52 protein-coding genes and 1 pseudogene (2 of these 53 running past the window's edge) are annotated in these 57,045 nt (G+C 68.2%); 30 read left to right on the forward strand and 23 right to left on the reverse strand.

The genetic code is table 11. From position 1 onward, the window contains the following. The 4 genes and pseudogenes from F5X71_RS09220 to F5X71_RS09235 form a co-directional block, all read left to right on the forward strand. On the forward strand, nt 1–1,246 hold the final stretch of the coding sequence (locus F5X71_RS09220; protein WP_194250762.1) for a ComEC/Rec2 family competence protein. Its footprint begins 1,343 nt before the window's first position; only the last 1,246 of its 2,589 coding nucleotides appear in the window; the start codon falls outside the window, past its left edge; it ends in the stop codon at nt 1,244–1,246. A 170-nt stretch (nt 1,247–1,416) separates the two neighbouring features. Continuing rightward, on the forward strand, nt 1,417–2,385 hold the full coding sequence (gene holA, locus F5X71_RS09225) for a DNA polymerase III subunit delta (protein ID WP_167461566.1): 969 nt from the start codon (nt 1,417–1,419) through the stop codon (nt 2,383–2,385). 211 nt (nt 2,386–2,596) lie between these two features. Further along, nucleotides 2,597–2,764 (forward strand): hypothetical protein, encoded by a 168-nt coding sequence (locus tag F5X71_RS09230; protein ID WP_167460068.1) that lies wholly within the window; start codon nt 2,597–2,599, stop codon nt 2,762–2,764. Continuing rightward, nucleotides 2,689–3,876: pseudogene (locus F5X71_RS09235) on the forward strand (LCP family protein); the annotation flags it as partial. The gene F5X71_RS09230 and the pseudogene F5X71_RS09235, both read left to right, overlap by 76 nt. Before the next feature lie 114 nt (nt 3,877–3,990). Here the strand turns inward: F5X71_RS09235 and F5X71_RS09240 are convergent. Continuing rightward, nucleotides 3,991–5,061 (reverse strand): aldo/keto reductase, encoded by a 1,071-nt coding sequence (locus F5X71_RS09240; protein WP_167461568.1) that lies wholly within the window; start codon nt 5,059–5,061, stop codon nt 3,991–3,993. Nucleotides 5,062–5,183: 122 nt separating this feature from the next. Between F5X71_RS09240 and F5X71_RS09245 the strand changes: the two genes are divergently transcribed. Then, nucleotides 5,184–6,059 (forward strand): helix-turn-helix domain-containing protein, encoded by an 876-nt coding sequence (locus tag F5X71_RS09245; protein WP_167461569.1) that lies wholly within the window; start codon nt 5,184–5,186, stop codon nt 6,057–6,059. Here the strand turns inward: F5X71_RS09245 and F5X71_RS09250 are convergent. Together F5X71_RS09250 and rpsT are read right to left on the reverse strand one after the other, a co-directional pair. Next, complete coding sequence (locus tag F5X71_RS09250) at nt 6,036–6,287, reverse strand: hypothetical protein (protein ID WP_167461570.1); 252 nt, start codon at nt 6,285–6,287, stop codon at nt 6,036–6,038. The genes F5X71_RS09245 and F5X71_RS09250 overlap by 24 nt on opposite strands. Before the next feature lie 166 nt (nt 6,288–6,453). Further along, a complete protein-coding gene (gene rpsT, locus F5X71_RS09255) occupies nt 6,454–6,714 on the reverse strand; it encodes a 30S ribosomal protein S20 (RefSeq protein ID WP_014982684.1) in 261 nt (86 codons plus the stop codon). Between the two features lie 324 nt (nt 6,715–7,038). Between rpsT and F5X71_RS09260 the strand changes: the two genes are divergently transcribed. The 4 genes from F5X71_RS09260 (at nt 7,039) to F5X71_RS09275 (ending at nt 11,467) form a co-directional block, all read left to right on the forward strand. Beyond that, complete coding sequence (locus F5X71_RS09260) at nt 7,039–8,706, forward strand: circularly permuted type 2 ATP-grasp protein (RefSeq protein ID WP_167466330.1); 1,668 nt, start codon at nt 7,039–7,041, stop codon at nt 8,704–8,706. Continuing rightward, nucleotides 8,706–9,677: an alpha-E domain-containing protein gene (locus tag F5X71_RS09265; protein ID WP_167466331.1), complete on the forward strand. Its 972-nt coding sequence runs from the start codon at nt 8,706–8,708 to the stop codon at nt 9,675–9,677. Before F5X71_RS09260 ends, F5X71_RS09265 begins: the two co-directional genes overlap by 1 nt. Further along, nucleotides 9,674–10,516 (forward strand): transglutaminase family protein, encoded by an 843-nt coding sequence (locus tag F5X71_RS09270; RefSeq protein ID WP_167461571.1) that lies wholly within the window; start codon nt 9,674–9,676, stop codon nt 10,514–10,516. Before F5X71_RS09265 ends, F5X71_RS09270 begins: the two co-directional genes overlap by 4 nt. Before the next feature lie 162 nt (nt 10,517–10,678). Then, nucleotides 10,679–11,467: an aquaporin gene (locus F5X71_RS09275; RefSeq protein WP_167461572.1), complete on the forward strand. Its 789-nt coding sequence runs from the start codon at nt 10,679–10,681 to the stop codon at nt 11,465–11,467. Nucleotides 11,468–11,488: 21 nt separating this feature from the next. Here F5X71_RS09275 and F5X71_RS09280 read toward each other — a convergent pair whose 3' ends face one another. Then, complete coding sequence (locus F5X71_RS09280; protein WP_167461573.1) at nt 11,489–12,040, reverse strand: type II toxin-antitoxin system PemK/MazF family toxin; 552 nt, start codon at nt 12,038–12,040, stop codon at nt 11,489–11,491. Between the two features lie 406 nt (nt 12,041–12,446). On the opposite strand from F5X71_RS09280, the gene lepA reads away from it, so the two are divergent. Then, nucleotides 12,447–14,309, forward strand: a complete 1,863-nt coding sequence (gene lepA, locus F5X71_RS09285; RefSeq protein WP_167461574.1) for a translation elongation factor 4 — start codon at nt 12,447–12,449, stop codon at nt 14,307–14,309. A gap of 2 nt (nt 14,310–14,311) precedes the next feature. On the opposite strand, the gene F5X71_RS09290 is transcribed toward lepA, so the two are convergent. Genes F5X71_RS09290 through F5X71_RS09300 form a run of 3 tightly spaced genes read right to left on the reverse strand, consistent with a single transcriptional unit; the run spans nt 14,312 to nt 16,754 of the window. Further along, nucleotides 14,312–15,646 (reverse strand): sensor histidine kinase, encoded by a 1,335-nt coding sequence (locus F5X71_RS09290; protein WP_167461575.1) that lies wholly within the window; start codon nt 15,644–15,646, stop codon nt 14,312–14,314. Continuing rightward, nucleotides 15,643–16,335 (reverse strand): response regulator transcription factor, encoded by a 693-nt coding sequence (locus F5X71_RS09295; protein ID WP_167461576.1) that lies wholly within the window; start codon nt 16,333–16,335, stop codon nt 15,643–15,645. The genes F5X71_RS09290 and F5X71_RS09295 overlap by 4 nt, the downstream gene beginning before the upstream one ends. 23 nt (nt 16,336–16,358) lie before the next feature. Then, a complete protein-coding gene (locus tag F5X71_RS09300; protein WP_167461577.1) occupies nt 16,359–16,754 on the reverse strand; it encodes a hypothetical protein in 396 nt (131 codons plus the stop codon). A gap of 381 nt (nt 16,755–17,135) precedes the next feature. On the opposite strand from F5X71_RS09300, the gene F5X71_RS09305 reads away from it, so the two are divergent. Next, the gene (locus tag F5X71_RS09305; RefSeq protein WP_167461578.1) at nt 17,136–19,346 is read left to right on the forward strand and encodes a hypothetical protein; all 2,211 of its coding nucleotides are present in this window, start codon (nt 17,136–17,138) and stop codon (nt 19,344–19,346) included. A gap of 55 nt (nt 19,347–19,401) precedes the next feature. After that, entirely contained in the window at nt 19,402–21,207 is a 1,806-nt protein-coding gene (locus F5X71_RS09310) for a dynamin family protein (protein WP_167461579.1), read from the forward strand. Between the two features lie 8 nt (nt 21,208–21,215). Here F5X71_RS09310 and F5X71_RS09315 read toward each other — a convergent pair whose 3' ends face one another. Then, a complete protein-coding gene (locus F5X71_RS09315; RefSeq protein ID WP_167461580.1) occupies nt 21,216–23,201 on the reverse strand; it encodes a glycoside hydrolase family 15 protein in 1,986 nt (661 codons plus the stop codon). Nucleotides 23,202–23,474: 273 nt separating this feature from the next. Between F5X71_RS09315 and F5X71_RS09320 the strand changes: the two genes are divergently transcribed. Then, nucleotides 23,475–23,762 carry a hypothetical protein gene (locus F5X71_RS09320; protein WP_167461581.1) on the forward strand — a complete coding sequence of 96 codons (288 nt, stop codon included), beginning with the start codon at nt 23,475–23,477 and terminating at the stop codon, nt 23,760–23,762. Between the two features lie 149 nt (nt 23,763–23,911). On the opposite strand, the gene F5X71_RS09325 is transcribed toward F5X71_RS09320, so the two are convergent. After that, nucleotides 23,912–24,973: a M48 family metallopeptidase gene (locus F5X71_RS09325; RefSeq protein WP_167461582.1), complete on the reverse strand. Its 1,062-nt coding sequence runs from the start codon at nt 24,971–24,973 to the stop codon at nt 23,912–23,914. A 71-nt stretch (nt 24,974–25,044) separates the two neighbouring features. On the opposite strand from F5X71_RS09325, the gene F5X71_RS37590 reads away from it, so the two are divergent. From F5X71_RS37590 to F5X71_RS09360, 8 genes are all read left to right on the forward strand, one after another. Next, on the forward strand, nt 25,045–25,134 hold the full coding sequence (locus tag F5X71_RS37590; protein WP_342803764.1) for an Ms4533A family Cys-rich leader peptide: 90 nt from the start codon (nt 25,045–25,047) through the stop codon (nt 25,132–25,134). A gap of 202 nt (nt 25,135–25,336) precedes the next feature. Next, nucleotides 25,337–26,383, forward strand: a complete 1,047-nt coding sequence (locus F5X71_RS09330; protein ID WP_167461583.1) for a sulfate ABC transporter substrate-binding protein — start codon at nt 25,337–25,339, stop codon at nt 26,381–26,383. 69 nt (nt 26,384–26,452) lie between these two features. Next, complete coding sequence (gene cysT / locus F5X71_RS09335) at nt 26,453–27,307, forward strand: sulfate ABC transporter permease subunit CysT (RefSeq protein ID WP_428981482.1); 855 nt, start codon at nt 26,453–26,455, stop codon at nt 27,305–27,307. A gap of 31 nt (nt 27,308–27,338) precedes the next feature. Further along, complete coding sequence (cysW, locus tag F5X71_RS09340) at nt 27,339–28,145, forward strand: sulfate ABC transporter permease subunit CysW (RefSeq protein ID WP_167461584.1); 807 nt, start codon at nt 27,339–27,341, stop codon at nt 28,143–28,145. Further along, the gene (locus tag F5X71_RS09345; protein WP_167461585.1) at nt 28,142–29,137 is read left to right on the forward strand and encodes a sulfate/molybdate ABC transporter ATP-binding protein; all 996 of its coding nucleotides are present in this window, start codon (nt 28,142–28,144) and stop codon (nt 29,135–29,137) included. Before cysW ends, F5X71_RS09345 begins: the two co-directional genes overlap by 4 nt. Nucleotides 29,138–29,669: 532 nt before the next feature. Continuing rightward, nucleotides 29,670–30,881, forward strand: coding sequence for an Hsp70 family protein (locus F5X71_RS09350; protein WP_167461586.1), 1,212 nt, complete (start codon nt 29,670–29,672; stop codon nt 30,879–30,881). A gap of 236 nt (nt 30,882–31,117) precedes the next feature. Further along, nucleotides 31,118–32,122, forward strand: a complete 1,005-nt coding sequence (locus F5X71_RS09355; RefSeq protein WP_029902368.1) for an AurF N-oxygenase family protein — start codon at nt 31,118–31,120, stop codon at nt 32,120–32,122. A gap of 1 nt (nt 32,123) precedes the next feature. Continuing rightward, complete coding sequence (locus F5X71_RS09360) at nt 32,124–33,707, forward strand: FAD-dependent oxidoreductase (protein WP_167461587.1); 1,584 nt, start codon at nt 32,124–32,126, stop codon at nt 33,705–33,707. A 199-nt stretch (nt 33,708–33,906) separates the two neighbouring features. Here F5X71_RS09360 and F5X71_RS09365 read toward each other — a convergent pair whose 3' ends face one another. Then, nucleotides 33,907–34,668 carry an SDR family NAD(P)-dependent oxidoreductase gene (locus F5X71_RS09365; RefSeq protein ID WP_167461588.1) on the reverse strand — a complete coding sequence of 254 codons (762 nt, stop codon included), beginning with the start codon at nt 34,666–34,668 and terminating at the stop codon, nt 33,907–33,909. A 554-nt stretch (nt 34,669–35,222) separates the two neighbouring features. Between F5X71_RS09365 and F5X71_RS37425 the strand changes: the two genes are divergently transcribed. Both F5X71_RS37425 and F5X71_RS09375 read left to right on the forward strand, forming a co-directional pair. Then, complete coding sequence (locus tag F5X71_RS37425; protein WP_167461589.1) at nt 35,223–37,319, forward strand: Hsp70 family protein; 2,097 nt, start codon at nt 35,223–35,225, stop codon at nt 37,317–37,319. A gap of 279 nt (nt 37,320–37,598) precedes the next feature. Next, entirely contained in the window at nt 37,599–38,393 is a 795-nt protein-coding gene (locus tag F5X71_RS09375) for an HAD family hydrolase (protein ID WP_238815798.1), read from the forward strand. A 12-nt stretch (nt 38,394–38,405) separates the two neighbouring features. On the opposite strand, the gene F5X71_RS09380 is transcribed toward F5X71_RS09375, so the two are convergent. Next, complete coding sequence (locus tag F5X71_RS09380; RefSeq protein ID WP_167461590.1) at nt 38,406–38,633, reverse strand: hypothetical protein; 228 nt, start codon at nt 38,631–38,633, stop codon at nt 38,406–38,408. A 35-nt stretch (nt 38,634–38,668) separates the two neighbouring features. On the opposite strand from F5X71_RS09380, the gene F5X71_RS09385 reads away from it, so the two are divergent. Then, nucleotides 38,669–39,163 (forward strand): hypothetical protein, encoded by a 495-nt coding sequence (locus F5X71_RS09385; protein WP_167461591.1) that lies wholly within the window; start codon nt 38,669–38,671, stop codon nt 39,161–39,163. A gap of 431 nt (nt 39,164–39,594) precedes the next feature. Here F5X71_RS09385 and F5X71_RS09390 read toward each other — a convergent pair whose 3' ends face one another. The 3 genes from F5X71_RS09390 to F5X71_RS09400 form a co-directional block, all read right to left on the reverse strand. Further along, nucleotides 39,595–40,389, reverse strand: coding sequence for an anti-sigma factor (locus F5X71_RS09390; RefSeq protein WP_167466334.1), 795 nt, complete (start codon nt 40,387–40,389; stop codon nt 39,595–39,597). Beyond that, complete coding sequence (locus F5X71_RS09395; protein WP_238815799.1) at nt 40,386–41,042, reverse strand: sigma-70 family RNA polymerase sigma factor; 657 nt, start codon at nt 41,040–41,042, stop codon at nt 40,386–40,388. The genes F5X71_RS09390 and F5X71_RS09395 overlap by 4 nt, the downstream gene beginning before the upstream one ends. Nucleotides 41,043–41,191: 149 nt before the next feature. Next, complete coding sequence (locus F5X71_RS09400) at nt 41,192–41,602, reverse strand: VOC family protein (RefSeq protein ID WP_167461592.1); 411 nt, start codon at nt 41,600–41,602, stop codon at nt 41,192–41,194. A gap of 93 nt (nt 41,603–41,695) precedes the next feature. Between F5X71_RS09400 and F5X71_RS09405 the strand changes: the two genes are divergently transcribed. Beyond that, the gene (locus F5X71_RS09405) at nt 41,696–42,652 is read left to right on the forward strand and encodes a helix-turn-helix transcriptional regulator (protein WP_167461593.1); all 957 of its coding nucleotides are present in this window, start codon (nt 41,696–41,698) and stop codon (nt 42,650–42,652) included. A 581-nt stretch (nt 42,653–43,233) separates the two neighbouring features. Here the strand turns inward: F5X71_RS09405 and F5X71_RS09410 are convergent. From F5X71_RS09410 to F5X71_RS37705, 6 genes are all read right to left on the reverse strand, one after another. Beyond that, a complete protein-coding gene (locus tag F5X71_RS09410) occupies nt 43,234–43,977 on the reverse strand; it encodes a sirohydrochlorin chelatase (RefSeq protein WP_275106798.1) in 744 nt (247 codons plus the stop codon). Between the two features lie 172 nt (nt 43,978–44,149). Further along, a complete protein-coding gene (locus tag F5X71_RS09415) occupies nt 44,150–45,445 on the reverse strand; it encodes a sulfate adenylyltransferase subunit 1 (protein WP_167461594.1) in 1,296 nt (431 codons plus the stop codon). A 1-nt stretch (nt 45,446) separates the two neighbouring features. Then, a complete protein-coding gene (gene cysD, locus F5X71_RS09420) occupies nt 45,447–46,397 on the reverse strand; it encodes a sulfate adenylyltransferase subunit CysD (protein WP_238815800.1) in 951 nt (316 codons plus the stop codon). A 73-nt stretch (nt 46,398–46,470) separates the two neighbouring features. Next, a complete protein-coding gene (locus F5X71_RS09425) occupies nt 46,471–47,190 on the reverse strand; it encodes a phosphoadenylyl-sulfate reductase (protein WP_167461595.1) in 720 nt (239 codons plus the stop codon). A 37-nt stretch (nt 47,191–47,227) separates the two neighbouring features. Beyond that, nucleotides 47,228–49,039 carry a nitrite/sulfite reductase gene (locus F5X71_RS09430; protein WP_238815801.1) on the reverse strand — a complete coding sequence of 604 codons (1,812 nt, stop codon included), beginning with the start codon at nt 49,037–49,039 and terminating at the stop codon, nt 47,228–47,230. 131 nt (nt 49,040–49,170) lie between these two features. Further along, nucleotides 49,171–49,263: an Ms4527A family Cys-rich leader peptide gene (locus F5X71_RS37705; RefSeq protein WP_366929490.1), complete on the reverse strand. Its 93-nt coding sequence runs from the start codon at nt 49,261–49,263 to the stop codon at nt 49,171–49,173. 233 nt (nt 49,264–49,496) lie between these two features. Between F5X71_RS37705 and F5X71_RS09435 the strand changes: the two genes are divergently transcribed. The 4 genes from F5X71_RS09435 to F5X71_RS09450 all read left to right on the forward strand — a co-directional run bounded on the left by F5X71_RS09435 (nt 49,497) and on the right by F5X71_RS09450 (nt 52,490). Further along, complete coding sequence (locus F5X71_RS09435; RefSeq protein WP_167461596.1) at nt 49,497–49,895, forward strand: SgcJ/EcaC family oxidoreductase; 399 nt, start codon at nt 49,497–49,499, stop codon at nt 49,893–49,895. An 88-nt stretch (nt 49,896–49,983) separates the two neighbouring features. After that, entirely contained in the window at nt 49,984–51,165 is a 1,182-nt protein-coding gene (hemW, locus tag F5X71_RS09440; protein ID WP_428981483.1) for a radical SAM family heme chaperone HemW, read from the forward strand. Nucleotides 51,166–51,273: 108 nt separating this feature from the next. Continuing rightward, the gene (locus F5X71_RS09445; protein WP_081868749.1) at nt 51,274–51,483 is read left to right on the forward strand and encodes a hypothetical protein; all 210 of its coding nucleotides are present in this window, start codon (nt 51,274–51,276) and stop codon (nt 51,481–51,483) included. Between the two features lie 338 nt (nt 51,484–51,821). After that, nucleotides 51,822–52,490: a histidine phosphatase family protein gene (locus F5X71_RS09450; protein ID WP_167461598.1), complete on the forward strand. Its 669-nt coding sequence runs from the start codon at nt 51,822–51,824 to the stop codon at nt 52,488–52,490. 20 nt (nt 52,491–52,510) lie between these two features. Here F5X71_RS09450 and F5X71_RS09455 read toward each other — a convergent pair whose 3' ends face one another. Beyond that, nucleotides 52,511–53,770 carry a helix-turn-helix domain-containing protein gene (locus F5X71_RS09455; RefSeq protein WP_167461599.1) on the reverse strand — a complete coding sequence of 420 codons (1,260 nt, stop codon included), beginning with the start codon at nt 53,768–53,770 and terminating at the stop codon, nt 52,511–52,513. Between the two features lie 631 nt (nt 53,771–54,401). Between F5X71_RS09455 and F5X71_RS09460 the strand changes: the two genes are divergently transcribed. After that, nucleotides 54,402–55,475, forward strand: coding sequence for a DMT family transporter (locus F5X71_RS09460; protein ID WP_167461600.1), 1,074 nt, complete (start codon nt 54,402–54,404; stop codon nt 55,473–55,475). Nucleotides 55,476–55,527: 52 nt separating this feature from the next. On the opposite strand, the gene F5X71_RS09465 is transcribed toward F5X71_RS09460, so the two are convergent. Both F5X71_RS09465 and F5X71_RS09470 read right to left on the reverse strand, forming a co-directional pair. After that, the gene (locus F5X71_RS09465) at nt 55,528–56,301 is read right to left on the reverse strand and encodes an ESX secretion-associated protein EspG (protein WP_167461601.1); all 774 of its coding nucleotides are present in this window, start codon (nt 56,299–56,301) and stop codon (nt 55,528–55,530) included. Between the two features lie 86 nt (nt 56,302–56,387). Next, a protein-coding gene (locus F5X71_RS09470) for a hypothetical protein (protein WP_167461602.1) crosses the window boundary here: on the reverse strand, nt 56,388–57,045 show its 3' portion. The gene runs 554 nt beyond the window's last position; the window shows 658 of its 1,212 coding nt (coding positions 555–1,212); the start codon falls outside the window, past its right edge — the gene reads right to left on this strand; its stop codon occupies nt 56,388–56,390.

A 57,045-nucleotide genomic window follows, 5' to 3' on the forward strand; every position in this document is an offset into this window, starting at 1 on the left:
GGCGTCGATCTGGTCGCCGCCTGCCGAACTGGTCGTGCACTGTGCGGCACCGCCGATGTGGTGGCTGCTGTCTGTCGCCGAGCACGCGGCCGCGGTGCCGGGCGCGTCCGTCGCGGTGCGCGATGGCCTGTGCGGTGGCCTACTCGCCGCGGCGATAACCGCCGGTTGCATTGTCGTGTTGCGCTTCTCGGCCGGCCGCCGACTGCTGTTGACCGTGGCGTTCGGTATCGCGGTGGTGGTGCTGCCGGTGCGCGTCTGGCACCCGGGCTGGCCGCCGTCCGGATGGGTACTGGCCGCCTGTGATGTGGGCCAGGGCGACGGGCTCGCGGTGGCGACCGGTGCCGGCGCGGCCGTCGTGATCGACGTCGGTCCCGAGCCACGCCGGATGCGAATGTGTTTGAACCGCTTGGGTATATCGCGGATCTCGCTACTCGTGCTGACCCATCCCCACGCCGACCACATCGGCGGCCTCGACGGTGCGGTGCGCGGCCGCGCCGTCGCGGCGATCGCGGTCGGCGCACAGGAACGGATCGGCACGGATATCGACCACCAGCGCTCGGAGCGGGCGGCGAACCAGGACACGGCGGCGGTCTCAGCGACCGGTACCTGTAGCGGTCCCGCGGACGGAGCTGCGGCACCGTCGGAGCACTGTGATCGGTGTGCGGCGGGAGGCTGCCCGGCGGATCGGCGACCTGGCGCGTCGCGGGTGGGACGGCCGACCGGTGCCCGGGTCGAGAACCTCGAGCAGGTGGTGGAACTCGCACGGCGCGAACGAATTCCGATATTGCGGCTGGTGGCCGGACAGGTGCTGGAGTTCGGTGCGGTCCAGCTGACCGTGCTCGCGCCCGCGGCTACGGCCGCACCGCCGACGGCGGGTGCCGAAGCCGAGGAGGCCAACGACCGGTCGATCGTCCTCGCCGCCACGACCGCGGCCGGTCGCATCCTGTTGACCGGGGATGTCGAGGCCCCCGCGCAGCAAGCCCTGATACGACAGGGGATCCCACTCCGATCCGACATCCTGAAGCTGCCGCACCACGGATCTCGCACCACCACAAGGGAATTCCTCGACGCGGTGCATCCGAGCCTGACCTTGATCAGTGTCGGCGCCGACAACACCTTCGGCCACCCCCACCCCGCGATCCTCGCCGAACTGGCCGCCGCCGGCACCACCGTGCTCCGCACCGACCAGCACGGCGACCTCCTCGTGCTAGGCCGCCACCCGCCCGGATTCATGACGTCCCGCTAGCGCACGCGGGCTGTCGGGCGTGGGGTGGTGAAGGCGGAACCTGTGGCGGGGGTGTCGGTGGGTCACCGTAGGATCGCTGCCGTGACCGACCACAACGAGCGTCAGCGAGTGAACCGTAGGTGCGGTGTTTCGCCGGGTGCGGCGAAGGTGCGTGTCGGCGAGGCGAAGTCATGACCGAGCCCGCGCCGCTGCACCTGGTGCTCGGCGACGAAGAGCTGTTGGTCGAGCGTGCGGTGGGTGCGGTCACCGCGCAGGTGCGTGCGGCGGCGCCGGACGCCGACGCCGTGCCGATCGATCGGATGCGTGCCGGTGACGCGAGCACCGCCGAACTGGCCGAGTTGCTCAGCCCGTCGCTGTTCGCCGAGGATCGGGTCATCATCCTGGAGTCGGCGGCTGAGGCCGGTAGAGACGCCGTCGCGGTGATCACCGAGGCCGCGGGCGATCCGCCGCCCGGTGTGGTGCTCGTGGTGTTGCATTCGGGTGGTGGACGCGCCAAAGCCTTGGTGCCCGCGCTGCAGAAGGCCGGTGCCGTCCAGCACGACTGCGCCAAACTGACCAAGCCTGCCGAGCGGGTCGAGTTCGTGCGCGGCGAGTTCCGCAACGCGGGCGTGCGCGTTGCCGGTGACGTGGTGCAGGCGATGCTGGAGTCCATCGGTTCCGATCTGCGCGAGCTCGCCGCGGCCTGCTCGCAGCTCATCGCCGACACCGGCGGCAAGATAGATGTCGCCGCCGTCCGGCAGTACTACTCCGGCAAGGCGGAGGTCTCCGGATTCGACGTGGCGGAGCTCGCGGTCGCCGGCGATCGTTCCGGCGCGATGGAGGCGTTGCGCTGGGCGAACGACCGCGGCGTGCCGCACGTGCTGCTCGCCGACGCCCTCGCGGACTCGGTGCACACCATCGCCCGCGTCGGCTCCGCGGGCCGTGGCGACCCGTTCAAGCTGGCACAGCAGCTCGGTATGCCGCCGTGGAAGGTCAAGAAGGCGCAGGCGCAAGCCCGCAACTGGACCCCCGCCACCATCGGCTCCGCCCTCCAGGTCGTCGCGGCACTGAACGCCGACGTCAAAGGCGGCGCCGCCGACGCGAGCTACGCCCTCGAGCACGCCCTCATGAAGATTCTCGACCTGCACACCGCACACTGAATCCGCGGCGTCAGCGCGGTCGGTAAGCCCACTCTGTTGGTGATGCCAGATGTGTGCTGTACCACAGTCGAAGGTGCATGCGGTGCGCCGATCGAGGTGCTGCGGCGCATGCCCTGAACCCTGTGCCGCGCTCGTGCAGGGCCGGTAAAGCGAGCCGTAAAACGCGTTTTGCACAAGACTCACGGGCCCGTTGGAAACATCGGACGATGCCATGGGAGTGCCCGCCCGCACTGCCTCGACCAGCGGCTTCGCCGAAAATGGCAAATTGCTGGTTACCGATTTCGTGTCAAACTGGTGCTGGTTATGGGCGAAGACTCTGCACCGGACCTTCCGGTCGATGAACCCCGGCGGGCTGGTGCGCGGCACCCTCGACGGTTGATTCGGAATGCACATCAGCGACCGGCCCTTCGGATCGGGCGGATCGCGATAAAGGTCGTGGTCGCCGGGCTGTCCACGGCGCTGCTCGCGGGTGCCGCGATCGGTTGGGCGACGCAAGCCCGGCTCGATCGCGGATTCACCAGATCGGCCGCGCTGGGCGTGAATACCCCGCGCTCGCTCGCCGGTGATCTGAATGTTCTGCTGATCGGCCTGGACACTCGAAAAGACCAGGACGGCAATGATCTGCCGACGGCGATCCTCGATCAGCTACACGCCGGTGACGGCGAAGAAGGCGGCTACAACGCCAACACGCTGATTCTGGTGCATATCCCGGCGGACCTGAAAAAGATTGTGGCGGTATCGATTCCGCGCGACGACTACGTCTCGGTGGCTGGCATCCCCGGCTACACCAAGGCCAAGATCAAGGAGGCGTACGGCCTGAAGAAGGCCGCGGTGCAGGATCAGCTGATCGACCAGGGGATCACCGACCAGCGCACGCTGGAACGGGCGGGCCGCGAGGCAGGCCGCGCGTCGATCGTGCAGGCGGTGCGCGAGCTGACCGGCGTGCCGATCGACCGGTTCGCCGAGGTGACCCTGGCCGGCTTCTACGACCTCGCCGAGACGCTCGGCGGTGTCGAGGTGTGCCTGAACCAGCCGGTGCGTGACCTCGAGTATTCGGGTGCGGACTTCCCGGCGGGCAGGCAGCGGCTCGACCCGGCGCAGGCGCTGGCCTTCGTGCGCCAGCGCCACGGACTCGAGCACGGTGACCTCGACCGCACCCATCGCCAGCAGGCCTTTCTCACCTCGGTAGCGCTGGATCTGCGCCGCTCGGGCACGTTCACCGACCTGCGCGAACTCAACGCGCTGATGGATGTCGCGCACCGCGACATCGTGCTGTCCGACGGCTGGAACGTCACCGAGTTCCTCCGCACCCTCGGTGCCGCGGGCAGTCCCGCCGTCGAGTTCCGCACCCTGCCGGTGCTGCGTTACGAGAACATCAACGGCCAGGACGTCAACATCATCGATCCGGCCGCCATCCGCCGCGAGGTCCGGCTCGCCTTCGGTGCGCCGGACCCCACAGCGGCCCTGTTCAAACCAGCGCCGACGTTCGTGTACTCAGCGGCCGAAACCGCCGATGCCGCACCGGATGTCGGCGCACCGGTGCGGTCGGCCGGCGTCGGCGACACCATCCCCTGCGTGAACTGAGCTGCGCGCCAACGGTTCCGCTCAGGCGCGCGCCACGATCTTCAGGTCGCCGGAGACCACGTTGCGCGTCATCGGCCGGGCCAGCATGTCGTGCGGGAACCCGAGTTCGATGGCGCTGACCTGAGCCAGCCGGTTCAGCTGCCCGGCGTCGAGCGCGACGTCGAGCGCGCCGAGGTTGTCCTCGAGCTGGGCGGCGGTCCGCGCGCCGATGATCGGCGCCGTCACCGCGGGGTTACGCAGCGTCCACGCCAGCGCGACCTGGGCGGGCGACGTGCCGATCTCACCGGCCACCTGCTTGACCACGTCGGCGATACCGAGTGTGCGCTCGGTGAGCGAACCCTGTGCGGCCGCGATGTTCTTGCGGCTGCCCATCGGTGAACCCTCGGCGTCGTCGGTGCGGTCGGCCCTGCTGTACTTGCCGGTGAGCACACCGCTGGCCAGCGGGGACCAGGGGATCACGCCGAGCCCCAATTCCCGTGCCATCGGGACGAGTTCGCGCTCGACGGTTCGTTCGGCCAGGTTGTACTCGACCTGCAGAGCGATCAGCGGCGACCAGCCGCGCAGGTCGGCGATCGTCTGCATGCGCGCGATCTGCCAGGCAGGCGCATCCGAGATGCCGACATAGAGCACTTTGCCCGCGCGCACGAGATCGTCCATGCCGCGCAGGATTTCCTCGACCGGTGTGTGGAAGTCCCAGGCGTGCAAGTAGAGCAGATCGATGTAGTCGGTGTTCAGATTGCGCAGGCTCGCCTCGACTGAGGCGAACATGCTCTTGCGGTGGTTCCCACCGGAATTAGGATCACCCGGCCGCCGCAGCATGGTGTATTTCGTTGCCAGTACCAGGCTTTCGCGGTTGTCCGCGGTGAATTCGCCGAGCATTTGCTCGGCGGTGCCGTTGGTGTACATGCTCGCGGTGTCGATGAAGTTTCCACCGCGATCGAGATAGGTGTCGAAGATCTTGCGCGCCTCGTCCCGGTCGGCGCCCCAACCCCAATCGGCGCCGAAGGTCATCGTGCCCAGCGACAGCGGAGACACCCGAAGACCCGAACGGCCGAGCAGTCGATAGGTATCGAGGGTGAGTGCTCCGGACATGTCCAGCTCCTTTGTCAGTGCTTTCGTGCTGATGCAAGCCAGTCTGGAGCGGTGCGGCGGCAACGGTAAGGGAAGGTTCTTCCTGGGAAACCCAGTCCTACCCAGCCGTACTATCGAGGGCGATGACTGCAACGGCGAACGCGGATCGAACCCAAGAGCTGGCGGCCTTCCTGCGCGATCGGCGCGAGCGCCTCGCCCCGGATGACCTCGGCCTGCCGCAGCGCAGGCGGGCGCGGCGCACACCGGGGCTGCGCCGGGAGGAGGTCGCGGAGTTGGCCGGGGTCAGCACCGACTACATCGTGCGACTGGAGCAGGGGCGTGGTCTGCGTCCGTCCGCGGACGTGCTCGACGCGCTGTCGCGGGCGCTGCGGCTGAATGCCGATGAGCGCGCCTACCTGTTCGATCTGGCGCAGCAGCGCCAACCGAGCGCGGGCAAGCCGAGCACGGTGCCCGCGCCTGCCCTGGCCATGCTGGTGGCGGATCTTTCGCCGTTACCGGCGATGCTGCTCAATCATCGCTACGACATCCTGGCCTGGAACCCAGAGATGGCGCGGCTGCTCATGGACTTCGAGACGCTGCCGCCGCGGCATCGCAACACCATGTGGCTGTGTCTGATGGAGCCGAGCATGCGGGAGTTCTATGTGGAGCGGGAGCGGGTCATCCGGGAGGGCATCGCGGATCTGCGTGCGGCGTGGGCGGCTCATCCCGATGACCGGGCGCTCGGCGAGCTGATCGCGGAGTTCATCGCGCACAGCGGCGAGTTCGAGGCGGCGTGGGCCAGCCACGATGTCCGAGTGCAGGGCCGCGGCGCCAAACCGCTGCGGCACCCGATCGTCGGACGGTTGGTGGTCAATTTCGAGGTGTTGATGCCGGTGCAGGACCCCGACCAGCGCATCGTCATCTACCGCGCGGCGGACGAGAATTCCCAGGCGGCGCTGGATCGGCTGGCGGCCGACCCCGCACCGGCAGCGGGGTCATTCGACCGAGCTGAGCACTAGCTCCTCGCCCTCGTCGACCTCGTCGTCGTAGCGGCCGTCCCACTCCTCGTAGGCCGGTACTTCCTCGTCCCTCGTGACGACCCACTCCAGCGAGTAGGTGCCCTCATCGTCGATGGGCACCATCACGTTCTCGATCTTCACCCCGAAGCCGAGTACCTCGGCTGCCCGGATCACATCCGGCAGATCCTCGGCACGGACCACGGTCTGATTGGCGTACACGGTAACCATGCGCCGAATGGTAGCTGGAACCACTGACAGGCTGGGGGCCGATCCGGAATCCCCGCAGATGAACAGTTGGCGGCGGTTCACCCTGCCGCGAGCACGACAAAAACCGCCGTGGTCGTCCAGGCCACGGCGGCTGCGTCAGTGTTGGTACCGGCTCGGTACCGGTGGATCAGAGCTTGTTCAGCGCGAGCGCGAGCGCCGACTTCTTGTTGGCGGCCTGGTTGGCGTGGATGACGCCCTTCGAGGCAGCCTTGTCGAGCTTGCGGCTCGCGAACTGGAGCTGAGCGGCGGCCTTCTCTTTGTCGCCGGCCGCAGCGGCCTCCCGGAAGCTGCGGATCGCGGTGCGCAGGGCCGACTTGACCGACTGGTTGCGCTTGCGCGCTTCCTCGTTGGTACGGATCCGCTTCAACTGGGACTTGATGTTGGCCACGCCTGTTTCCTCGTGTTCCTGTCGCTGAGTGGTCTGCTGGAAAAGTTCCTATGCGTGCGTCACACCCTGGGTAAACGGGTAACGCAACGCCGAAGGTCGAGGGTACCAGCCGCCGTGCGGCGCACGAAATCGGCACCGGTTCGTCCGGTGGATCGTACCGACCGGTCGCACGCGAAAACGGGGCAAATCACAGGGAGGCCACTAGTGATGCGAGAAATTTACCTGTGTCTCACACAGCATTGCCGCTGCGTGTAGCACGATTTTTGCATGACTCCCGCCTCTGCGTCACGTTCGGTGCGACCCACCGCGTCCGGACCGGTCGGTATGCAAGGGCGGGCTGCCGGAAATGGCAAGGCCGCCCCCGCCGGGCTATTCGAGGGTTATCGCCCCGGCCGCTACGCCGCCGCGTTCGACGAGATGTTCGACGGCTCGGGCCGGGTCCGCCAGCCCTACAGGGGCCTGTTCGCCGCCCTCGCCCCGATCGACGTCGCCGATCTGGCGGCCCGCTCGGCCGCGCTGGACCGCGCCTTCATCGACCAGGGCATCACGTTCTCGCTGTCCGGGCAGGAACGGCCGTTCCCACTGGACCTGGTGCCCCGGGTGATCGCGGCCGCGGAATGGGCCAAGCTCGAGCGCGGCATCAAGCAGCGGGTCGTCGCCCTCGAGCTGTTCCTCGCCGACGTCTACGGCGAACAGAACATCCTGCGCGACGAGGTGATCCCGAAACGGCTGGTCACCTCGTGTCAGCACTTCCATCGCGAAGCGGCGGGCCTGATCCCGCCGAACGGGGTCCGGATCCACGTGGCGGGCATCGATCTCATCCGCGACGAGCGCGGCGATTTCCGGGTGCTCGAGGACAACCTGCGTTCGCCGTCCGGGGTGTCCTACGTGATGGAGAACCGGCGCACGATGGCGCGGGTGTTCCCGGATCTGTTCTCCTCGCACCGGGTGCGCGCGGTCGGCGACTATCCGAGCCACCTGCTCGCGGCGTTGCGCGCCTCGGCCGCGCCGAACGAGGCCGATCCGACGGTCGTGGTGCTGACGCCCGGGGTGTACAACTCGGCGTACTTCGAGCATTCGCTGCTGGCCCGGCAGATGGGCGTGGAACTGGTCGAGGGACGCGACCTGTTCTGCCGCGACAACGTCGTCTACATGCGCACCACGGCGGGGGAGCGGCAGGTCGACGTGATTTACCGGCGCATCGACGACACCTTCCTCGATCCCATGCATTTCCGGCCGGATTCGGTGCTCGGCGTCGCGGGGCTGCTCAATGCCGCACGGGCGGGCAACGTCGTGATCTCCAGCGCGGTGGGCAACGGGGTGGGTGACGACAAGCTGATCTATGCCTACGTGCCGACGATCATCGAGTACTACCTCAACGAGAAACCGGTGTTGCCCAACGTCGACACCTACCGCTGCTGGCTCGACGCCGAGCGCGAGGAGGTGCTCGACCGTATCGCGGAACTGGTGGTCAAGCCGGTCGAGGGGTCGGGCGGCTACGGCATCGTGATCGGGCCCGACGCCACCCCGCGGGAACTGGAGGCCGCGCGCAGGCGGATCAAGGCGGACCCGCGCGGCTGGGTGGCCCAGCCGGTGGTGCAGCTGTCCACGGTGCCGACCAAGATCGGCAACGAGCTGGTGCCGCGCCACGTCGACCTGCGGCCGTTCGCGGTCAACGACGGTGACGAGGTCTGGGTGCTGCCCGGCGGGCTCACCAGGGTGGCGCTGCCCGATGGTTCGCTGGTGGTCAATTCCAGTCAGGGCGGCGGTAGCAAGGACACCTGGGTGCTCTCGGGCCGGGACTCGCTCGCCGATCGGGAGCTCGCGGGCGCGGAGCTGGTCAGCGATCCACCGCAATCGGATTCGCGGGAAGTGGGCCGCGATCTCACCGCGGCGCAGGCGAATCAGCAACAGCAGCAACAACAACAGGAACAGCGGCAATGGCGGCGCGGACCCGCGCAGTGCCGGTGGCAAGGGACGGTGACCCGCTGATGCTGGCCCGCAACGCGGAATCCCTGTACTGGATAGGACGTTACGTCGAGCGTGCCGACGACACCGCGCGCATCCTCGACGTCGCGGTGCATCAGCTGCTCGAAGACGCGACCGTCGACCCGGACCGCACCTCGCGAGTGCTGCTGCGGGTGCTCGGCATCGAGCCGCCGGAGGGCGTGCTGGACGTCTGGTCGGTCACCGATCTGGTCGCGTTCAGCCACGACGGTGGCTCGATCATCGACTCGATCGCCAATGCCCGTGAGAATGCCAGGGGCGCAAGGGAAGTCACGTCCAGTGAGATGTGGGAGTGCCTGAACGCCACCTATATCGGACTGGCGGTCGCGGAGAAGGCGGCGCGCAGTCTCGGGCCGCACGAGTTCTTCCACTACGTGCAGGACCGCGCCGCCATGTTCGCCGGACTGTCGGATTCGACGCTCAGTCGCGACGACGGCTACCGCTTCCTGCTGCTCGGCCGCTCCATCGAACGCGTCGATATGACCGTGCGGCTGCTGCTTTCGCGCGCCGGCGACCGGACTTCCTCGCCCGCCTGGGTGACCGTGCTGCGCTCTGCGGGCGCGCACGACACCTACCTGCGCACCCATCGCGGCGCGCTGGACGCCAACCTCGTCGCCGAATTCATCCTGCTGGACCGGCTTTTCCCGCGCTCGGTGTTCCATTCGGTGCGGGTTGCCGAAGGCTGCCTCGCGGAACTGGATCAGCGCCCGAGCAGCCGGGTCGGTGCCAGGCACGAGGCGCAGCGACTACTCGGCCGGGCACGCAGCGAGCTCGAATTCTTGCCGCCCGGTGTGCTTTTGGAGGATCTGCAGACTCGGCTGCTGTCGCTGCAGAAGACCTGCCGGGAAGTGAGTGAAGCGATCGCGTTGCAGTACTTCCACGCGGCCCCGTGGGTGGCGTGGACCGATCTGCGTAGCAGTCGAGACGACAACGTGCAGGTCGAAGGGGAGCTATGAGCTGGCGCATTCGGGTGGTGCACACCACCGGTTATGTCTACGACGCACCCGTCACCCGCTCGTTCAACGAGGCGAGGCTGACCCCGCGCGCCGACAGCAGGCAGAACGTGATCCTCAATCGGGTGGAGACCGTGCCCTCCACCCGCTCCTACCGCTACACCGACTACTGGGGTACCGCGGTCACCGCGTTCGACCTGCACGCTCCGCACACCGAATTGGAGGTCACCGGCTCGTCGGTGGTGGAAACTGAGCCGTTCGCGGGCCCGGCCGAAGAGCTGGACTGGGACGAGTTGCGCGCCGGGCACATCGCCGACCGCTTCGACGAGATGCTCGCGCCCACCGGATTCGTGCCCGCCGATCGCAAGCTCGCCGGCATCGCCCGCCAGCTCGCCAAGGGGCTGCCACCCGCGAAAGCCGTTGTGCGCGCGGCCGAATGGGTGCATCGCGAGATGAACTATCTCGCGGGCACCACCTCGGTGCACACCTCCGCGGTGCAGGCGTTCGCCGATCGGCAAGGCGTCTGCCAGGATTACGCGCACCTGACCCTGGTCCTGTTGCGCAGCATGGGCATTCCCAGCCGCTATGTCTCCGGCTATCTGCATCCCGACCCGGCCGCAGAGATCGGGGTGACGGTCGCAGGCCAGTCGCACGCCTGGATCGAGGCGTGGACCGGCATGTGGTGGGGCTACGACCCGACCAACAACATCGCGATCAACGAGCAGCACATCTCGGTCGGCGTCGGCCGGGACTACGCCGATGTGCCCCCGTTGAAAGGCATCTTCTCCGGCGGCGGCTCCACCGATCTCGAGGTGGTCGTCGAGATCACGCGGCTGGCTTGAGACACGCTGTCCAGATCGTTGTCGGCCTTGCCGGGGACGCGTAGCGTTCGAGCTGGTAGTGCCGGTTACCGGCGGTACGAGGGCGCGGTCGACGACGACCTGTGACCAGATCTCGCGGCAGTGACTCGGATGACCTGAACACGCGGAGAGGCGGGCTGACAGATGTCCCCAACGGCTCAAGAAGTGGTCGAGGAAGTCGCCGAACTAGGCCCGATTCCCGAATCCAAGAAGTTCGGGGCTGAGGCGTTCGGCACCTTCGTGCTGGTGATGGGTGGTGTCGGAACGGCGGTGCTGGCGGGGGACCGGGTCGGCGCGCTCGGTGTGGCGCTCGCCTTCGGGCTCACGCTGCTGTTCCTGGTGTACGCGATCGGCCCGATCTCGGGCTGCCACGTCAATCCCGCGGTGACCCTCGGTCATCTGCTGCTCGGCCGGATCGGCGCGGTCACCGCGGCCGGTTACTGGATCGCGCAGCTGATCGGCGGCTTCCTCGCCGGACTCGTGCTGTTCGCACTGGCGAAGAACCTGCCGTCCTACGATCGGGCGGCCGATGGGCTCGGCGCCAACGGCTGGGGGCGGCACAGCCCGTCGGCACAGACCGGCCCGCTCGGCGAGGTCGTGCTGCAGAACGGCTACGGCATGGCCGCGATGATCATCATCGAGGTGATGCTGACCGCGCTGCTGGTCTTCGTGGTGCTCGCCTCCACCGATCAGCTCTCCGACGTGCCGCTGGCCGGCCTGTCGATCGGCGTCACCCTGGCCGTGATCCACCTGATCTCGATCCCGGTGGACAACACCTCGGTGAACCCGGCCCGCAGCCTCGCCGTCGCGCCCTACCAGGACGGTGCCATGGGGCAGGTGTGGGCGTTCGTGCTCTTCCCGCTCATCGGCGGTGCGCTCGGCGCCCTGCTCTACGGTCTGCTGTTCGGCCGCTCCCGCAACCTGCTCTCCTGACGGGCGCTCGCCGAGTCCGGCTCAGTGCCAGGCGTATTCGGCGCAGAGCCGGTGAGCGACCAGGTCGAAGGTCTTGCGCGGCAGGATGGCGCCCTCGCGGCGGATGCCGTCCTCGGGCACGTCGAGCACGCGGTCCAGCCGGACCCAGCTCGGCCTGCCCTCGGCATCCCAGCTGCCGCTGCCGATGCCGACCCAGTTGCGGTCGAAGGCGCGGTCGGCCTTCGACGACAACATCAGGCCGAGCAAGGTCCGATGGTCGCGGCCGACCACCAGCACCGGCCGATCCTTGCCGTTGCTCGGGTCCTCCTCGTAGGGCACCCAGGTCCACACGATCTCGCCGGGGTCCGCGCGCCCGTCCAGCTGCGGCGAGTACACGATCTGGCGCGCCCGCTCGGCCGTCGGCACCGGCGTGGACGCGGTCGGTCGCACCCGCACCGGCCGGGTCTTCCGCTGCGCCAGCGACCCGACCAACCGCTCCACCAGCTTCGGTCCCTGCTGCCGAACGATCTTCGGACCCTGCTCCTTCGCGATGATGCCGAGCTGCTTGCCGAGGGAGTTCCAACTACGGGCCATCCTCGCAATATAACGGCGGACGGCCCCGTTCTCATCTGTGCCGGGCCACCGGTCGTGCGGCTGCCGATGTGCTGATCTGGGCTTGCGATACCCGAGCAGAGCGGTCGGCCGGGCGAAGGCCCGCGTAAGCAGGGGCGAGCCGACTCCGAGCCGATGCCCAATTCATAGCTTCACGCCATGACTGTGTGAGCGCTCACGGTCTCGGGGGTGAAGCCCTCGATCTCGATGGTTTTCAGCGGTTGGCCCGGCATGGGCCTAACTCTGCGATGGGCCACCGACGTTCCCCGGAATGCGCTGCGGCGACCGTGAAATCAGCTCGTGCGCTGCCGTGCCACGTGGTTCGGTACACCGCCGAGGCGACCTTCCCACTGCTCATGGGACGATAGAGGACAGTTTGCCGATACCCATGAGGAGTGGAGTGCCCGCCAGCTTCGCCGATACGACGTTCACCGATCCGACTCGGATCCGGAACTTCTGCATCATCGCGCACATCGATCACGGCAAGTCGACGCTGGCCGATCGCATGCTGCAACTGACCGGAGTGGTCGAGGACCGGCAGATGCGCGCCCAATATCTGGACCGGATGGATATCGAGCGGGAGCGCGGCATCACGATCAAGGCGCAGAACGTGCGCCTGCCGTGGCAGGTCGACGGCACCGACTACGTGCTGCACCTGATCGACACGCCTGGCCACGTCGACTTCACCTACGAGGTGTCGCGCGCGCTGGAGGCGTGCGAGGGCGCGGTGCTGCTCGTGGACGCGGCCCAGGGCATCGAAGCGCAGACCCTCGCCAACCTCTACCTGGCACTGGACAAGGATCTGACGATCATCCCGGTGCTCAACAAGATCGACTTGCCCGCCGCGGACCCGGACCGCTACGCGAGCGAGATCGCGCACATCATCGGCTGCGAGCCCGACGACGTGCTGCGCGTGTCGGGCAAGACCGGTGTCGGCGTGCCCGAGCTGCTGGACGCGGTCATCAAGCAGGTGCCCGCGCCGGTCGGCGACCCGGACGCGCCGGCCCGCGCGATGATCTTCGACTCGGTCTACGACACCTACCGCGGCGTGGTCACCTACGTGCGCGTGGTGGACGGCAAGATCATCCCGCGCGAGAAGATCAAGATGATGTCCACCGGCGCGCAGCACGAACTGCTCGAGGTGGGCATCGTCTCGCCCGAGCCCAAGGCCACCCAGGGCCTCGGCGTCGGCGAGGTGGGCTACCTGATCACCGGCGTGAAAGACGTGCGCCAGTCGAAGGTCGGCGACACCGTGACGGCCGCGCGCAACGGCGCCACCGAGCCGCTCACCGGGTACCGCGAGCCGCGCCCGATGGTGTACTCCGGCCTGTACCCGGTCGACGGCTCCGATTACCCCGACCTGCGTGACGCGCTGGACAAGCTCCAGCTCAACGATGCCGCCCTGACCTACGAGCCGGAAACCTCGGTGGCGCTCGGGTTCGGCTTCCGCTGTGGCTTCCTCGGTCTGCTGCACATGGAGATCACCCGCGAACGCCTGCAACGCGAATTCGACCTGGACCTGATCTCCACCGCGCCCAACGTGGTCTACACGGTGCAGATGGAGGATGGCAGCGAGCACGTGGTCACCAACCCGTCGTACTGGCCGGAGGGCAAGGTCCGGCACGTGTACGAGCCGGTGGTGAAGTGCACGGTCATCTCGCCGAGCGAGTTCATCGGCTCGATCATGGAGCTGTGCCAGGGGCGCCGCGGTGAACTCGGCGGCATGGACTACCTGTCCGAGACCCGGGTCGAGCTGCGCTACACCATGCCGATGGCCGAGATCATCTTCGACTTCTTCGATTCGCTGAAGTCACGCACCCGCGGCTACGCCAGCCTCGACTACGAAGAGTCGGGCGTGCAGGAATCCTCGCTGGTGAAGGTGGACATCCTGCTCCAGGGCGAGGCGGTGGACGCGTTCAGCGCGATCGTGCACAAGGACGCGGCGCAGGCCTACGGCAACAAGATGACCACCAAGCTGCGCGAGCTCATTCCGCGCCAGCAGTTCGAGGTGCCCATCCAGGCCGCCATCGGCTCGAAAATCATTGCGCGAGAGAACATTCGCGCCATCCGCAAGGACGTGCTCGCCAAGTGCTACGGCGGTGACATCAGCCGTAAGCGCAAGCTGCTGGAGAAGCAGAAGGAAGGCAAGAAGCGGATGAAGACGATCGGCCGCGTCGACGTTCCGCAGGAGGCCTTCGTCGCCGCCCTGTCCTCCGACGCCGCCTCCGACAAGCCGAAGGGCCAGAAGTAGGCTCAGCCGTTTCCGAGTGCGATCCGCACTCGGAGACGGGTGCCGCCCAGCGGGCTCTCGGTGAGTTCGGCGGTGCCGGAGTGGAGTTCGGCTTGCTGGCGAACCAGGGCGAGGCCGAGGCCGGAGCCGGGGGAGCCGGGGCCCTTGACGAAGCGGTCGAAAGCGTTGGGGCAGACGGCTTCCGGGATACCGCAGCCGTTGTCGTCGATCAGGATGTCCACGTCGTCGGCGCGGGCGCGCACGGAGATGGCGACGGTGTCGGCCTGCCCATGCTGCACGGCGTTCGCGACGGCGTTGGTGACGATGAGCAGGACGCCGCCGGGAATGCCGGTCACCGTGACGGGTTCGCACTCGGTGAGTTCGATGCTGACGTCGGGGTAGCGGCGTTGCGCGTCCTGGGTTGCGCGATCGAGGGTTTCGCACAGATCGAACGGCTCGAAGACATCGGGTTCGGTGAGTTCGCCGACGGCGAGCCGTTCCAGATCGGTGAGCGTGTTCTCGATCTGCTGTTCGGCGAAGAGCACCTCGGACAGGATCGCGCCGCGCTGTGCGGCGGGAATCTCCTTGGTGGCCAGCACCTGCAGGTCGGTGCGCAGCGCGGTGAGCGGGGTGCGCAGCTCGTGCGCGCAGACGGCGGCGAAGTCCCTGGCACTGGTCAAGGCGCGATTGGTCGCGTGGTGGGCCGCTTCCAGCCGGGCCAGCATGCGGGTGATGGCGTCGGAGAGTTCCTCGGATTCCCGTGCGCCGCGGCCGGACAGGGGCGGCAACTCCTCGAGCGTGTCGATGCCGTGGGTGGCGGTGGCCAGGCTGCGCAGCGGGCGCGCGGCGTAACCGGCCAGCAGCCAGCCGAGTACGGCGGCGACGAGCGCGCCCGCCACGCCGATGCCGAGTCCGATGAGCTGGCTGCGGTGGATAGCGGAGGCGACGACATCCCGGTTCGGGTCCAGCGAGACGAGCACGCCGGGCAACCCGTCGACCCGGGTGATCGCCAGATCGGAGGGCAGGTCGTCGCGCCGGACGGGCATCGCCTCGTCCGGGACATCGCTTGCCGCGCCGGGTGTTTCGGTCGCGTACGCGGTGGGGCCCGCCCGTTCGGGTGCGGGCACCGGTGGCATGGCGGGCGGGGGCGATCCAGGGACTGAGAGTGTTTCGGCCGGAACGCCTTTCAGCGGTGGTGCGACCCGGACCGCCATCGAGGACACGGTTTCGTCCAGCTGGCGTTCCCCGGTCGCGTTGAGCAGCGCGGCGAAGGTGATGGTGAGGGTGAGCGCGACGAGCGCGGCGACGACGCCGGAGACCACCGCCACCCTGGTCCGCAGTGAGGGTGAACGTTTCACGGCTGCTCCCGCAGGACGAATCCGACACCGCGCACGGTATGCACCACCCGGTCCGCGCCGGGCGCCTCCAGTTTGCGGCGCAGATACGAGACGAAGACGTCGACCACGTTGGTGTCGGTCGGAAAGTCGTAACCCCATACCGCGGAAAGGATCTGTTCGCGGCCGAGCACGATCCCCGGATGGTCGGCGAGCAAGGCGAGCACCTCGAATTCGCGTTTGGTCAGGTCGACGGGCGTGCCCGCGGCCAGCACGCGATGCCCGGCCAGGTCGATCTGCACCTGGCCGACGCGCACCGGCGCACCGGCGGGTTCGCGAGCGCCGCCGCGGCGGCGCAGCAGCGCGCGCAGCCGGGCGACGAGCTCGCCGAGGTCGAAGGGTTTGGTGAGGTAGTCGTCGGCGCCGCGTTCGAGGCAGGCGATGCGGTCGGTCACGGCGCTGCGCGCGCTGAGCACGCAGATCGGGATGTCGTTGCCCATCGCGCGCAACGCGGTGACCACGCCTTCACCGTCGAGCGTCGGCATGTTCACGTCCAACACCATGGCGTCGGGCGTTGCCGTGCGGCACATAGTCAGCGCCTCGGCGCCGTCGCTCGCGGTGATCACCTCGAAATCGGAGAGTTCCAGCCCACGTCGCAGCGACGCGAGCACACGAACCTCGTCGTCCACGACCAAGATCCGGTGTCCGGTCATGGATCAACAGTAGTCCCGGCAGGTCAACGGGTGCTTGCCGCGACGCACGCGTGCTCGAGCGGCACGGTGGGCAGAGGCTTGGTTTCGGGTACGAGCGGTGTGGCGGGGTCGAGCGGGGTGGCGGGCACCGCGTCGACCGGACCCTGCCGCTCGATGGTCACCCACGGCGCTGTTTCGTCCGGGTTGGTGGTGATCACGACCTGTCCGTCCGGGTCGATGGTGGCCATGGGCTGCCCGTCATCGATCGTGGGACATACGACGACCTGACCGGGATCGACCGGAGTGCCGGGTGCGGGCGCCGGGACAGCCGGGCGCACGGGCTGTGCCGACGCGGCGCCCGCCATGCCCGCGGCCACGGCGGCGGTGAGCGCGGTCCCGCCGAGCACGGCGGCGACGCGGCGTCCGATGAGTGAGGTCATGAGGGGTCTCCTTCAACTCGATCCTGTCGACCGGGCGGCTCGACGAGATCGACGGTAAGGACCGGATCTTCACGGGCCGTTGAGTAACTGTTAGAGAACTCTTAGGTCTGCGGGACCTGCTGTTGCCTTCCGTCTGGAACCGTCGGAGTCGGACCTGGTCATCGCCGGTTTCCCAAGCGTCGTCCGGTTCGTTCGAGCCACTGGAAATAGGGCTTTCGCTCTGCTTTTGGGGATGGCAAGGTTGTGTTGCTCGCCACCGCTGGACTCTCTACAGTCCTGGGTAAAGTGACAGTCGGGTTTTCCCGAAATAGTGTTAGGTGATCTTCACTCGGTCCGGCCGGACGCGTGAGGATGGCTGTTGGAACCCGAGATGGAGCTTTCATGACGCGTGACCTGCCCTTCGATGACGACGCCACCGAGGGAGCCGAGCGCACGGGTGACACCGCCTATCGAGTGGCCACCGGCGTCGCGCGCGTCGCGCGGGCGGGCGCGTATGTCACCGGCGGCGCGCTGATCGCGGCGAACGGCGGCGGTGTGCCGGCCGCGCCCGGTTCCCGACTGGACAGCTTGAACACCGGCTGGGCGCACAACAGCGACCCGGATTCCGGTGCACCCTCGCCGGTGATCACCTTTCCGGACCCGGTCATCGAGCCCGCCCCGCTCAACCCGCAGAACTCGCCGAATCTGCCGGTCTCGCACGGCAATTCCGGTTTCGACCTGCCCGGCACGGGCAGTGGCGCGAACTTTCCGCTGCCGTCCCTGCACGGTGACTACAACGGCACCGACGCCGGCCTGCCCGGCCTGCCGGGAACCGAATCCAGCCAAGGTTTCGGCCTGCCGAGTCTGCCCGGCGATGCGCCCGGCGAAGGGGTGCCCGGCCTCGGCGGCATCCCCGGCACGGAAACCGCGCAGTCCGGCGGACTGCCGCTGCCCGGCGGCGCGCCGAATCAGGATCTCGATCTGCCCGGCGGCCACGGCTTCGGGCTGCCCGGCCACGGGCTCGGTCAGGCAGGCCACGGTTTCGGCCTGCCCGGCACCAACGGCTTCGTCGCGCCCGGCTCGTTCGAGCTGCCCGGCGCGCACCCGGTCGCGGGCACGCCATCGGCCGGAACCCCAACGGGCGACGGCCCGTTCGACGGCGTCGGCGGTGACAACCTCGGCGTTTTCGTCGGTACCTCGTGGCAGGTCGATTTCGGTATCGGCCCCAACGGCATCTACTTCAATTCCGAGATGAAGGTCGATGTCGGCGTCGGCCACGTCGGCGACCAACTCGACAACTTCACCGATTGGCTCGGCAGTGCGCTGCCCGCGCAGTCGGGCGGCTCGCGGTCGGCGAACGACTCGACCGATTCGAACCATCACGGGAACCCCGGCGTCGTCGGCGGACTCACCACGCCGCTCGGCGGTTCCACCACAACGCACTCCGCCGCCGCCGGGTCGGCCCCGTCCGCACCGGCGCCGGTCGTCACCACCCATGCCGCCCCGCCGCCGATTGCCGCACCCGCCCCCGCACCGGTCGTCGCCGCGGTCGCACCGACCGCCGTCGCGCCCGTCGCCGTCGCGCCCGCGGTCGCGGCTCCGGTGGTCGTCGCTCCGGTGGCGAACGCCGTGCAGCCGGTGGTGGCGACCCCGTTGCAGACCACGATCCAGCCCGACGCGGCCAGCACGCCGATCGCGAATGTGATCGGCACCCCGACGGCCGGTCAGTCGGTGCTCACCGCGCCCGCGGCCGCAACGCCCGCCCTGTTCGAGCAGGCGCGGCCGACTCCGGTGGTGAAACCCACTCCCGTGGTTGATCATTCGCGCCCCACCGACGTGACGACCACGACGACGCCGAACACCCCGACCACCATCACCAAGACCGTGCCGACCACGCCGGTGGTGCCGTCCGACGCGGCAACGCCGACGGTGCCGAAGACGTCGAGCCCCGACGTCACGAAGGTGCCGGGCGTGACGGTGCCGAGCACGTCGCACCCGACACCGAGCACCGGCCACACCGACCCCACCACGAAGGTGCCGGGGACGACCACCGGGTCGCAGCCGACGACGGGTGCCCAGCCGACGACCCAGATCCCGACCACGGACCCGGACGACGACGTGACCACGCCGGGCACGGCACCCACCGCGCCGACGAGCGGCGCGGGCGGCGGTGCCGACGACCTGACGACGCAGCCTTCCGCGCCGACCCAGCCCACCGCGCCCACCCGTGACGTGCCGACGGCGACCCAGCCGGAGCCGACGGTGCCGACGCACGACATCCCCACCCATGACGTGCCGACGCACAGCGCGCCGGTGCCGACAGCCGATCTGCCGCCGACCTTCCACGCGCCGACGCCGACCCAGGCGCCGGTGCCGACCTACAAGCCGCCGGTCGTCGACCCGAAGCCGCACGGCATCGCCGATCCGATCAGCGCGGGGCACCCGTACTATCCGGAAGCGGACGTGCAGGTCGTCGACCACGTGACCTACACCGATCACGCACCGCTCACGGTCGCCGCGAGCGGCGGTCTTTCCGGCGGGCTGATGCCGGAGTCGACGATGGCCGAGACCCACCACGTCGTGCCCGGTGGCCTGGACATAACGTTGCTCTGAACCGGAGCGCAGCGTGTCCGTGCCGATCGAAAGCAAACCAGTGTAAGGAGGACGGTTGTCTACCGCAGCCGGGCTGAAGGCCGCGACGGTGAAACACCCGGACGCGATGGCGCCGCTGATCCGGATACTCGACGAACTGCGGGAGATCGCCGGCTTCGCTGGACGTGACGACCTCGGCAGCCGCCTGAGCATGGTCCGCGCCAGGGTCAGCGACCCCCGGGTGCGGTTGGTCGTGGTCGGCGAGCCCAAGAACGGGATGAGCACCCTGGTCAACAGCCTCGTCGGGGCATCGGTCAGCGCCACCGACAGTGACCTGAGCGTGCCCGTCATCGTCGAGTACGGGCCGGAACCGACTGCGACACTGGTGCGTTCGGTCGACGGACGCACCGAGCGCCAGTCGGTGGACCCGCTCGATCCCGGCCCCGCCATCTCCGCGTTCGGCGTGATCCGTGCCGAGTTCACCCAGCCGAGCCCGCTGCTGGCCGACGGGGTGGTGGTGATGGACGCGCCCGGCACGCGCGGCGGCGCGGACAGCACCACCTGGTCGATGATCGCCGCCGCCGACGCCGTGCTCTACGTCGGCAACGCGGCCACCGAACTCACCACCGACCAGATCGCGTATCTGCAGCGCATCCAGCAGATCTGCCCCACGGTCATCTGCGTGCTGAACAAGATCGACCAGTTCTCCCACTGGTCGCACACCCAGCAGCGCAATCGGGAACTGCTCGACGCGGCGGGGCTCGGCTTCGCGGTGGCCCCGGTCTCGGCCGAACTGCACCGCCAGGCCGGGTTGTCCGGCAACTACCAGCGCGACATCGAATCCGGTGTGCCGCAACTGATCGACCACCTGCGCGACTATGTGGTGACGCGCGCGGACAGCGTCGCGCTGGACGCCGCGGTGCAGGACATCCGCCTGGTGAGCGACCATCTCGCGCTGACCCTGCGCAACGAGGTCGAGTCGCTGCGCGATCCGCGCCGCCGCGCCGAGATCACCGACAAACTGGTCCGGGCCAGGGACGACGCCGATCAGCTGCGTCAGCGCACGGCCAACTGGCAGGTCACCCTGGTCGACGGCAGCACCGAGCTGATGGCCGATATCGAACACGATCTGCGGCACCGGTTACGCAATCTGGTGCGTGACGCGGAGGCCGAGATCATGCAGCACGATCCGGCGCGGCGCTGGAAGGAATTCGGCACCGACCTCGACGCGAGAATCTGCGAGGCGGTCGAAGAGAACTTCATGATGGCGCACTATCGCTCGGTCGAGCTATCCGAGCAGGTCGCCTCGAAGTTCTTGGCGGACAACCGCGTTGCGCCGCTACCGGACATGCGCCTGGACAACCCGGCGGAGGTGTTGGAGCCGGTGCAACCGCTCGAGCCGCTGGAGAGCGCGAAAGTCGGTGTGACCGAGCCGTTCCTGTCGGGTCTGCGCGGCTCCTACGGTGGTGTGCTGATGGTCGGTCTCGCCACCAGTCTGCTCGGCATGTCGCTGGTGAACTGGTACTCGGCCGGGGCGGGTGTGCTGCTCGGCGTCAACGCGCTGTGGGACGACCGCAAGAATCGCAAGACCCGCCGCCGCGCCGAGGCCAAGGTCGCGGTCGCTCGGCTGATGGACGACGTCATCTTCCAGGTGAGCAAGGAATCCCGGAATCGCTTGCGCGCCATGCAGCGTGTGCTCCGTGACCACTTCACCGAGATCGCCACCGACGTCGCCAAGCAGGCCGACGAGGCCCTGCGCCTCGCCGAAGCCGCCTACCAGAAATACGGCGATCGCAGCGGCGAACGCATCGCCGCCCTGGACAAACAGATCGTCAAGCTCCGGGAACTGCGGGAGCAAGCCGACGGGCTCACTCCCGCCTGACCCCTCGCTCAGGCGGGGCGGTTCGCTGGGACGTGGGCGGGTTGGAAGCCGCTGGCGGGGCGGTTCTCTTCGGCTCTGATCACGTGGGTGACGGCGTTGATCAGGGCGAGGTGGGTGAAGGCCTGGGGGAAGTTGCCGAGGTGGCGTCCGCTGCGCGGGTCGATCTCCTCGGCGTAGAGCTGCAGTGGGCTGGCGTAGCCGAGCAGCCGCTCGCACAGGTGCCTGGCCCGTTGCACCTCGCCGATCTCCACCAGCGCGGACACCAGCCAGAACGAGCAGATGGTGAAAGTGCCTTCGGTGCCTGCCAATCCGTCGTCGGTGGTCTCGGTGCGGTAGCGCAGCACCAGTCCGTTCTCGGTGAGCCGGTCGGCGATGGCGAGCACGGTGGCGCGGATCCGGTGATCGTCGGGCGGCAGGAAGCGGGTCAGCACCGCCAGCAGCAGTGAGGCATCCAGGGTGTCGCCGCCGTAGGTCTGGGTGAAGACGCCGTTGCTGTTCACCCCGTTGGCGAGGATGTCTTCCTTGATCTCGTCGGCGATGGTGTACCACTCGGTGGCGTGCTCGATCTGGCCGTGCAGTTCGGCCAGCTTCGCGCCGCGGTCCAGCGCGACCCAGCACATCACCTTGGACGAGGTGAAATGCTGTGGCTCGCCGCGCACTTCCCAGACGCCGCGGTCGGGCTCGCGCCAGTGCGCGATCGCCGCGCGCACCTGACGCTCCAGCAACGGCCACAACGTTTCCGGCACCTGCTGGCGCGATTTCACGTGCAGATACACGGCGTCGAGCATGGTGCCCCAGATGTCGTGCTGATCCTGGTCGTAGGCGGCGTTGCCGATCCGCACCGGCCGCGCCCGGTCATAGCCGCTCAGGTGGTCGAGGGTGTCCTCGGTGATCTGTCGTTCGCCGCCGATCCCGTAAAGCACCTGCAGCGCAACGGCATCGCCGTTCTCGCCGGTGGTCGCGTCGCGCAGGAAGGCGAAGAAGTCGTCGGCCTCCCGATCCAGCCCGAGGGTGTACAGACCCCACAGCGCGAAACTGGAATCTCGCACCCAGGTGTAGCGATAGTCCCAATTGCGTTCCCCGCCGGGGGTTTCCGGCAGTGAGGTGGTCGCGGCGGCGAGCAGCGCGCCGGTCGGCGCGTAGGTCAGGCCCTTGAGCGTCAGCGCGCTGCGCTGTAAGTAGCTGCGCCACGGGTGATCCGGGAAGTTGCCCAGGGTGATCCACTGCCGCCAGGACTCGGTGGTCTGCCACATCTTCTGTGCCGCATCCTGATACGTCTTCGGGGCGGGCAGCTCCGACCAGGTCAGCGCGACGAAGACCTCGTCGCCCTCCTGCAAGCGGGTGCGGGCCCTGGCCTCTCTGCCCTCCAGCCCGAGGCGCAGATCGGTGGTGAGTACCAGCGTCGGCCCCGCGGCCGGATCGTCGGAGCGAACCGCGGTCGCCTCCTCGTAGACCTTGCCGGTGTACTCCCAGCGGGCCGTCGCGCGGTGGTAGTCGAACGAGGGCTCGCAGCTCATCTCCAGTTCGACGGTGCCGTTCACGCATTTCACCGTGCGCAGCAGCATGTGCTCGGCATCCCAGTCCATCGGGGTGCGCCGGTGGGTCTTGGAGCGCTGATCGTTGTTGTGCCAGCGCCCGAGCACCAGCGCGTCGCGCACGATCAGCCAGCCGGTCTCGGTCTGCCAGGTGGTCTCCAGGATCATGCCGCCCGGTAGATAGCGCCGCGCGGCGGGCACGTTCACGCCGTACGGGCCGATCCGGAAGTGACCGGCGCTGCGGTCGAGCATCGCGCCGAAGATGCTCGGCGAATCCGGGCGGGGGACACACATCCACTCGACCGCGCCGTTGTTGCCGATCAGGCAGTTGGTCTCGCAGTCGGACAGGAACGCGTAGTCGTCGATCGGCGGGAAGGCGCCGTGCCGCGGCTCGGTCAGCTGGCTGAGGACCGGCAGGTCGTACGGTTCGTCGACGGTCAGATCATCAGAGGACGCCATAGCTAACAGTATCTAAGCCCCTGGTCCTGGCTCATGAGTCCGATCCGGCGCCGTCACGGTCCAGCTCGCCGCCTGGCCGCGTTGTCGTCGTCCCCGATACAACCCCCGGTATCGGCTCCTGCTCCGCCTTGCCGGGCGACGAGCTGAACCGCTGCGGCATCCGGCCGTACTCATGAGCCAGGGCCGGGTCTCGCTAGGGGCTTCGCGGCCACCCGCGCCCACCGCGATATCAGGCTTGCTTGTCTCTCAGGTGGAACCACTAGGCTGGGCTTCGTGGTACATCACATCGCCGGTTGGTGGGACAGCTTCGAGCTGTGGGTTGCGGGACTCCCGTTCATCCCGCAGTTCCTGGTCGTGCTCGTCGGCATGGTCCCGATCTGCTTCGCCATCGCCTTCGCGCTGGACCGGGTCCTGCGGGTGGCGCTGCGGATGTTCGACCGCGGACACGGCGACGGGCCCGCGGTGCGGGTGCCCGCCGACGCCGCCGCACTGACCGCCGATCCGGACGCGGTCCTGCTGCCCGGCGATCCGCGCAGGCCCGTGCAGAGCGGCGTCCGCTGATGCCACGTTCGCGCGTCCAGCTGGCCCTGATCGCCCTGCTGGTTCTGGTAGTAGTCGCCTGGTTCCTCACCCGCTGACGCCCATCGGCGGCCGCGGCTCGAGCCGGTTCGCACCTCGACCGGCTCGTCCGCTCCTGAACCGCGGTCGGGTCAGTTGTCCCGCTCGCCCGCTCGCCAGTCGTTGAACCGCTTGCCGATCTTGGAGACCGTGTCGCCGACCTCCTGACCGACCGTGCTCACCGCCGAGCCCACGTCCCGGCCGAGATTGCGCACGGTGCGGATCAGCGGGTCCTCGGACTGGTCGAAGTTGTTGCGATAGGTGCGCGCGGCTTCCTTGATCTCCCCGCCGATGCTCGCGTTCTTGTCCTGTTCGCGGCGCGGGTAATCGCCGGCGAGGATGCGGTCGTACTCGCCGCTCTGGATCCAGCGGCGCAGCTCGGCGGCGCGCAGCACGGAGAACGGGTGGCTCTGCAGTTCCAGGTTGAGCAGCTTCAGCACGCCGTCGCGCAGGTCGCCGGAGCGCTCGTAGTCGTCGGCCTGTGCGAGGAAGGCCCCGTGGTTCATCTCCTTGATCCAGGTGCCGCCCGCGGTCTTCATGTGCACGCGCACCGACGTGTCGACGTCCTGCACACACAGCAGCCCGGCCCGGTCGCCGGACAGCTCGGATTTGCGGCTCCACTCCATCAGTGCCGCGACGATCGCGCGCAACGCCCAGCCACCCACCGGCACCCAGCCGAAACCGGCCGAGATCCGCAGCAAATGCATGAGCATGGTGCGATACACCGCGTGGCCGGACAGCGCGTGGCCGAGCTCGTGGCCGACGATGAAACGCAGCTCCTCGGCGTCCATCAGGTCGATCAGACCGGTGGTGAGCACGATGAACGGCTGGTCCATGCCGATGGTGAAGGCGTTGACCTGCGGGCTCTGCAGCACGAACATCTCCGGCGTGGTGCGCGCGTCCAGCACCTGGACGCAGTCCGCACGCAGTTGATGCAGGGACCGGAACTGCCGTTCGTCCACCCGCACGGCCGTCGCGAGGTACATCAGCCGGTGCTGGCGTTCTTGCAGCAAACCCGACAGGGTCCGCAGGATGGCGTCGAAGCCGGACAGCGTGCGCAATGTGACCAGGGCGGTGCGATCGGCGGGGTGTTCCCACGCGCGGGTGCTGATGCCGGGAAACCGCGCGCGGACCCGATCCGGGCTGGTAGTCATGGGATGAAACCCCCCTCTTCCTGGAACTCTGTAATTCGAACTAACACAAGATGCTCTGCTACAGTCTGCCCGTGTCTTCGAGTGTCGTCCCGCCGGTCCGCCATGAATTGGCGTTGATCGCGGTCGGCAACCTCGCGGTCGCCGACATTCTCTGTCGCTGATCGGCGACCGGGCACGGCTGCGCGTCCCTACTTCGTAGACTGGCGTGCAACTTTTTCGCAGACGTACCCGAACCCCCGGCGGCCTTGCGGCCGACAGTCACGCCATTGCCGCATAATTCCGGCGACAGGTCTACCGATCTACCAGCATGTCTGTGCCACTCGACGCCCCGAGTCGGCAGCCAGTAGGAAAGGTCCACCCGAAATGTCTCGCAAATCCCGGCTGTTCTCCCGCCGTAGCGCCGTCTCCATCGCCGTCACCTCCGCCGCGGCGGTCGTGCTCACCGCGTGCGGTGGCGGCGCCAGTGACACGGTCGGTGGCAGCGGCGCCGACGGCAGCGGTGGCACCCTCAACCTCTACGCCTACGCGGTGCCCAAGCCCGGTTTCGACAAGGTCGTGCCGGAGTTCAACAAGACCGAGCAGGGGAAGAACGTCGTCGTCAACGGTTCCTACGGCGCTTCGGGCGATCAGTCCCGCAAGGTCAAGGACGGCGCCGAAGCCGACGTCGTGAGCTTCTCGGTGGAGCCCGACATCACCCGCCTTGTCGATGCCGGTCTGGTCGACGCGAACTGGAATGCCGACGCCACCAAGGGAATTCCGTTCGGTTCGGTCGTCGCGATCGTGGTCCGCAAGGGCAACCCGAAGGGCATCAAGGACTGGGACGACCTGTTGAAGCCGGGTATCGAGGTGGTCACCCCGAACCCGTTCAGCTCGGGCTCGGCCAAGTGGAACCTGCTCGCGCCCTACGCGGCCAAGTCAGAAGGCGGCAAGAACCCGCAGGCCGGCCTGGACTACCTGAGCCAGCTGGTGTCCAAGGAGCACGTGAAGGTGCAGCCCAAGTCGGGCAGGGAGGCCACCGAGACGTTCCTGCAGGGCACCGGTGACGTGCTGCTCAGCTACGAGAACGAGGCGCTGTTCTCCGAGCGCAACGGCGACCAGATCGAGCACTTCGTGCCGCCGGTGACGTTCAAGATCGAGAACCCGGTCGCGGTGCTCGAGTCGAGCAAGCACAAGGAGAAGGCCGTCGCCTTCCGCGACTTCCTGTACACCGCCGAAGCGCAGAAGGCTTGGGCCAGTGCCGGTTTCCGCCCGGTCGACCCGAAGGTGGCGGCCGAGTTCGCCGAGGACTTCCCGACCCCGCGGCAGCTGTGGACCATCGCCGACCTGGGCGGGTGGAAAGCCGTAGACAAAGAACTGTTCACCCCGAACACCGGTTCCGTCGCCGTGATCTACGACAAGGCGACCAAGTAACCGGGCGGAACGGACGGATACTGGACAACTGTGACTGACAGCAGCACCGCCGGGGACGGGCACACCCCCGTGCCCGGCGGTTCCCAGAAGGTGAGCCCGGCCGGGCGGGTCAACTGGTCGTGGCTGCGCGTGACCGGCTCGGTGGGGCCGCTCGGCATCGCCACCGCGGTGCTCTGGCTCAGCATCATCGTGTTGCTGCCCCTGGCCGCGCTCACCGTCGCGTCGTTCGAGGAGGGCTGGTCCGGCTTCTGGAGCGCGGTCACCGCGCCGGCGGCGCTGGACTCGTTGCGGATCACCGTGTTCGTCTCGGTGGTGGTCGCGGTGCTCAACGTGGTGATGGGCACGCTCATCGCCTGGGTACTGGTGCGCGACGAGTTCCCCGGCAAGAGCATTGTCAACGCGTTGATCGATCTGCCGTTCGCGTTGCCGACCATCGTGGCCAGCATCGTGCTGCTGTCGCTGTACGGGCCGCAGAGTCCGATCGATATCCACCTCAACGCGACTCAGCCCGGCCTCATCGTGGCGCTGGCGTTCGTCACGCTGCCGTTCGTGGTGCGCTCGGTGCAGCCGGTGCTGATCGAGGCCGACCGGGAGGTGGAACAGGCGGCACTGTCGCTGGGTGCGAACAACTGGACCACGTTCCGCCGCATCGTCTTACCGACGCTGGCCCCCGCGATCATCTCCGGCGGCGGCCTCGCCTTCGCCCGCGCCATCGGCGAGTACGGCTCGGTGGTGCTGATCGGCGGCGCCATCCCGCGCAAGACCGAAATGGCCTCGCAGTACATCCAGAAGCAGATCGAGATCGACCGGCCGGTCAACGCCGCAGCGGTTTCGGTTGCCCTGCTGGTCATCTCGTTCGCGACGTTGCTGCTGCTGCGGCTGCTCGCCGAGCGCAGCGTCCGCAAAGAGCAGGAGTCGCGGTGAACAGCGGGGCGTCGCAGCAGAGGAGAACACGGTGAAACTCTCGGCGTGGACCCGGATTCCACTGCGGGTGGTGGCACTCGGCTACCTGGCGGTCTTGCTGGTCTTGCCGCTGGTGATCATCCTGTATCGCACCTTCGAAAAGGGCATCGGCGCGTTCATCGATTCGATCACCACGCCCGCGGCCATCTCGGCGTTCCAACTGTCGATGATCATCGTGGCGATCGTGGTCCCGGTGAACGTCATCTTCGGCATCGTCACCGCGATCGCGCTGGTGCGCGGAAAGTTCCCGGGGCGCACCCTGATCCAGGGCATCGTCGATCTGCCGTTCGCGGTGTCGCCGGTGGTGGTCGGTGTCGCGCTGATCCTGCTGTGGGGCGCGGGCGGCTGGTTCGGCGGCCTGGAGGACGTCGGCCTCAAGGTGATCTTCAATCTGCCCGGCATGGTGATCGCCACCATCTTCGTCACGCTGCCGTTCGTGGTGCGCGAGGTCGAACCGGTGCTGCACGAGATCGGCGACGAACAAGAGCAGGCGGCCGCCACCCTGGGCGCCACGCGCTGGCAGACGTTCTGGCGGATCACCCTGCCCGCCATCCGATGGGGCCTCACCTACGGCGTGGTGCTCACCGTGGCCCGCGCACTCGGCGAGTTCGGCGCGGTGATCATGGTTTCCTCCGCGCTGCCCGGTAAGTCGCAGACCCTGACGCTGCTGGTGCACGGTCGATACATCAACGACCACAACACCTTCGGCGCCTACTCGGCCGCCACCCTGTTGATGGGCCTCGCGCTCGTGACACTCCTGTTGATGACCCTCCTCGAACGCAAGCGGGGCGCCAAATGATCACCGTGACCAACGCGAAGAAGAACTACGGTTCGTTCGCCGCGCTCGACGACGTCACCATCGATATCCCGTCCGGCGAGCTGACGGCCCTGCTCGGGCCGTCGGGTTCGGGCAAGTCCACGCTGCTGCGCTCGATCGCGGGGCTGGAGTCGCTCGACTCCGGCATCGTGGTGATCGCGGGCAACGACGTCACCCGGGTGCCGCCGCAGAAGCGCGACATCGGTTTCGTATTCCAGCATTACGCCGCGTTCAAGCACATGACCGTGCGGGACAACGTGGCGTTCGGCCTGAAGATCCGCAAGCGGCCAAAGGCCGAGATCGCCAAGCGGGTGGACGAATTGCTCGGCATCGTCGGACTCGACGGCTTCCAGCATCGCTACCCGGCTCAGCTGTCGGGTGGTCAGCGCCAGCGCATGGCCCTGGCCCGTGCGCTCGCGGTCGATCCCCAGGTGCTTTTGCTCGACGAGCCGTTCGGCGCGCTGGACGCGAAAGTCCGTGCGGACCTGCGTACTTGGCTGCGCAGGTTGCACGAGGAGGTGCACGTCACCACCGTGCTGGTCACCCACGACCAGGAGGAGGCCCTCGACGTGGCCGACCGCATCGCGGTGATGAACAAGGGGCGGATCGAGCAAATCGGTTCGCCGGAGGACGTTTACGACCGCCCGGCCAACGAGTTCGTGATGTCGTTCCTCGGCGCGGTGGCCCGGCTGAACGGACATCTGGTGCGCCCGCACGACATTCGGGTCGGTCGCGAGCCGACCATGGCGCTGGCCGAGCACGAGGGCACCGCGGAGTCCGCCGGTGTCACCAGGGCGACGGTCGAGCGGGTGGTGCACCTCGGGTTCGAGGTGCGGGTGGAGTTGCGCAACGCCGCCACCGGTGACCTGTTCGCCGCCCAGGTGACTCGCGGTGACGCGGAGGCGCTGCGGCTCGCGGACGGGGAGACGGTCTACGCCAGGGCCACCCGGATTCCGGAGTTGCCCGCGCAGTGACCCGGCGCACGGATCGGCTGCTGGTTCGTTGCTGATCTTGCGCCGGCGCAAAGCTATCCGCCGACCCGCGGCACCGAAATGTCGTCGCATTGTCCGGTCCGGAGTTGCGGTGGCGGACCGATCCGGCCGCCGCCGCGCGCGATCGGCCGGCGGCGTCAGCGTGTCGTCCCGGCGAGTCCGCGCAGTATCGCGCGTCGCGACCCGCGTGTCCGGCGAATGGAGATTGTTAGGGGCTATCACCGCATGTGAGGGCGGGTATCCGGGAGCGGAGCCGGACACCTGGTCGGTGTTGCCGCGCGTGGCAACCGAGACGGGACACGGACGAATGTCGGCGTGTCGCAGTGATATCCGGCCGTCGGCCCGATTGCCGCACTACAGGGCGGGTGACCAGGTCTGATCGTTGTGCTATGCAATCGGTTTCAGAACAGGCGGGCGGCGGACAATAGGGTGTCCGGTGGTTGGCAGGTGGGTCGCGGAGTGGTTGCGTGGACGGAGTTCGAAGCAAATCGGCTCGGCGATCAGGTGGCTTGCGATGGCGGTTGGTCTGGGTTTGAGCATCGGCACGGTGAACACGGTTTCCGCTCTGGCACAGGAGGGTTCGAGCGGCGCCCACCCGCCCCGCTGGTTGCGCCAGCTGCCCTCGCCGCAGGCTCCGCCGGGCCGTCGGGCGCCGCAGCGTCCCCAATCCCTCACCCGCCGCACCACACTCACCTTCGACAGCACCGGCCTGGCCCGGGTCGGCATGATTCCGCGGCACGGTCGCGCGATCACCGAATTCGCTGATATCTCGCAGCGTTCCGTCGTATCGGCGCGGGTCGGGCACCGGGCGCTCGCGCCCGCCGATCTGGTCGCGGTGGTGGCCGAATGTCTCATCACCGAGGCGCTGCCGACGCAACAGCGCGACGCGGGCCACGGGGTCGGCATCGCGCTGACCCACCCGGCGCGCTACACCGACGCGCACGTCGGCGAGCTGCGCGCGGCACTCGACGCGGTCGGGCTCGAACATGTCGAGCTGATCGCCGAGCCGGTCGCCGCGGCGACCTGGCTCGAGGCTGACCGCGGCCCGCTCATGCCCGGTCTCGCGCTGGTCTACGACCTGGGCGGGGCCAGTCTCGATGTCACGCTGGTCCGGGTCGGCGCCGGATGTCCGCGGAACCCGATCGTCGGCGAGTCGTTGCGCTCGTCCGAGTTCGGCGGCCGGGCCTTCGGCGCGCTGGTCGCCTCGCGGGCCGGGCACGGATTGCCGTCGGACTCCATCTCGGGATCGGTCGCGGGCACCACGGCCGACGAGTTACGCACCAGGCATGTGCGGGCCTCGCTGGAACTGGTCTACAAGTGCCTGCGCATCGCCGACGTCACTATGGCCGATGTCGACTGCGTGCTCGTGGTCGGCGGCGCGGCCCGGCCGATCGAGGTGGCCCAGGTCCTGGCCGACGAGCTGGCCAGGCCGGTCATCGCGGCCCCCGACCCGGAACGGACCATCGCGGACGGGGCGGCGATCATCGGCAGGCGGGCGGCGGTCGCCGCCGAGGAGTCGGCGGGCAAGCACCACGGCAAGCGGCGCGGCGGGGGCGCGCATCGACGGGCGGCCACCAGGGCGATGGTGTTCTCGCAGCGGACGAGGCGCAGGCTGACCAGGGTGGCGGTGGCAGCGGGGCTGTCGCTCGCGGGCGTCGGCATGGCGCTCGCCTTGCCCGCCGACGGGGTGATCGTGGGGATGGTGCAACTGACAACGCTGCGCTGACCGCGGGCGGCGTACCCGGTGGTGATCGTGACGAGGGCGATCGCCACCGCGTACGCCGCTTTTCTCATCGAGGGGGAAATGGTGGCGGCGGGCTCTCGGGCGACGCCGCCACCATTTCCTCCTGATCATTTGCCCAGCTCTACCGGAATGGAACGTGTCCCCGGGTTGACGTGACAGTCTGTAGGTGTAACCATGGGGTACAGGTAAACGTTTCGAAGAGAGAGGCAGTGACGACGATGTCCGCAGCCGTGACGCCCCCGATCGACCCCGATCTGGAGAAGGCGCAGGAGTACGCCGCGACGCTTCTACTGCTCTCCGAGGGTTCGGTCAACAAGCACTTCGACCCCTTCGACGATATCGACTGGGACAACCCGGACTTCGACCCGAACGCCGGCGCGCACCGCTGGATCCTGCCGAAATCGGCCGATCCGCTCGGTCGCCACCCCTGGTACCTCGCGCAGTCCGACGAGCGCAAGATCGCGATCGGCAAGTACCGCCAGGCCAATGTCGCCAAGGTCGGCCTGCAGTTCGAGTCGATCCTGATCAGCGGCATGGTCACGCACAACTTCGGCCTGCCCAACGGCTCGCCCGAGTTCCGCTACTGCTCCCACGAGATGATCGAGGAGCACAACCACACCCTGATGTTCCAGGAGATGGTGAACCGGATCGGCGACGACGTGCCCGGCATGGGTCCGCTGGTGCGCAAGTTCAAGTACCTCGGCGCGCCCGTGGCCGCGTGGTTCCCCAACCTGTTCTTCATGGCGGTGCTCGCCGGTGAGGAGCCGATCGACCACATCCAGAAGGCGATCCTGCGCTCCGACGAGGACGTGCACCCGATCATGCGTGGCGTGATGGCCATTCACGTCGCCGAGGAGGCACGCCACATCTCCTTCGCGCACGAGTTCCTGAAGATCCATGTGCCCGAGTCGAACGCGTTCAACCGGTTCGTGCTCTCGATCGCCATGCCGATCGTGATGTGGATCCTGGGCCGGTCGATCTTCACCCCGCCGCGCTCGTTCTGGAAGGAATTCGACATCCCGGACTACGTCCGCAAGGAACTGTTCTACGGGTCGAAGGAATCCAAGCAGGAGTTCAGCGACTTCTTCGGTGACGTGCGCACGCTGGCCAAGGACATCGGCCTGATGAACCCGATCTCCAAGGCGGTCTGGAAGCTGCTCAAGATCGACGGCCACACCACCCGCTACCGTTCCGAGCCGCTGCGCGCGGTCAAGGCCGGCTGACGTGCCCTACATCGTCACGCAGTCGTGCTGTAGTGACGCCTCGTGCGTGTACGCCTGCCCGGTGAACTGCATCCACCCGACGCCGGATGAGCCCGACTTCCTGACCGCGGACATGCTGTACGTGGACCCGAAGGCGTGCGTCGACTGTGGTGCCTGCGCGACCGCCTGCCCGGTGGACGCGATCGTGTCATCGAAGAAGCTGACCGAAGAGCAGAAGCCGTTCATCGAGATCAACGCCGACTTCTACCGGCAGTCCCGGCCGCGTCCGCTGCTGGCCAAGCCGGTGCCCGCGGCCGAGATCCGGACCGCGCGCCAGCCGCTGCGGGTGGCGATCGTCGGGTCGGGCCCGTCGGCGATGTACGCGGCGGACGAGCTGCTCACCCAGCCCGACGTGTCGGTGACGGTGTTCGACCGGTTGCCGGTGCCCTACGGTCTGGCCAGGCACGGTGTCGCGCCCGATCACGCGAAGACCCGCAAGGTCAGCGAGCTGTTCGACGTCATCTCGGCCCAGCCCGGGTTCGCGTCTTACCTGAACGTCGAAGTGGGCGCGCATGTTTCGCACAGCGAGCTGCTCGACCACTTCCATGCGGTGATCTACGCGGTCGGCGCTTCGGCCGACCGGAAGCTCGGCGTGCCCGGTGAGGGACTGGCGGGCAATGTGTCGGCCACCGACTTCGTCGCCTGGTACAACGGGCACCCCGATCACGCGGATCGCGTCTTCGATCTGTCGCAGCAGCGCGCGGTGATCGTCGGCAACGGCAACGTCGCACTCGACGTCGCCCGCATCCTGACCAGCGATCCGGAAACGTTGTCCGGCACCGATATCGCGCCGTACGCGCTGCGGGCCCTGCAGGAGAGCAAGATCGAGGAAGTGGTGATCCTCGGTCGCCGCGGGCCGCTCGAATCCGCTTTCACCGTACCGGAATTCGTCGGTCTGCTCGGATCCGACGTGGACATCGCGATCGAGGGCGAGCTGCCCGAGCTGAGCACCGGCCTGCCGTACCAGGTGGAGCAGAAGCTGCGGTTGCTGCATACGGTGCGCGAGCGCCCGTCCGGCGACCGCAAGCGAATCGTGTTCCGCTACTTGGCTTCGCCCACCGAGATCGTCGGCACCGATCGTGTCGCAGGCATCGAGGTGAGCCGCAACGAACTCGTCACCGACGCGGACGGGCGCACCAGGGCGGTGGCGACCGGCACGACCGAACGACTCGACGCGGGCCTGGTGCTCACCTCGGTCGGCTATCGGGGCGTCGCGTTGCCGGGCCTGCCGTTCGACGAGGCGGCGAGCGTCATCCCGAACCTGGACGGTCGCGTGCTGGAGCGGGTCGACGGCGCGGTGCTGCCCGGAACGTATGTCACCGGCTGGATCAAGCGCGGGCCGACCGGCTTCATCGGCACCAACAAGTCCTGCGCGCAGGAGACGGTGCGTCAGCTCGCCGACGACTACAACGCTGGTCGGTTGCCCGAACCCGGTAGTGGTGCAGCGGAATTCGATCGGCTGATCCGGCGGCGGCAGCCCGCCGTCCGGGCCGAGGGCGCGGCCAAGCGGGTCGGTCCGGTGCGCAGGCTGCTGGCCCGATCCTGACCCGCGTGGCCCCATTTTCTGGGCCTTGCGATAGGCGTTGTCCCCGCTCACGATAGAAGTGGGCGGGGACTCACCGGTGACGCGGTCTCGAAGTCCGCAGTGTCATCACCTGCCTGTTCCAGCGAGGTGCGTCGGGTCGTCCTCGCTGCTGGCTCGGGCGGGTCGCGCACGGCGGCCCGCCTGAGTGTTTCTTGCGACGTCAGCGCGCGGTGAAGCCGCCGTCGATCGCCAGCGCCGCACCGGTGACGAAGCTGGCCTCCGTGCTGAGCAGGAACGCGCAGAACGCCGCGATCTCGGCAGGCGTGCTGATCCGGCCGAGCGGATGCAGCGCGGCGATGGCCGCCTCGCCCTCCGGTGTCGCGCCCATCGAATTGCGGAACGCCGGGGTATCGACCGCGCCGGAGACCAGGGCGTTCACCCGGACACCCTGCTCGGCGGCCTCCAGGGCGACCGCCCTGGTCAGCCCGACCACGCCGTGCTTGGCCGCGACATACGGTGCGACCGAGCCCATTCCGACCACGCCCAGATTCGACGCGTTGTTCAGGATCGCGCCGCCACCGGAGGCGACCAGCGCGGGCACCTGATGGCGCAGACCGTAGAACACGCTCGTCAGATTGAGTTCCAGGTCGGCGCGCCAGCCCGCCTCGTCGATCTCGGCGACCGGCCCGAACGCGTTGACCGCGCCCGCGTTGTTGAACGCGGCGTCCAGCCTGCCGTACTCGGTGAGCGCGGCGTCGGTGAGCCGCGCGACGTCCTGTTCTACGGTGACGTCGGTCGGCACGAACAGTGCCCGTCCGCCCGCGGCGCGGACTTCGGCGGCCACCTGCTCACCCGCGTCCTTACCCCTGGCGCCGAGCACCACCGCCGCGCCTTCGGCCGCCACTCGCATCGCGACGGCCTTGCCCACGCCGGAGCTGGCACCGGTGATCAGCACGACCTGATCGGCGAACCGTGATGTCATCTTGTTCATTTCCCTTCTGGTTCTTGCGATCTCACCTTCCGTGGTGCGTTCGCAGTACTCAGTCAAGTGCACGGGCGGGCGCCGTGCTGGCGGAAAATGGTCGTTGCGTTGACGTGTCATTTGTTTGCCTGTGTAGGCGTAGCTACATTCGGTGAAGTGGTACCGGCTATCGAATTAAGCTGAGCTGGCAATGGTTTAGTTACCGACCAGTCAGTGTGTTGTGCGGACTTGTGATTTGACGGGGGAAGCTGTCCGATATCCGCGCAGCGGCATATTGTCCGGATCGCTACGTGATAACGGGATCGGATGGTGTGTTGTTCAACTCTCGACTGTTCAGAGGGCTGAACATCGCTGCGGCGCCGCATCTTCGCAGGTGATATGGATCATTGCGCTGTGCACCTAAACGTTTCACGCCATTCTGTCGCCGTTCATGTCAATTCCGCATCCTTCCAGCGACCCGAACAGCTAATCTGTGCTGGCTGTTTGGAAGACGACCGCGGCCACATGGTTCTCTGTGTGATGGACGTGGTCTCGGTACGTTGACGGGATAGCATATGACCACAGGTCTGGGTTTCAGCATCGGCGCAGTGAACTCCATGACGGCTTCGGTGACCGGTGTGCGAACCCGGCCTGTCGTGCGCAGCAGGCGCACCGCGGTGACCTTCGATAGCGCGGGCGGACTGCGCATCGGCGGGATTCCGCAATTCACCATGGCCGTAACGGATTTCGCCGATCTGAGCCGAGACCCCGAGCCGATGATCGTCGGCGGGCGCATCTGGTCGCCCGCCAACCTGGTCGCCGCGGTGGTGAACGGGCTGCGCGCGGCCGAGCCGAGCGCCGCCGAGTCCGGCGCGGTAGCCACCTATCCCGCAACGTATTCCGACAAGAACGTGGCGCTACTGCGGCAGGCACTCGACCTGTCCGGGGCGGGTGATGTCGAACTGGTGCCGGAGCCGGTCGCCGCGGCGGAATGGCTGGAGGCCGAGCACGGTCCGCTGGAACCCGGTTTCGTGCTGGTTTACGACCTGGGCGGGACCAGCTTGGACGTCACCGTCGTGCGCGTCGGGCCCGACTGGGACAACCATCCCATGGTCGGAAAGCCGGTGCGCTCCTTCGACTTCGGTGGTCGCCCGCTCGGCGCGATGATCGCGCGCTACGCCCACGAAGCCGGGCCGGACGCCGCCACCCCGACCTCGCTGCTGTCCATGGTCGATATCGACGGCCTGCGCACCGCGCACGTGCGCGACACCCTCGAAGTTGTTCGGGCCGTCGTGCGTTCGGCCGAGCTCACCCTCACCGACATCAGCCGCGTCCTGGTGATCGGCGGTGCCTCCAGGCCGGCCGAGGTCGCCCGTACCCTCGCCGAACTCGGTCGCCCCCTGGTCGTTTCGGCCGATCCCGGTCATACCGTCGCCGCCGGGGCCGCGTTAATGGCCGCGCGCACCATGGCGCTCGCGGCCTCCGGCGGTAAGCAGAATGCCCCGCGTGTCGCCGTATTCTCCAGTGCCGCAGTGGTTTCCGCGGTGGCGATGTCGGCGGTGACGGTGTTCGGCGGGCCCGCGAGCCCCGACACGTCCCCGCTGCTCGAGCACTTCCCCGGCGGTGACGTGCCCGCCACCGATACCGCGCTGTCCGACCTCAGCTTCGACCGGATCACCGGTCACCACGAGGCGTGGATCGCCGCACCGGCAGGATGGACGTCCCCGCGCTCGCTCGCCGCCTCCGCCGGGCTCCCGCGCGCGTCCGCGTACACGAAGTTCATCACTCCCGTCGCGCACTCGACCCCGCTCGGCCCGACCCTCGCCGAATCTCGCCGCGCCGACCACAACGGGCCTCGAACCTACGACACCTCGAAGTGGTACCAGGGCTCGCCCTACGCGAACCCCGCCTACTTCATCAACCCCTTGCCCTTCGGCCCATCGCCCGTCACGAACCCCGGCACTCCCGGCCAACCCGCCACCCCGATCGCGGGCACCCCCGCGACACCCCCGGCCCCCGGCTCCGTCCCTCCCGCCCCGCAACCAGGATCGACCCCCGCCGTCCCCGGCCCCGGCACGATCTCCGGCGCCGTCACCGACCTGCCCAGCCCCGGAACATCCACCGGCGCAACCCCTTACGACCCCGGCACCAGTTCCGGCGGTGCCGCCACTCCCGCCGCCGGTGGTGCCACGGGCGCAACCGATGGAAGCGCGACCGGGGGCAGTACTGCAGGCGGGACCACCGCAGGCGAGTCGACGAGCGGTTCGACGTCGGGCTCGACCTCGGGTGGTTCGAGCTCTGGTGGTTCCACGTCGGGTGGTTCGCATTCCGGTGGTTCCGCCTCGGGTGGTTCGGATTCCGGTGGTTCCGCCTCGGATGGGTCCAGCTCGAGTGGTTCCACCTCGGGTGGTTCGGACTCTGGTGGTTCCGCCTCGGGTGGTTCGGACTCTGGAGGTTCCACGTCCGGCGGCGCTTCTTCCGGCGGTTCCACCTCGGATGGGTCCAGCTCGAGCGGTTCCACCTCCGGCGGTTCGACCTCGGGTTCCACCTCCGGCGGTTCCAACTCGAGCAGTTCCACGTCGGGCGGTTCCATGTCCGGTGGCGCGACCTCAGGCGGGTCGGACTCCGGTGGTTCCTCCTCCGGAGGGTCCTCAGGTAACAGCAAGAACTAGTCCCGGCCCGCACCCCGCACCGGTCAACTCTGCCGTTCCGACCCCGTCGACCGACTCCCCAGGGGCCTTCAGCCGTGCCCGGGTGCACTGCCCGGAATCTCGGTGTCCCGTCGGTACCGTCTCACCGATCTCGGCAGTGGCTTGCCACGCACGGTTTGTTGTCCCGCGCGGGGTCATACGAATGGCATGCGCGCGGGGTGACGGGAGGCGTGCGGGAGCGCTGCTGGGCGCCGTCTCGATCGGCTGACGGGTGTCGTACCCCCTTGGCACAATGTGTTGATGGCAGCAGGGGGTCCGCAGCTCATCGCGTTGGATGTGGACGGGACGTTGCTCGATACCGGTAGTCCGGTTACCGAGCGGGTGGCGTCCGCGGTGCGCGCGGCCATTGAGGCGGGCGCGCATGTGGTGGTGACGACGGGGCGCACGGTGCTGACGACGCGGCCGGTGCTTGCGGAGCTCGGCCTGGTCGAAGGGCATGCGCTGTGCTCGAACGGGGCGGTGCACGTCGACGTCGCGAACGGGCAGCCGGTGGCCGTCGAGGCGTTCGATCCCGCGCCCGCGGTTCTCGCGTTGCGTGCGCTGATCCCAGAGATGATCTTCGCGGTGGAGAAGGTAGGCGTCGGCTACTGGGCAACCGGTGTCAGTCCCGGTGAATTCTCCCTCGGCGAATACCTTTTGGTCGATCATGGTGCGTTGAGCAGCGAGCCGACGCCGCGACTCAACGGCTGGTGGCCGCAGGGCTCGCTGGCGCAGATGCGGATCCTGCTGCGCGAACTGCAGGTGCCCGGCGCGAGCTGGGTGCACGGCGAATTCGGTCCGTGGCTGACCGTATCCCGCCGAGGCGTCTCGAAAGGCTGGGCGCTGGAACGCCTTCGCCTCGCGCTCGGCGTCCCGCACACCGCGACCCTCGCCATCGGTGACGGCTACAACGACCGCGAAATGCTGCGCTGGGCAGCACATTCCGTCGCCATGGACAACGCCCCCGCCGAGGTCAAGGCTCACGCCACCGAGGTAACCGGCACCGTCCACGAAGACGGCGTCGCGACCATCCTCGAACGCTGGTTCCACCCATAACTGCAAACCCGTTCAGCACGGCGGCTTGCCCGACAGGATCAACCACTCGCCACGTACCGCGATAGCGTCCTCTGCGCTGCGCTGCGCTGCGCTGCGCTGCGCTGCGCTGCGCTGCGCTGCGCTGCGGTTGCTTGCTGCGCTGCGGCTGCTTGCTGCACTGCCGTCGTTCGCCGCACCGTTGACGCTCGCCGCACCGACGTGGCATTGCCATTGCTTGGCGCGCTCTCGCCGCATCACCATCGCTGGCGGCGCTGCCGCAGCTCGCCGCACTGCCGTTGCTGGCCGCACTGCCGTTGCTGGCCGCACTGCCGTTGCTGGCCGCACTACCGTTGCTGGCCGCACTACCGTTGCTGGCCGCACTGCCGTTGCTGGCCGCACTACCGTTACTTGCCGCGCTGCCGTTGCTCGCCGCACCGCCGTGGCATTGCCGTTGTTTGGCGCGCTCTCGCCGCATCACCGTCGCTCGCTGCGCCGCTGTTGTTGTTCGCTGCGCCGCCGCTGTCGTTCGCCGCACCGTTGACGCTCGCCGCACCGTCGTGGCATCGCGGTTACTTGGCGCGCTCTCGCCGCATCACCCATTGCTCGCGGCACCGCCGTCGCTCGCTGCGCCGTTGACGCTTGCCGCGCCGCTGTTGTTGTTCGCTGCGCCGCCGCTGTCGTTCGCCGCACCGTTGACGCTCGCCGCACCGTCGTGGCATCGCGGTTACTTGGCGCGCTCTCGCCGCATCACCCATTGCTCGCGGCACCGCCGTCGCTCGCTGCGCCGTTGACGCTTGCCGCGCCGCCGCTGTTGTTCGCTGCGCTGCCGTTGCTCGCCGCACCGCCGTGGCATTGCGGTTGCTTGGCGTGCTCTCGCCACATCACCGTCGCTCGCTGCGCCGCTGCTGTTGTTCGCCGCACCGTTGACGCTCGCCGCGCCGTCGTGGCATCGCGGTTGCTTGGCGCGCTCTCGCCGCATCACCATTGCTCGCGGCACTGCCGTGGCGTCGTGGCACCGCTGTGGCTTACCGCGCTGGCCGTGGCTCGATGCGCCGCAGTCGGTCCGCGACGCGGACGTTCGGTCGCTTTGGCAAGCATCGTCGAGCGCTGGTTCCGTCCGTAACCACGGTCTACGCCTCGGATTGCCCGGTTTGAGCAACATTGTTGTGGCGGAAGGCTTTTGCGCGAACTGAGATTCGGTCTGCCGTGGTATTCGCGTGACTCAGTGGAGGTCGATGCGAACGAGGGGTGGGCTGGTTGGGATGGGGGAGGTGGCGGTCGGTTCGGTGGTGATGGCGAGGGCGGTGGTGGTGGGGAGTATGTCGGCGATGAGTTCGCTGGTGGTGTCGGTGGTGTGCATCAGCCCGGCGGGGCGGGTGGTGCCGTCGGCGTGGACCAGCCAGAGCTGGTAGCCGTGGCCGGTGGTCGGGGTGGGGAGTCCGGTCGCCGACACCGCAGCCTTGCCGACTGTGCGGGAGATTACCGCCGTCGCGGAGCCGTTGCCGGCGAAGACCGTTCCGGTGCGGGTGACCGCGTCGTCGGCGTTGCGGATCTGTTCGGCCGCCACGGTCGAGTCGGGCACCGCGGTCCGATCGACGAGGGTGAGCCCGACGGCGACCACCGCTGCCGCGACCGCGACGCCGAGCCACACTCGGACCAGCCAGCCGCGGCGGTCGCTGTCGGTGGGAAAGGTGTTGTCGGACAACTCATCCAGCGGTAGCACCGCAGTGCGCTCCAGCTCGTCTACCGTCGGGATGATCGCGGTCCGGTCGAGCACGGCCGCGGTGCCGGAAACCTGTTCGCGCGTGCCGATCTCGGCGAGCACCCGTTCTCTCAGCGTGGCGGCCGATACCGGCGCCACCGCTGTCGCGAGTCGCGCCGCGACCGGGCGTAGTGCGGCGACCTCGATATAACACGCCGGACATTCGAGGAGATGGTGTTCGAACGCGGCACGCTCTTCTGCGGTGAGCGCGTCCAAAACGTAAGCGCCGATGCGGTGGTGGAGCTCCGCGGTCACGAGTGTCCGCCGATGCGTTCGCCCAACCGGAGCAGTCCGTCGCGCATTCTGGCCTCGATCGTGCCGACGGGTTTGTCGAGCACCGCGGAGACTTCACGATCGGAGTAGCCGCCGTAATAGGCGAGGATCAGCGACCGCCGTTGCGCGTCGCTGAGTTCGGTCAGCGACTCACGCACGGCGTCGTCCTCGATCCGGTCCAACGTGGTCTGCACGACCTCGTCGAAACACCAGCGCAGTTCCGGCTGCCCGTCGTGTTCGGCCCGAGCGCCGGCGCGCACCCGGTCCACCGCGCGACGATGCGCGATGGTCATCGCCCAGGCCTGCACCGACTGGTGCTGCTCGTCGAACAGTGGCGCCTGCTGCCAGAGTTCCAGCAGCACCTCGCGCGCGAGCGCCTCGGACTCGGCGTGGTCGCGGATCACCTGCGTGACCAGGCCGAGGATCGGCGCCGCGAGGAGGTCATAGAGCTCGGCGAAAGCCCGCTCGTCGCCGCGGGCGACCTGACGGATCAGCAGTTCCGGAGTCTGCGGCGTGCCGTTCGCGTCCACGGCACCGGATACTGCTCGGGCGGAGATGACCATTCTGGTGTCCTTCCAAGCCTGACCAAGCCGGAAGCCGTGCACGATGATCACGGCGAATGTGGCCCAGATCATATGCTGCCCGTTTCGCCCCGGCACCCCGGCTACCCCGAACGCCCTGCTCACCCGCTGTTGGTCATGTGATCACCAGGTAATGGTGGCGGCATCGGCCGAGAGCCGAACGCCACCATTACCTGGTGATCGACTGACCAACTAGCCATCGCTTACGCGGGACCGGTCTTCGCGAGGACCTCCAGGTAGTGCGGGTTGGACATGAGGCCGAGGATATTGCCGAACGGGTCGACGACGGCCGCGGTGACGAAGCCGGTCCCCGCGCCGCGCTCGGTGATCGGGTCGTATTCCTCGGCGCCGAGCTCGAGCAGGCGCCGGAAGGTGGCCTCGAGATCGTCGACGTGCCAGTTGACGATCGCGCCGCCGGGTGTGTCCCGTGCGCCCGCCGGGGCGTACGCGCGGTTGACGATGCCGAATTCGTGCAGGTAGTCACCGATCCGGAATTCGTAGTAGCCGTTGGGGACGTGGAAGTACGGCTCGACGCCGAGGAACTCGGTGTACCAGTCCTTGGCGGCCTCCAGATCGTCGGCGTAAAAGGTGCTCGTCGCCATTCCGCGCAGCATTTCTGTTCTCCTTCGTTGGTTCGTGCTGGTGAGATCAATGTTCGGCCATAAAGTGCGCACGGAATGAGCACTTTTACGGGCAGAATCGTCGGTATGCGAGCGGACAGGTTGGTGGCGATCTTGCTGATGATGCAGACGCGCGGCAGGGTGACCGCGGCCGAGGTGGCCGCGGAGTTGGAGACGTCGGTCGCCACCGCGCGCCGTGATCTCGAGGCGCTGTCGATGGCAGGCGTGCCGGTGTATCCGCAGCCGGGTCGGGGCGGGGGATGGTCGCTGGTGGGTGGTGCGCGTACCGATCTCACCGGTTTGACCGCGGGGGAGGCGCGGGCGCTGTTTCTGCTGGCGGGACCGTCCGCGGGTGCGGTGCCCGAGGCGAAATCGGCGCTGCGCAAACTGGTTCGAGCGCTACCGCAGACCTTCCGCACGGACGCGCAAGCGGCGGCGGATGCGGTGGTGATCGATCCGTCTCGCTGGGGTCAGGCCGATCGTGAACTGCCGCAGGTGGTTTCGCTGCTGCAGCGAGCTGTGGTGCAGCGCAACAAGGTTCGCCTGACCTACACCGGCAGGAACCAGGAACGCACCGAGCGTCTGGTGGATCCGTGGGGCCTGATCGACAAGGACGCGATCTGGTATCTCATCGCAGGCACCGACCGTGGACAGCGCACGTTCCGCGTCGACCGGATCGCCGAAGCCGTCCTCACCGAGCAAACTGCTTCCCGCCCAGCAGATTTCGATCTGTCCACCGCGTGGAAAGAAGTGGTGGACGAGCTGGAACAGCGGCGGGCGAGCACGGCGGCCACGGTGCTCATCTCGGAACGTCTGTTACCGATCCTGCGCAACCAGCAGGGCAGGAACTGCGTCGTAGACGGCCCGATCCCCGTCGGCCGCATCAGAGCCCAGGTCACCGCCCCCACGGCCTGGATGCTCGCGCAACAACTCGCGGGTTGGGGTGCGTCCATCGAAGTCCTCGACCCGCCGGAGGTGCGCGCCGAACTAGCCCGCATCGGCACCGAACTCGTCGACCGCTACTCCGCCGTGGGTGCCCCGTAGGTGCCGCTCCGGCCCATCTGGCGCATCCGAGGTCACCCTGCCGCGTTGCCGCGTCGAAGACTGAATCCGGATTCTGGCCGCAGCTCGCTGGGCGGCTGACCCGGGTGCCGACCCCCAGTCTGCTGGGCGACTGAACCGGATTGTGGCCATTGCCTGCTGAGCGACTGGTCGGACTCTGGCCATTGCCTGCTGGGTGACTGAGCCGGATTCTGGCCGCGCCTGCTGAGCGGCCGAGCCGGATTCTGGCCGCGCCTGCTGAGCGGCCGAGCCGGATTCTGGCCGCGCCTGCTGAGCGGCCGAGCCGGATTCTGGCCGCGCCTGCTGAGCGGCCGAGCCGGATTCTGGCCGCGCCTGCTGAGCGGCCGAGCCGGATTCTGGCCGCGCCCGCTGAGCGGCCGAGCCGGATTGTGGCGCCAGTCTGCTGGGTGACTGACCGGGACTCTGGCCATTGCCCGCTGGCTGACTGAACCGGATTCCGGCCACGCCCGGTCGGTGACCGAACCGGATGCTGGCCACCGCCCGCCGTACCACCGGCCCGGATTCATCCCACAACCCGCTGAGCGCCTGTCCCGGCGAACAATTCAGGCCGACAGTGTGAGTGTCCCCGCGAGCGCCGCGTCGTAGCGCTCCCACACGATCTCGGGCAGCGCCGGATGCGCGCCGATGGCGGCGGCGTGGCTCACCTCGGGCGCGGCCGCGAGGAGCCGGTCGGTCAACAGGCCGGGAGCGAGGAACCATGGTGCGACGAGGACCTCGTCGGCACCGCGCTCCCGCAGTCGTGAAATAGCTTGGCCCACCGTGGGTTCGGTGGTAGCGAAGCAGATCTCGGTGAGGTGACCGGTGCGTGCGGCCAGCCGCCGCGCAACCCCGGCGGTCAGCGCGTTGGCCGCCGGCGACGAGGAGCCGACCGCGGCGACCGCGATGCCGAGTCGAGACGGCGACGTGGCGTGACTCTCGACCACGCGATCCCGCAGCGCGTCGATCAACCTGGTGTCACGGCCGAGCACATCGGCCTGTGTCAGGCGCAACTGGGGATGGCTGGTGCGGGCCGCCGTCAGCAGGCCGGGCAGATCCACCCTGGCGTGGAACGCGCTGCCGAGCAGCAGCGGCGTGACCACGGCGTGCGTGTGCTCGGCCGCCGCGACCGCGGCGACGACATGCTCGACCGAGGGGGCGTTGAGGTCCAGAAACGCCAGCCGCACATCGTATTCCGGCCGTGCGGCGGCGAGGTCGGCCACCAGTGCGGACATCGTCGCCGCCGAGCGGGGATCCCGGCTGCCGTGCGCGACCGCGATCAGCGCGGGCCTGCCTAGTGCCTCGTCCAGGAGCTTCGGCGCGCTTCTCTGCGGCCTGGGGCGCCCGCCGGACGCGTTGTCGTCGTCGCCGATGCAAACCCCGGTATCTCCGGCTTGCCTGCGGACGCCCCAGGCCGCCGAGGGACGCACCGACCCTCCCGGACGAGGCACCGGGCCGGCGCCGATCCCGAGTCCGCGCATCTCAGACTCCGGTGCCGACCTCGACGGCCGACAGCACGTCGCCGACGAGGCCCGCGGCCAGGGTGTTGCCGCCCGCCGGGTCGATGAGCAGGAAGCTGCCGGTGTGCCGGTTCACCCGGTAGTCGTCGACCGCGAGCGGCTCGGCCACGCGCAGCGACACTCGGCCGATGTCGTTGAGCGACAACGACTCCGGGTTCGGTTCGGCCGCCAGCCGCTGCTCGTCGAAGCGTTCCAGCAGTCCGCCGACGATGACCTGGGTGGTGCGGGTGCCGTGCTTGAGCAGCAGGCGCGCGCCGGGGTGCAGCGGCTTGTCGCCCAGCCAGCAGACGGTCGCGTCGAAGGCGTCGATCGCCTCGGGGGCGTCGGCCACCGACGCGATGATGTCACCGCGGGAGATATCGACGTCGTCGGCCAGGATCAGCGTGACGCTGCGGCCGGTCTGGGCCACCGCGAGTTCGCCGTCCGGGGTATCGATCCGCGCCACGGTGCTGCGCACGCCGGAGGGCAGCACGACCACCTCGTCGCCCGGTGCGACCGAGCCCGCCGCGATCTGGCCGGCGTAGCCCCGGTAGTCCGGGTACTCGGCGGTGCGCGGACGGATCACGTACTGCACCGGAAACCGCAGTCCCAGTGTGTGATTGCCGGTGCTGTCGGCGTCGACCGGCACCGATTCCAGGTGCTCGATCAGCGAGGGACCGGTGTAGTACGGGGTGTTCGACGAGCGCGTCGCGATGTTGTCCCCGTGCAGCGCCGAGACCGGGATCTCCAGCACGTCCTCGTCGGTCCAGCCGAGTGTGCGGGTGAGCCTGCCGAATTCGGCGGAGATGTCGGCGAAGACGGTCGCCGCGTCGTCGACCAAGTCGATCTTGTTCACCGCGAGTACCAGTTTCGGCACCCCGAGCAACGCCAATACCGCGGCGTGCCTGCGGGTCTGCTCGATGACGCCCTTGCGCGCGTCGACCAGCAGGATCACCAGCTGAGCCGTCGACGCGCCGGACACCGTGTTCCGCGTGTACTGCACGTGTCCCGGGGTGTCCGCGAGCACGAAAGAGCGCCGCGGCGTGGCGAAGTAGCGGTAGGCGACATCGATGGTGATGCCCTGCTCCCGTTCGGCGCGCAGGCCGTCGACGAGCAGCGAGAGGTCCGGCGTCGCCAGGCCCTTGTCCACCGACGCGCGGGTGACGGCGTCGATCTGGTCGGCGAGAACGGATTTCGTGTCGTAGAGCAACCGGCCGACCAGGGTGGACTTGCCGTCGTCGACAGAACCGGCGGTGGCCAGCCTCAGTAGGTCGGACATGTCAGAAATAGCCCTCTCGCTTGCGGTCTTCCATCGCGGCCTCGGACACCCGGTCGTCGCCGCGGGTCGCACCACGTTCGGTCAGTCGGGACGCGGCGACCTCGGCGAGGATCGCCTCGTTGTCGGCCGCGTCGGAAAGTACGGCGCCGGTGGAGGATCCGTCGCCCACGGTGCGATAACGCACCGAGAGTGTCTGCAGCTGTTCACCTTCGCGCGGCCCGCCCCAGACGCCGGGGGTCATCCACATGCCGTCGCGCTGGTACACCGGACGCTGGTGGGCGTAGTAGATGCTGGCCAGGTCGATGTTCTCGCGGGCGATGTAGCGCCAGATGTCGAGCTCGGTCCAGTTGCTCAGCGGGAAGACCCGCACGTGCTCGCCCGGTGCGTGTCTGCCGTTGTACAGGTTCCACAGTTCGGGGCGCTGCCGCTTGGGATCCCACTGTCCGAAGGCGTTGCGCAACGAGAAGATCCGCTCCTTGGCGCGGGAGCGCTCCTCGTCGCGACGGCCGCCGCCGAACACCGCGTCGAAGCGGTGCTCGCTGATCGCGTCCAGCAGCGGGACGGTCTGCAGCGGATTGCGGATGCCGTCCGGGCGTTCGGTGAGCCTGCCGTCGGCCAGGTAGTCCTCCACCTTGGCCACGTGCAGCCGCAGCCCGTAGCGCTCGACGATCCGATCGCGGAACTCCAGCACCTCGGGCAGGTTGTGCCCGGTGTCCACGTGCAGCAGCGCGAACGGCAGCGGCGCGGGCCAGAAGGCCTTGAGCGCCAGGTGCAGCAGCACCGTCGAGTCCTTGCCGCCGGAGAACAGGATCACCGGCCGCTCGAATTCGCCTGCTACCTCCCGGAATACATGGATGGACTCGGACTCCAGGGCGGCGAGGGTGTCGAAATCGCTGATCCCCAGCGCACGCCGGGTAGCGTTCGAGGCTTCGTTCACAATGGTCTCCGTCATGCTGTGTCCCCTTTCGCATGCCCGAGGGGCCTCGCGTGCTCACGCGGGCTTGCTCCCTCGGGCCCTGACTCGGTCATGCGGTGTGCAACCCGCACTCGGTCTTGGCGAGGCCGGCCCAGCGGCCGCTTCGCGGATCGGATCCCGGCTCCGGCTTCCGTGTGCACGGAGCGCAGCCGATGGACGGGTATCCCTCTTCGACAAGGGGATTGACGAGGATGCCGTGTTGTTCGATGTAGGCCTGCATCTCATCGTCGGACCAGGCGGCGATCGGGTTGATCTTCACCAGTCCGAACGCCTCGTCGAACGAGATGAGCGGCGCGTTGGCCCGGGTCGGCGCCTCGACGCGGCGGATGCCGGTGACCCACGCGTTGTAACCGGCCAGCGACTTACGCAGCGGCACGACCTTGCGCAACCGGCAGCACTCACCGGCGTCGCGGGCGAAGAGGTCCTTGCCGAGCAGCCGATCCTGTTCGTCGACAGTGTGTTCCGGCCGCACATTGACCACGTTCACCCCGTACACCGCCTCGACGGCGTCGCGGGTGCCGATGGTTTCGGCGAAGTGGTAGCCGGTGTCCAGGAACAGCACGTCCACCCCGGCCCGCACCTGCGCGGCCAGGTGGACCAGCACGCCGTCCTGCATGTTCGACGCGACGATGTAGCCGGTCCCGAAGGTCTCCTCGGTCCATCGCAGCAGTTCGACGGCGGACGCGTCCGGCCCGAGGTCGGCGGCGCCGCGCGCGGCGAGCGCGCGCAGCTCGTCCTCTGTCAGCTTCGCTACCAGTTCCGTTGTCACAGTTGATCTCCCATCACGTGCCCGGCGCTGTCGAGGCTCATTTCAGGTCCGCCTCGTCGGCGCGAACGGCCCACTGGGCGAACCGCTCGCCGTCCTCGCGGTGCTTGATGAAGTTGCGCACCACCCGCTCGATGTAGTCACCGAGATCGCTGCTGGTCACCTTGTGCTGACGCAGCTTGCGGCCGAAGGCGCTGTCGAAGCCGAGGCTGCCGCCCAGGTGCACCTGGAAGCCCTCCACCTGATTCCCCGCGCCGTCGTCGACGAGCTGGCCCTTGAAACCGATGTCGGCGATCTGCGATCGCGCGCACGAGTTCGGGCAGCCGTTGATGTTGATGGTCACCGGAACATCCAGCAGCGCATTGAGATCGGCGAGGCGCTCCTCGAGCTCGGGCACCAGCGCCTGGGACCGCTTGCGCGTCTCGGCGAAGGACAGCTTGCAGAACTCGATGCCCGAGCAGGCCATCAGGTTTCGCCGCCACAGTGACGGACGGGCCTGCAGGCCAAGGGGCGCCAGCTCGTCTATCAGCGCGTCGACCTTGTCGTCGGCGACGTCGAGCACGATCAGCTTCTGGTACGGCGTGAACCGGATGCGGTCGGCGCCGATCCGCTCGACCGCGTCGGCCACCTTCGTCAGGATGGTGCCCGAGACGCGGCCCGCGATGGGGGAGAAGCCCACCGCGTTGAGCCCGTTCTTCAGCTTCTGCACCCCGACGTGGTCGATCGGCTTGGTCGGCTGCTCCGGCGCGGGGCCGTCGATCAGCTTGCGCTTCAGGTATTCGTCCTCGAGCACCTGCCGGAACTTCTCGATGCCCCAGTCCTTGACCAGGAACTTCAGCCGCGCCTTGGTGCGCAGCCGCCGGTAGCCGTAATCGCGGTAGAGCGAGACGACGGCCTCCCACACATCGGGCACCTCGTCCAGCGGCACCCACGCGCCGACCCGTTGCGCCAGCATCGGATTGGTGGACAGGCCGCCGCCAACCCACAGGTCCAGACCGGGGCCGTGCTCGGGGTGCTCCACCCCGACGAACGCGACGTCGTTGATCTCGTGCACCACGTCCTGCTGGCCCGAGATCGCGGTCTTGAACTTGCGCGGCAGGTTGGAGTACTCCTTCTTGCCGATGTAGCGGCGCACGATCTCGTCGATGGCCGGGGTCGGGTCGATGATCTCCTGCAGCGATTCACCCGCCAGCGGCGAACCGAGCACCACGCGCGGGCAGTCGCCGCACGCCTCGGTGGTCTTCAGGCCGACCGCTTCGATCCGCTTCCAGATCTCGGGGACGTTCTCCACCTCGATCCAGTGGTACTGGACGTTCTCGCGGTCGGAGAGGTCCGCGGTGTCGCGGCCGAACTCGGTGGAGATCTGGCCGAGCGTGCGCAGCTGCTCGACGTTCAGCGCCCCGCCATCGCAGCGGATGCGCATCATGAAGTACTTGGCCTCGAGCAGATCGATGTTCTCGTCGCCGGTCCAGGTGCCGTCGTAGCCCTGTTCGCGCTGGGTGTAGAGACCCCACCAGCGGAAGCGCCCACGCAGGTCGCCCTTGTCGATGCTGTCGAAGCCCGCCTTCGAGTAGATGTTCTCGATCCGGGCGCGCACGTTGAGCGGGTTGTCGTCCTTCTTGGCCTGCTCGTTCGGGTTCAGCGGCTCGCGGTAGCCGAGCGCCCACTGGCCTTCGGCCCTGCGCCGCACCGGCTTACCGGTGCGGGCGCGCGGCGCCGCCGCGGTTTCCGGGCGCGGGCGGTCCGGGCGGACGCGGCGTTCGGTGGCGGGGCGTTCGGGTCGCGCCTGCGGGCCGGGCCGGGTCTCGGGGCCGGAATGATCGATCGGACCGGCGTCGGTGCTCGACGTCATGGGGTCGCTCCTGCGGGTTGGTTATTGCCGTGCTGAGGGTGCGAGGGGCTGATCTCGCACCTGCGGTGTGCAGCGGAGGCGATGCAGAATTATTGGGGTCGCCGGTGGGGCCCGGGAATGGGCGCGCTGAACTACCGAGAAGAGTTGGTCAGACAGCAGGCGCTACAGACGCGCTTGTAGTCGACGTGGCGACGTGCCACAAGTCGTACTCCCGATGCGCGCATAGGGCTTATTGTGCCATGTCAGTAGCGGCCTTCCGACCCCTCGTCGGTATTTTCCGCACTTTGCCGGGAAATCCCCTGGACCATCACCCCGATATGTGACGGCTGTCATAGATCAACTACCTAATGCGGCTCGTGATGTGGCAATCGCATCCCAAGTGAGCTGCCTCACAATCGATTCGCGGCCGAGGTCAGCGGCTTGACCACAAGTTATGTTGAGGTATCACACTGCCCGCATGAGTACCACATCGGTCGATACCGAACTGGACGCCATCCGCGCGGTCGTCGCCACCGTCCAGCACGCCCAGCAGAACGAGCTCGTCGACGAGTTCGTCGGGCTGTTCCGTACGGACGCTATTTGGACCACGGGGCACGGTCGGCGCTTGTTCGGTCGGGCCGCGATCGCGGAGTTCACCGCCGAGGCGCTGCCCGGCGCCATGCAAAACGGCACGGCCACCTACGAGGTCGAGCACGTGCTGTTCATCCGTCCCGACGTCGCCGCGGTGAAGGTCGTCCAGCGCTACCTGAATCACGACGGCGAAATCACCGGCCAAGGCTCCCCGATGTACGTGATGTCGAAGGAGGACGGCCGCTGGCTGCTCACCGCCAACCAGAACACGCCGGTCGCCGACTGACACGATCCCTCCGCTGCCCGGGCGCGGCCCGGCAGTGGGGGACCGGCAGACTGAAGGGGTGAGTTCCCCTGCCGCGACCCCTGCCGATATCGAAACCTCCGAGCCCGTGCTCGGCGATTTCGGCGGGGGCGCGTTCGGGATCTACGTGCATGTGCCGTTCTGCGCCACCCGCTGCGGATACTGCGACTTCAACACCTATACGGCGGGCGAGCTCGGCACCTCCGCGTCGCCGCAGTCCTGGTTGGACGCGTTGCGTGGTGAATTGGCCACGGCGGCAGCGCGTTTCGCCGATTTGCCGACCGCGACCCCCGAGGTGGCAACGATCTTCGTCGGGGGCGGCACCCCCTCACTGCTCGGCGGTGACGGTCTCGCCGACGTGCTCGACGCGGTCCGCGCGAACTTCACCCTCGCCGCCGACGCGGAGGTCACCACCGAATCCAATCCGGAATCCACGAATCCGGCCTTCTTCGAACGGCTGCGCGCCGCCGGATTCACCCGGATCTCGCTGGGCATGCAGTCCGCCGCCGCGCACGTGCTGAAGGTGCTCGATCGCACGCATACGCCGGGACGCGCGGTCGCCGCCGCCGAAGAAGCGCGCGCGGCCGGATTCGAACACGTCAATCTCGACCTCATCTATGGAACGCCCGGTGAGCGCGACAGCGACCTCGACGCCAGCCTCGATGCCGTCCTCGGCGCGGGCGTCGACCATGTCTCCGCCTACTCGCTGATCGTCGAGGACGGCACCGCGCTGGCCCGGCGGGTGCGCCGCGGCGAACTGCCCGCCCCCGACGACGATGTCCTCGCCGCCCGCTACGAACGCATCGACGCTCGCCTGACCGCGGCCGGCCTGACCTGGTACGAGGTCTCCAACTGGGCCGCAGGCCCGGCCGCGGCCTGCAGGCACAACCTCGGCTACTGGGACGGCGGCGACTGGCTGGGTGCGGGCCCCGGCGCGCACAGCCACGTGGGCGGTGTCCGCTGGTGGAACGTCAAGCACCCCGCGCGCTACGCGGACCGGGTGGCCACCGGTGGTCTGCCCGCCGCGGGCTGGGAGGCGCTCACCGCCGACGAGCGCTACACCGAGCGCCTCATGCTCGCCGTGCGGTTGCGCACCGGTCTGCCGCTCGCCGACCTCGACGAGTTCGGCACGAACGCCGCCGACCAGATCGTCGCCGACGGCCTCGCGGCCCGGCACGACGGCAACCTGGTGCTCACCGACCGCGGCCGGTTGCTCGCCGACGGCGTGGTCCGGCGTCTGCTCGTGCCCTGACGCCCGCCCCCATCGCGTGGTTCGGGATTTTTCGCGGACTCCTGGGTTGGTTCGGCTATCGCTGAGCCGGTGATCCTTGTAGGCTTCGGATCAACCCCAAGGAGATTCATGTCCCCGGCACGACACATCACCCTCATCCACGAACCGGGCGAATTCGCCGAGGCGCGGGCAGCGGAAAAGGCCGAAAATGCGCGACAGAGCGCAGTGGCCGCCCGTACGGTCGCCAGTTATTCACAGAATGCCGATGATTGCCAGTCCCTATTGGCAATGCTCGGGTTGGACGCACTCGCCGGTAAACAAGCCAGAGTCTGCGACTAGCCTCACCTGCGCCCGAGGCGCGTGCCCGCCGGCTGAACCGCGGCGGTGGTGTGGCCTGATCTGGCTGCCGTACCGATTCCTCGTGCGCGGGCGCGTTTTCCAGTCGTCGCGGTAGTGTCGCTGCGACTGCGTCGTTTTATGTCCGCATCGCGCTGGTGCGGGACGATTGCTCGCGTCCTAGCGAGGCTCGGCGCGCCACATTACTCGCTGGTCTTCTGCGCCCTGATTCGGACATCCGCGGCGCGAGATCCGCCGAATCTTCGTATCGTTCAATGATCGGAATCAAAGCACCCAGGGGGAGTGCGATGGATTGTGCGCACCGAAACGACCTTGAACGAGTGGAACTGCTCTACGCGGTGCGGCACGGACAAAGCACCTCGAATATCGCGGCCGAGACCGGAACCTACGGGGAGACCGACGATATGGCGATCGGCCTGACCGACCTCGGGCAGCGGCAGGCCGCCGCCGTCGGACGTCGGCTGGTCGCGATGGCGCCCGACGAGCGACCCGAACTGGTCCTGTGCTCGCCGTATCTGCGCGCGGTGCGAACCTGGCAGGCGGCGGAGCGGGAATTATGTTCCGCGGCAGTGCCTTTGCCTTGCTACCGCGTGCACCCGCGGCTCTACGACCGGCATCGAGGACGGCTCGCCCACCTGCCCCCGGCTGCCGTGCGAGAACGCTTTCCCGACGAAGCCGCGCGAGAAGCCCGCGACCCGCTGGGCTACCGGCCGCCGGACGGTGAATCCTTTCGCGATGTCGCGGTTCGGTTGCGCGACGTGGTGGCCGACCTCGAAGCCGATCGGCGGCACCGTCGCGTGCTGATCGTGGCGCACGACGCGGTTGTGCTGTACCTACGGCAGATACTCGAAAATCTGACCGACACAGAGGTTTTGGCGATCACCGAGGGCGGGCTCGCCGGAAACGGCTCGCTCACCTGCTGGCGTAGAGCCGGGGACGGCTTCGCGCTCGAATCCTACGATCAGCGCGATCATCTGCCGCAGGAATGACTTTCGCGCCTGCGCTGAAATCAAGGCTCCAACAGGTTGTTTCGCATGGGCGGAGGCAGCGCGACGATCTGTTGCGAGATGTGGCGACGGACCTGGCCCACCCGAAGTTCGGCGGGCAGCGATTGCCAGACCTGACGGATCAGCGAGCGGGCCTGATCCGGGTCGCCCTGCCGGGTGCGCATCGCCGCCATGTCCAGGTCGAGCAGCGAGCGACCGACCTGATCCTTGTCCGCCATCGGCAGGCTCAGCATGCGCTGCCGCAGCTCCTCCGCCGCGCGCCAGTCGCCGATCGAGCTCAGCGCGTGCGATTGGTGCCAGCGCAGGATGTATTCCGAAATGCCGAGATTGTCATCGGATTTCGCGTCGGACGGCAGACTCGCGAACATCCGCTCCGCGGCCTGCACCCCCTCGATCGCCTCCCGGCGCCGACCGATCCTGGCCTGGATACCCGCCTCGGCGAGCAAGCCGAAGACCATGGCCGAATCCGGCGCCGAGCCGCCCGCGGCCTGAGCCGCACGGGCCATCGCCAGCCCCTGATCGAGTGCGTGGCGGTAACACTCGTGCGTGTGCGCCATGTGCCCGTGCAGCCACGCCTCCACCTCCCGGTCGCCGGCCAGCCGCGCGGCGCGGCGCGCCTTGTAGAACCACATGAACGTGTCGTGCAGATCGGCGACATCGTTCATCCGAAAGGCGATGAGCCCGGCCAGAACCGCCTCGATTCGATGCAAGCGCCGATGCATGTCGGCGGAGTGGTCGGTCAGCTGCAATTGCTGCACCTGCGCCAAATCCCGCATGCGCGCTGGGATGTACTCCGAGGGCGGCAGCACGTAGACCAGATACCCGCAGAGCGCGAGGCTGGATTCCAAGGCGCGCAGTATCTCCCACGCCGTCGGCCCACCGCGCACCACGGCGGGCAAGACGATTCGACGCGCGGGCGCGTCATCGGTGTAGTCGTGGCCGAACCCGAGCCGATCGGGCCGGGTGCGATACAACCGGCACAACGCGTCGAGGAACTGATACGACGGCATGTCCAACCCGGTCTCCCAGCGGGACACGCTCTGATGCGACAAACCGCGACACGGTGATTCGGCATTGACGATCTGCTGCAACCGCTGTGCGACATCGACGAGCGTGAACCCGTAGGCGATACGATGGGCGCGCAGCAGCGACACCCCGCAGTGCGCCCGAACGGCATGGACTGTCTCCCAGGTCGAAGACCCAGCGGCTTCGAATTCGCGTACGACACGGCGTCCGCACGCGATGCTGTGCTGACTGCTCACCCCTGCTCCAGATGACTGGCTATGCACTGATCGGACGTGCGCCGGCCTCGGCAACGTCCGCGCCATCGACGGTATCCCTGAGCTGGTCCAAGGTCCAGGTTCGTGCGGTTCTGCGCGCGATGCGTGCAAGCGAGCCGACGACCCTGGCCCGGCCTGTGCGCCGGCGGCAGGCTGTTGCGCATGAAAAGAATCAGAATCGTCGGTGGGGTCCCGGCGAGCCCGTGCCAGACCGGTGCGGAGGGACACTCGTCGTTCATCACGCAAATCGCGCACGTGCTGACCGCTGTTGGGACCGTGGTGACCGCTTTGGCGGCCTTTGTCGCCTGTGCGGCGGCACTCAATACCTGGAGTGTGAGCGTTTTGGCCGCGGCATGGGTGGTGGCGGGATGGTTGGCGCGTGGTCGCCGATGCCACTGCGCCGCTGATCGCAAGCATGCCCGCAGCCACCAGGTCGTGGAGGGGGCCGTCTAGGCCCCTGACAACCAGAGGTGCCTGCTCAGGCGTGAGCGACACCTGAAAAAAACCCGTCAGTACGGAACTGGCGGTGCGTCGCGCTGGGTAGGCTCAGCGCATCAACGGCACCGCGCTCGCACAACGCAGAACATCTATCGACCTGCGTGGTATCGGTGCGTTGATCTTGCTCACCGCATCGTTCGCCATGCTCACCGTGTTCTCGCGGTTTCTCGACACCGGATTCACTGTCGCCCAACAAGTTTACCTACGCGCCGGTGTCGCGTTCGTGATCGCGGCGTTCGCGTTCGGCCGCTGGATTCGGTGGCGGGTGATATTTCGCGCAGGCGTCAGGGAATGGTCGGTGATCGTGGCGCGCACCGTCTTGCTGTACGTCGTCGGCACAACACTGTTCGCGAAGGCCGCGACGATGACGACGGTCAGCAATATCTCGTTCATCGCCGCCCTACCGCTGGTCGCGGCACTGGGATTGGTGTTGCGCAGGGTGTCCGTTACCGCGGTGCGAATCTTTTTCGTCAGTGGGTCCGCGATCGGGGTCGCGATCTTGTCCGGCTTCGGTATGAGCTGGGGCGGACCGCTTTCCGGTAAACAGGGTGACGCGATCGCGTTGCTCGCCATGATCGCGATCTCGCTGAGCTACCTCGGCCGGGACTGGCACAGCGGCACGTTGAACAACTACGAGATCACCGCGCTGACGCTCGGGGTCGGTGCACTGGGCGTCGCATTGACCTCTTTGTGCCAGTGGGAAGGTCTGCCGCAGGTGCCCGCCGACGTCCCGCCCGCGATGCTGTGGACGGCGATCGGAATCGCGGGCGGGCTGAGCGTGCTGAACGTCTTCCTGATGAATTTCGCCTTCGAGCGGGTGGATCCGGTGCAGGGCGGCAATCTGCTGACCCTGGAATGCGTCTGGGGTCTGCTGTTCGGCCTGCTCTTCTTCGGTCAGGTGCCGTCCTGGGCAGGCATCGCGGGCGGGGTGCTGATCGTATTGTGCGCGGTGGGACTCAACATCGCCGACGGGCGGGCACCGGCCGACCCGCAACGCGGTGAATCGGTTCCGGTCCAAGTGGACCAGCGCGAACAACCGGATTCGGTGAAATGGACGCAGCTGCCGGGCGCTCCGGAACCGCTGCGCGCGGAGGATGCGGCGCAGTACGCCGGCGACGACGTGGCGCAGTACGCCGGTGCCGTCGGGCCGGTGTTGCCGGGATCCGGTTCCGGCCAGGAGCAGCGCTGAGTGGGCTGCCAGGTGTAGCGCTGAGCGGGCGGCAGGTATAGCGCTGAGCGGGCTACCAGGTGTCTTGTGTGTCCGCCAACCGCTCGAGCGAGCGGTCGATCCAGGTGGCGAACTGGGCGGTGAGGTCGGCCGGGGTGGCGGGGCGGACGGCGATGTGCGGGCCGCGGGCCTCGGTGTAGCGGCCGTCGTCGGTGATGTCGTGCCACTGCAGGACATGCCACGGATCGGCCTTGGTGTGCCACGGTGCGGCGACGAGCACCGCGGTGCCGCCGCCGTCGGCCGGGCGGCCGAGGAGGCGCTGGTACTGCTCGCGCGGGGTCTGGCGCGCCACATCCTCGAAGTAGCCGTTGCGGCGCCCACCGATGTCGTCGGGATGGAAGGTCGCCGGCGCGGCACTGCCCGGCGCGCAAGACGGAATGGATTGCACGACACGGGCGGGCAAGGCTTCCGGCCGGAACATCCGTACCCGGATCGGGCCGTGCTCGGCTTCCGTGCCCGCCTGCATCAACGTGACCGCGCGATACTGATTGCGTGCGCCGATGATCCGGTACTCCCGGAAATCCCCTGGCCCGGTGCTGTTCTTGTGTCTGCTTGTGCCGCCGAGGATCTCGATCCGCAGATCCGAGGTGCTCAGCGTGTGCAACGCCAGCTGGATCTCCTCCAGCTCATCGGCGGAGTAGCGGTCGCGGACCGCGCGCCGGTGCGCCGCGAACTCGTCCCGCAAAGCGAACCGGCTGGTGTAGCGCAGCGGGCTGGGCAACCGATCATGAGCATCGGAATACCAGAGCGACGCGAAATCGTCCGGCTCCCAACTCCACTCAGCCATGCCTGCTCTGCTCTCCTTCACCTGGTTCGATCTTGCCCGCGGGAAATGGCGGCCCGCGCCGCTACCACCATGTTTCGTCCGGTACGTCAGGTGGGGACGTCGCCGCCGATCACACCGCCGGGCACCGTCTTCGGGAGCTCACCGAGCAGCTCGTCGGTGTTCTCCTGCGTGATCAGGTAGTCGGGGATCTTGTGCTCGGCATCGTCATCGGACTTGCCGCGCGCCCCCGCTCCCGGAGCGCCCATGCCGGCCGGGCCGGTCGTACCCCGCGCCGCGGCCGCCGCCGCGGCGGCCGGGTTGCCCGAGGTGCCCGGTGTAGTGGGCACACCGGTGCCGGGGATGCTGCGGCCCGGCTGCGGTGCGGTGCTCGGCGTTCCCGGGCTACCCAGGCTACCCGGGATGCGCGGGCTGCCGGGACGGCCCGTGGGGCCCGGTGCGTATGGCGTGCCGGTGCCCGTCGAGACCGTCTTCGTCGGATCCGTCGCGGTGCTCGGACTCTGCGTCGTCGACGTGGTGCCGGCCGGCGTCGTCTGCGTGCCGCTCGGAGACGTGGTCGAGGACGGCGTGGTCTGCTCGGACGCCGCCGGATCGGTCTGCTGCTCCGTCGTACCCGGCTCGTCCGGCTTCCCGTCCCCGTTCGTGTCGCCCGGAACCCCGGAGTTCGTAGAACCGGGATCGGTGCCAGGAGACGCAGGTTGCGAAGGCTGACCGGTGCTCGTGTTATCGATGCGGTAGCCGCCAGGG

The organism is Nocardia brasiliensis (assembly GCF_011801125.1).
GTDB classification, from domain to species: domain Bacteria; phylum Actinomycetota; class Actinomycetes; order Mycobacteriales; family Mycobacteriaceae; genus Nocardia; species Nocardia brasiliensis_C.

Excerpts from the sequence above, each read along its gene's own strand:
- holA (WP_167461566.1), top strand. The coding sequence starts at position 1,417 with ATGACCGAGCCCGCGCCGCTGCACCTGGTGCTCGGCGACGAAGAGCTG.
- F5X71_RS09230 (WP_167460068.1), top strand. The coding sequence starts at position 2,597 with ATGGGAGTGCCCGCCCGCACTGCCTCGACCAGCGGCTTCGCCGAAAAT.
- F5X71_RS09240 (WP_167461568.1), bottom strand. The coding sequence starts at position 5,061 with ATGTCCGGAGCACTCACCCTCGATACCTATCGACTGCTCGGCCGTTCG.
- F5X71_RS09245 (WP_167461569.1), top strand. The coding sequence starts at position 5,184 with ATGACTGCAACGGCGAACGCGGATCGAACCCAAGAGCTGGCGGCCTTC.
- F5X71_RS09250 (WP_167461570.1), bottom strand. The coding sequence starts at position 6,287 with ATGGTTACCGTGTACGCCAATCAGACCGTGGTCCGTGCCGAGGATCTG.
- F5X71_RS09260 (WP_167466330.1), top strand. The coding sequence starts at position 7,039 with ATGCAAGGGCGGGCTGCCGGAAATGGCAAGGCCGCCCCCGCCGGGCTA.
- F5X71_RS09265 (WP_167466331.1), top strand. The coding sequence starts at position 8,706 with ATGCTGGCCCGCAACGCGGAATCCCTGTACTGGATAGGACGTTACGTC.
- F5X71_RS09270 (WP_167461571.1), top strand. The coding sequence starts at position 9,674 with ATGAGCTGGCGCATTCGGGTGGTGCACACCACCGGTTATGTCTACGAC.
- F5X71_RS09275 (WP_167461572.1), top strand. The coding sequence starts at position 10,679 with ATGTCCCCAACGGCTCAAGAAGTGGTCGAGGAAGTCGCCGAACTAGGC.
- F5X71_RS09280 (WP_167461573.1), bottom strand. The coding sequence starts at position 12,040 with ATGGCCCGTAGTTGGAACTCCCTCGGCAAGCAGCTCGGCATCATCGCG.
- lepA (WP_167461574.1), top strand. The coding sequence starts at position 12,447 with ATGAGGAGTGGAGTGCCCGCCAGCTTCGCCGATACGACGTTCACCGAT.
- F5X71_RS09295 (WP_167461576.1), bottom strand. The coding sequence starts at position 16,335 with ATGACCGGACACCGGATCTTGGTCGTGGACGACGAGGTTCGTGTGCTC.
- F5X71_RS09300 (WP_167461577.1), bottom strand. The coding sequence starts at position 16,754 with ATGACCTCACTCATCGGACGCCGCGTCGCCGCCGTGCTCGGCGGGACC.
- F5X71_RS09305 (WP_167461578.1), top strand. The coding sequence starts at position 17,136 with ATGACGCGTGACCTGCCCTTCGATGACGACGCCACCGAGGGAGCCGAG.
- F5X71_RS09315 (WP_167461580.1), bottom strand. The coding sequence starts at position 23,201 with ATGGCGTCCTCTGATGATCTGACCGTCGACGAACCGTACGACCTGCCG.
- F5X71_RS09325 (WP_167461582.1), bottom strand. The coding sequence starts at position 24,973 with ATGACTACCAGCCCGGATCGGGTCCGCGCGCGGTTTCCCGGCATCAGC.
- F5X71_RS09330 (WP_167461583.1), top strand. The coding sequence starts at position 25,337 with ATGTCTCGCAAATCCCGGCTGTTCTCCCGCCGTAGCGCCGTCTCCATC.
- F5X71_RS09345 (WP_167461585.1), top strand. The coding sequence starts at position 28,142 with ATGATCACCGTGACCAACGCGAAGAAGAACTACGGTTCGTTCGCCGCG.
- F5X71_RS09350 (WP_167461586.1), top strand. The coding sequence starts at position 29,670 with ATGGCGGTTGGTCTGGGTTTGAGCATCGGCACGGTGAACACGGTTTCC.
- F5X71_RS09355 (WP_029902368.1), top strand. The coding sequence starts at position 31,118 with ATGTCCGCAGCCGTGACGCCCCCGATCGACCCCGATCTGGAGAAGGCG.
- F5X71_RS09365 (WP_167461588.1), bottom strand. The coding sequence starts at position 34,668 with ATGACATCACGGTTCGCCGATCAGGTCGTGCTGATCACCGGTGCCAGC.
- F5X71_RS37425 (WP_167461589.1), top strand. The coding sequence starts at position 35,223 with ATGACCACAGGTCTGGGTTTCAGCATCGGCGCAGTGAACTCCATGACG.
- F5X71_RS09375 (WP_238815798.1), top strand. The coding sequence starts at position 37,599 with ATGGCAGCAGGGGGTCCGCAGCTCATCGCGTTGGATGTGGACGGGACG.
- F5X71_RS09380 (WP_167461590.1), bottom strand. The coding sequence starts at position 38,633 with ATGGTGATGCGGCGAGAGCGCGCCAAGCAATGGCAATGCCACGTCGGT.
- F5X71_RS09395 (WP_238815799.1), bottom strand. The coding sequence starts at position 41,042 with ATGATCTGGGCCACATTCGCCGTGATCATCGTGCACGGCTTCCGGCTT.
- F5X71_RS09400 (WP_167461592.1), bottom strand. The coding sequence starts at position 41,602 with ATGCTGCGCGGAATGGCGACGAGCACCTTTTACGCCGACGATCTGGAG.
- F5X71_RS09405 (WP_167461593.1), top strand. The coding sequence starts at position 41,696 with ATGCGAGCGGACAGGTTGGTGGCGATCTTGCTGATGATGCAGACGCGC.
- F5X71_RS09415 (WP_167461594.1), bottom strand. The coding sequence starts at position 45,445 with ATGTCCGACCTACTGAGGCTGGCCACCGCCGGTTCTGTCGACGACGGC.
- cysD (WP_238815800.1), bottom strand. The coding sequence starts at position 46,397 with ATGACGGAGACCATTGTGAACGAAGCCTCGAACGCTACCCGGCGTGCG.
- F5X71_RS09430 (WP_238815801.1), bottom strand. The coding sequence starts at position 49,039 with ATGACGTCGAGCACCGACGCCGGTCCGATCGATCATTCCGGCCCCGAG.
- F5X71_RS37705 (WP_366929490.1), bottom strand. The coding sequence starts at position 49,263 with ATGCGCGCATCGGGAGTACGACTTGTGGCACGTCGCCACGTCGACTAC.
- F5X71_RS09435 (WP_167461596.1), top strand. The coding sequence starts at position 49,497 with ATGAGTACCACATCGGTCGATACCGAACTGGACGCCATCCGCGCGGTC.
- F5X71_RS09445 (WP_081868749.1), top strand. The coding sequence starts at position 51,274 with ATGTCCCCGGCACGACACATCACCCTCATCCACGAACCGGGCGAATTC.
- F5X71_RS09465 (WP_167461601.1), bottom strand. The coding sequence starts at position 56,301 with ATGGCTGAGTGGAGTTGGGAGCCGGACGATTTCGCGTCGCTCTGGTAT.